Source organism: Paraburkholderia sp. J8-2 (assembly GCF_905220195.1).
Taxonomy (GTDB): domain Bacteria; phylum Pseudomonadota; class Gammaproteobacteria; order Burkholderiales; family Burkholderiaceae; genus Paraburkholderia.
This window is the reverse complement of sequence record NZ_CAJMZA010000023.1, coordinates 1-57671: the sequence shown is the minus strand read 5'-3', so window position 1 is coordinate 57671 and position 57671 is coordinate 1. Positions and strand designations below refer to the sequence as shown.

44 protein-coding genes (1 of these 44 running past the window's edge) are annotated in these 57671 nt (G+C 62.9%); 26 read left to right on the top strand and 18 right to left on the bottom strand.

Features of this window, described 5'->3' with window-relative positions; translation table 11 throughout:
- From U5A52_RS32200 to U5A52_RS32160, 9 genes are all read left to right on the top strand, one after another.
- On the top strand, positions 1-867 hold the 3' portion of the coding sequence (locus tag U5A52_RS32200; RefSeq protein ID WP_321913496.1) for a glycine betaine/L-proline ABC transporter ATP-binding protein. Its footprint begins 423 nt before the window's first position; the window shows 867 of its 1290 coding nt (coding positions 424-1290); the start codon falls outside the window, past its left edge; the stop codon is at positions 865-867.
- A complete protein-coding gene (locus U5A52_RS32195; RefSeq protein WP_321937923.1) occupies positions 864-1745 on the top strand; it encodes a proline/glycine betaine ABC transporter permease in 882 nt (293 codons plus the stop codon). Before U5A52_RS32200 ends, U5A52_RS32195 begins: the two co-directional genes overlap by 4 nt.
- Positions 1746-1822: 77 nt before the next feature.
- Positions 1823-2704: a glycine betaine ABC transporter substrate-binding protein gene (locus tag U5A52_RS32190; protein ID WP_321913494.1), complete on the top strand. Its 882-nt coding sequence runs from the start codon at positions 1823-1825 to the stop codon at positions 2702-2704.
- A gap of 100 nt (positions 2705-2804) precedes the next feature.
- The gene (gene glyA / locus U5A52_RS32185) at positions 2805-4100 is read left to right on the top strand and encodes a serine hydroxymethyltransferase (protein WP_321913493.1); all 1296 of its coding nucleotides are present in this window, start codon (positions 2805-2807) and stop codon (positions 4098-4100) included.
- Between the two features lie 74 nt (positions 4101-4174).
- Positions 4175-5062 carry a dihydrodipicolinate synthase family protein gene (locus tag U5A52_RS32180; protein WP_321913492.1) on the top strand — a complete coding sequence of 296 codons (888 nt, stop codon included), beginning with the start codon at positions 4175-4177 and terminating at the stop codon, positions 5060-5062.
- Between the two features lie 9 nt (positions 5063-5071).
- On the top strand, positions 5072-6403 hold the full coding sequence (locus U5A52_RS32175) for an FAD-binding oxidoreductase (RefSeq protein ID WP_321937920.1): 1332 nt from the start codon (positions 5072-5074) through the stop codon (positions 6401-6403).
- A gap of 17 nt (positions 6404-6420) precedes the next feature.
- The gene (locus U5A52_RS32170) at positions 6421-7914 is read left to right on the top strand and encodes an aldehyde dehydrogenase (RefSeq protein WP_321937918.1); all 1494 of its coding nucleotides are present in this window, start codon (positions 6421-6423) and stop codon (positions 7912-7914) included.
- A 211-nt stretch (positions 7915-8125) separates the two neighbouring features.
- Complete coding sequence (locus U5A52_RS32165) at positions 8126-9127, top strand: LysR substrate-binding domain-containing protein (protein ID WP_321913489.1); 1002 nt, start codon at positions 8126-8128, stop codon at positions 9125-9127.
- 64 nt (positions 9128-9191) lie between these two features.
- Positions 9192-10292: a GlxA family transcriptional regulator gene (locus tag U5A52_RS32160; protein ID WP_321937916.1), complete on the top strand. Its 1101-nt coding sequence runs from the start codon at positions 9192-9194 to the stop codon at positions 10290-10292.
- Between the two features lie 48 nt (positions 10293-10340).
- Here U5A52_RS32160 and fghA read toward each other — a convergent pair whose 3' ends face one another.
- Genes fghA through frmR form a run of 4 tightly spaced genes read right to left on the bottom strand, consistent with a single transcriptional unit; the run spans position 10341 to position 13227 of the window.
- Positions 10341-11183 (bottom strand): S-formylglutathione hydrolase, encoded by an 843-nt coding sequence (gene fghA / locus U5A52_RS32155; protein WP_321937914.1) that lies wholly within the window; start codon positions 11181-11183, stop codon positions 10341-10343.
- A gap of 7 nt (positions 11184-11190) precedes the next feature.
- Complete coding sequence (gene gfa / locus U5A52_RS32150; RefSeq protein ID WP_321913486.1) at positions 11191-11766, bottom strand: S-(hydroxymethyl)glutathione synthase; 576 nt, start codon at positions 11764-11766, stop codon at positions 11191-11193.
- A gap of 22 nt (positions 11767-11788) precedes the next feature.
- Entirely contained in the window at positions 11789-12898 is a 1110-nt protein-coding gene (locus U5A52_RS32145; protein WP_233888494.1) for an S-(hydroxymethyl)glutathione dehydrogenase/class III alcohol dehydrogenase, read from the bottom strand.
- A 56-nt stretch (positions 12899-12954) separates the two neighbouring features.
- Positions 12955-13227 (bottom strand): formaldehyde-responsive transcriptional repressor FrmR, encoded by a 273-nt coding sequence (frmR, locus tag U5A52_RS32140; RefSeq protein WP_028221606.1) that lies wholly within the window; start codon positions 13225-13227, stop codon positions 12955-12957.
- Positions 13228-13391: 164 nt separating this feature from the next.
- On the opposite strand from frmR, the gene U5A52_RS32135 reads away from it, so the two are divergent.
- The 3 genes from U5A52_RS32135 (at position 13392) to U5A52_RS32125 (ending at position 15575) form a co-directional block, all read left to right on the top strand.
- Entirely contained in the window at positions 13392-14453 is a 1062-nt protein-coding gene (locus U5A52_RS32135) for a patatin-like phospholipase family protein (protein ID WP_321913485.1), read from the top strand.
- Between the two features lie 28 nt (positions 14454-14481).
- Positions 14482-15105 carry a hypothetical protein gene (locus U5A52_RS32130; RefSeq protein WP_321913484.1) on the top strand — a complete coding sequence of 208 codons (624 nt, stop codon included), beginning with the start codon at positions 14482-14484 and terminating at the stop codon, positions 15103-15105.
- 173 nt (positions 15106-15278) lie between these two features.
- Positions 15279-15575 (top strand): hypothetical protein, encoded by a 297-nt coding sequence (locus tag U5A52_RS32125; RefSeq protein ID WP_321937912.1) that lies wholly within the window; start codon positions 15279-15281, stop codon positions 15573-15575.
- Here U5A52_RS32125 and U5A52_RS32120 read toward each other — a convergent pair whose 3' ends face one another.
- Both U5A52_RS32120 and U5A52_RS32115 read right to left on the bottom strand, forming a co-directional pair.
- Positions 15576-17459 (bottom strand): PAS domain S-box protein, encoded by a 1884-nt coding sequence (locus tag U5A52_RS32120; protein WP_321937909.1) that lies wholly within the window; start codon positions 17457-17459, stop codon positions 15576-15578.
- Positions 17459-18580, bottom strand: a complete 1122-nt coding sequence (locus U5A52_RS32115; RefSeq protein ID WP_321937907.1) for an ABC transporter substrate-binding protein — start codon at positions 18578-18580, stop codon at positions 17459-17461. Before U5A52_RS32115 ends, U5A52_RS32120 begins: the two co-directional genes overlap by 1 nt.
- A 287-nt stretch (positions 18581-18867) precedes the next feature.
- On the opposite strand from U5A52_RS32115, the gene U5A52_RS32110 reads away from it, so the two are divergent.
- From U5A52_RS32110 to U5A52_RS32095, 4 genes are all read left to right on the top strand, one after another.
- Complete coding sequence (locus tag U5A52_RS32110; protein ID WP_321913480.1) at positions 18868-19176, top strand: hypothetical protein; 309 nt, start codon at positions 18868-18870, stop codon at positions 19174-19176.
- Positions 19177-19300: 124 nt separating this feature from the next.
- Positions 19301-20815, top strand: a complete 1515-nt coding sequence (locus U5A52_RS32105) for a histidine kinase (RefSeq protein ID WP_321937906.1) — start codon at positions 19301-19303, stop codon at positions 20813-20815.
- Entirely contained in the window at positions 20790-21422 is a 633-nt protein-coding gene (locus U5A52_RS32100; RefSeq protein ID WP_321913478.1) for a response regulator transcription factor, read from the top strand. The genes U5A52_RS32105 and U5A52_RS32100 overlap by 26 nt, the downstream gene beginning before the upstream one ends.
- Positions 21423-21834: 412 nt before the next feature.
- Positions 21835-22047: a hypothetical protein gene (locus tag U5A52_RS32095; protein ID WP_321913476.1), complete on the top strand. Its 213-nt coding sequence runs from the start codon at positions 21835-21837 to the stop codon at positions 22045-22047.
- A 24-nt stretch (positions 22048-22071) separates the two neighbouring features.
- Here U5A52_RS32095 and U5A52_RS32090 read toward each other — a convergent pair whose 3' ends face one another.
- The 3 genes from U5A52_RS32090 to U5A52_RS32080 all read right to left on the bottom strand — a co-directional run bounded on the left by U5A52_RS32090 (position 22072) and on the right by U5A52_RS32080 (position 26220).
- Entirely contained in the window at positions 22072-22455 is a 384-nt protein-coding gene (locus U5A52_RS32090; protein WP_321937904.1) for a hypothetical protein, read from the bottom strand.
- Between the two features lie 262 nt (positions 22456-22717).
- Positions 22718-25036, bottom strand: a complete 2319-nt coding sequence (locus tag U5A52_RS32085; RefSeq protein WP_321937902.1) for a sigma-54 dependent transcriptional regulator — start codon at positions 25034-25036, stop codon at positions 22718-22720.
- 152 nt (positions 25037-25188) lie between these two features.
- On the bottom strand, positions 25189-26220 hold the full coding sequence (locus U5A52_RS32080; RefSeq protein WP_321937900.1) for an AraC family transcriptional regulator: 1032 nt from the start codon (positions 26218-26220) through the stop codon (positions 25189-25191).
- Positions 26221-26804: 584 nt separating this feature from the next.
- Here U5A52_RS32080 and U5A52_RS32075 point away from each other — a divergent pair.
- Entirely contained in the window at positions 26805-28943 is a 2139-nt protein-coding gene (locus tag U5A52_RS32075; RefSeq protein WP_321913657.1) for a beta-glucosidase family protein, read from the top strand.
- A 47-nt stretch (positions 28944-28990) separates the two neighbouring features.
- Here the strand turns inward: U5A52_RS32075 and U5A52_RS32070 are convergent, their stop codons facing one another.
- Positions 28991-29761, bottom strand: a complete 771-nt coding sequence (locus U5A52_RS32070) for a hypothetical protein (protein WP_321913471.1) — start codon at positions 29759-29761, stop codon at positions 28991-28993.
- 389 nt (positions 29762-30150) lie between these two features.
- Between U5A52_RS32070 and U5A52_RS32065 the strand changes: the two genes are divergently transcribed.
- A complete protein-coding gene (locus tag U5A52_RS32065) occupies positions 30151-39720 on the top strand; it encodes a YDG domain-containing protein (RefSeq protein ID WP_321937898.1) in 9570 nt (3189 codons plus the stop codon).
- Positions 39721-39782: 62 nt separating this feature from the next.
- A complete protein-coding gene (locus tag U5A52_RS32060; protein WP_321937896.1) occupies positions 39783-41483 on the top strand; it encodes a ShlB/FhaC/HecB family hemolysin secretion/activation protein in 1701 nt (566 codons plus the stop codon).
- Between the two features lie 31 nt (positions 41484-41514).
- Here U5A52_RS32060 and U5A52_RS32055 read toward each other — a convergent pair whose 3' ends face one another.
- From U5A52_RS32055 to U5A52_RS32045, 3 genes are all read right to left on the bottom strand, one after another.
- Complete coding sequence (locus tag U5A52_RS32055; RefSeq protein ID WP_321913468.1) at positions 41515-42033, bottom strand: hypothetical protein; 519 nt, start codon at positions 42031-42033, stop codon at positions 41515-41517.
- A gap of 116 nt (positions 42034-42149) precedes the next feature.
- A complete protein-coding gene (locus U5A52_RS32050) occupies positions 42150-42680 on the bottom strand; it encodes a hypothetical protein (protein ID WP_321937894.1) in 531 nt (176 codons plus the stop codon).
- A 4-nt stretch (positions 42681-42684) separates the two neighbouring features.
- A complete protein-coding gene (locus tag U5A52_RS32045) occupies positions 42685-43458 on the bottom strand; it encodes a DUF2092 domain-containing protein (protein ID WP_321937892.1) in 774 nt (257 codons plus the stop codon).
- Positions 43459-43892: 434 nt separating this feature from the next.
- Between U5A52_RS32045 and U5A52_RS32040 the strand changes: the two genes are divergently transcribed.
- Together U5A52_RS32040 and U5A52_RS32035 are read left to right on the top strand one after the other, a co-directional pair.
- Positions 43893-44243, top strand: coding sequence for a response regulator (locus U5A52_RS32040; RefSeq protein ID WP_321937890.1), 351 nt, complete (start codon positions 43893-43895; stop codon positions 44241-44243).
- A gap of 516 nt (positions 44244-44759) precedes the next feature.
- A complete protein-coding gene (locus U5A52_RS32035) occupies positions 44760-45365 on the top strand; it encodes a response regulator transcription factor (RefSeq protein ID WP_321913464.1) in 606 nt (201 codons plus the stop codon).
- 278 nt (positions 45366-45643) lie between these two features.
- Here the strand turns inward: U5A52_RS32035 and U5A52_RS32030 are convergent, their stop codons facing one another.
- The gene (locus tag U5A52_RS32030) at positions 45644-46054 is read right to left on the bottom strand and encodes a hypothetical protein (RefSeq protein ID WP_321913463.1); all 411 of its coding nucleotides are present in this window, start codon (positions 46052-46054) and stop codon (positions 45644-45646) included.
- A 32-nt stretch (positions 46055-46086) separates the two neighbouring features.
- Entirely contained in the window at positions 46087-47544 is a 1458-nt protein-coding gene (locus U5A52_RS32025) for a DUF1254 domain-containing protein (protein WP_321937888.1), read from the bottom strand.
- A 351-nt stretch (positions 47545-47895) separates the two neighbouring features.
- Here U5A52_RS32025 and U5A52_RS32020 point away from each other — a divergent pair, with 351 nt between their 5' ends.
- Together U5A52_RS32020 and U5A52_RS32015 are read left to right on the top strand one after the other, a co-directional pair.
- Positions 47896-48939, top strand: coding sequence for a hypothetical protein (locus U5A52_RS32020; RefSeq protein WP_415766111.1), 1044 nt, complete (start codon positions 47896-47898; stop codon positions 48937-48939).
- Positions 48940-49045: 106 nt separating this feature from the next.
- Complete coding sequence (locus U5A52_RS32015; protein ID WP_321937884.1) at positions 49046-50179, top strand: transporter substrate-binding domain-containing protein; 1134 nt, start codon at positions 49046-49048, stop codon at positions 50177-50179.
- Between the two features lie 92 nt (positions 50180-50271).
- Here U5A52_RS32015 and U5A52_RS32010 read toward each other — a convergent pair whose 3' ends face one another.
- Positions 50272-50796: a hypothetical protein gene (locus U5A52_RS32010; protein ID WP_321913459.1), complete on the bottom strand. Its 525-nt coding sequence runs from the start codon at positions 50794-50796 to the stop codon at positions 50272-50274.
- A 9-nt stretch (positions 50797-50805) separates the two neighbouring features.
- Positions 50806-52860, bottom strand: a complete 2055-nt coding sequence (locus tag U5A52_RS32005) for an alkyl/aryl-sulfatase (RefSeq protein WP_321937882.1) — start codon at positions 52858-52860, stop codon at positions 50806-50808.
- Positions 52861-53185: 325 nt separating this feature from the next.
- Here U5A52_RS32005 and U5A52_RS32000 point away from each other — a divergent pair, with 325 nt between their 5' ends.
- From U5A52_RS32000 to U5A52_RS31990, 3 genes are all read left to right on the top strand, one after another.
- Positions 53186-54598 carry a DUF2252 domain-containing protein gene (locus U5A52_RS32000; RefSeq protein WP_321913457.1) on the top strand — a complete coding sequence of 471 codons (1413 nt, stop codon included), beginning with the start codon at positions 53186-53188 and terminating at the stop codon, positions 54596-54598.
- A 379-nt stretch (positions 54599-54977) separates the two neighbouring features.
- Positions 54978-55670: a DUF1223 domain-containing protein gene (locus U5A52_RS31995; RefSeq protein ID WP_321937880.1), complete on the top strand. Its 693-nt coding sequence runs from the start codon at positions 54978-54980 to the stop codon at positions 55668-55670.
- Positions 55671-55689: 19 nt separating this feature from the next.
- A complete protein-coding gene (locus tag U5A52_RS31990) occupies positions 55690-56934 on the top strand; it encodes a lactonase family protein (protein ID WP_321937878.1) in 1245 nt (414 codons plus the stop codon).
- Positions 56935-57004: 70 nt separating this feature from the next.
- On the opposite strand, the gene U5A52_RS31985 is transcribed toward U5A52_RS31990, so the two are convergent.
- Positions 57005-57671: FAD-binding oxidoreductase (locus U5A52_RS31985; protein WP_321937875.1), on the bottom strand; the 667-nt coding region annotated here is incomplete at its 5' end.

The following is a 57671-nucleotide window of genomic DNA, read 5'->3' as shown; positions in this document are numbered from 1 at the left end:
GCGATGGTGTTCCAGTCGTTTGCGCTGCTGCCGAACCGCACGGTGCTCGACAACATTGCGTATGGCCTCGAAGTCGCGGGCATGAAAAAGTCCGAGCGCTATGCAATCGCTCGCGCCGCGCTCACGCGCGTGGGTCTTGGCTCGTACGAAAAGCTTTTGCCCGGCGAACTCTCGGGCGGTATGCAGCAACGGGTCGGTCTTGCGCGCGCCCTCGCGGTCAATCCTGCCGTGCTGCTGATGGACGAAGCTTTCTCGGCACTCGATCCGCTCATCCGCTTCGAAATGCAAAGCGAATTGCTGCGGCTTCAGAAGGAAGAGCAGCGAACCATCGTCTTCATTTCGCACGATATCGAAGAGGCCATCAAGATCGGCGGCCGTATCGGCATCATGAAAGACGGCTGCCTGATCCAGGTCGGCACGCCGGCTGAACTCATCCAGTCGCCGGCAGACGACTACGTGCGGGACTTTTTCCGTCACGTCGACGTTTCGCGCTTCCTCAAGGCCGACCGCCTGATGACCCGCGTCGAGCGTGGACTCATTGCCGGCGACGTCGGTGCGCCGGCCGAGCGTTACCTCAATCAACTGATCGACAGCGGCGCCGAGTGTGGCTATGTGTGCGATCAAGCCGGCCGCTACCAGGGCTGCGTCACGCCCGCTTCGCTGCACAAGGCGGGCGCCCAACCGCTGCGCGAAGCGCTGCTCAAGGACCTGAGCACGGTCTCGCTGGACACCGACCTGCACGAACTCAGCGCGATCGCATTGAGCCAGCAACACGACGTGCCGGTCACGGACGCGGCGGGCAAGCTCGCGGGCGTCGTGTCGTGCCGAACGATACTCAAACAGGTTATGGAGCGGAGGGCAGCATGAATTCGTCAGGCATCGGCAAGTTCGCAGAGAACGCCGTCAATTTTCTCTTCAATCACTTCCAGGGCGGGTTCAACGCGTTTTCCGCGGCGCTCGGCGCTGTCGTCAAACTGCTCGAGGACGGTCTGGGCGCCATCCCATTCCTCGCGATGCTGGTGTTTCTTGTGGCGTTTGCGTTGTGGCGCCGCGGCATCGCATTCGCGGTGTTCGTCGGCATCGCGCTGATGCTCATTCACTACATGGGGCTGTGGCCGCAAACCGTTGCGACGCTCGCGCTCGTCGTGGCCGCGACGGTGTTCAGTCTGATTGTCGGCGTGCCGCTCGGCATCTGGGGCGCGCGAAACAAGCGCGTGGAAATGATCCTGCGCTCACTGCTCGATTTCATGCAGACCATGCCGGCGTTCGTTTATCTGATCCCTGCCGTGATCCTGTTCGGGCTGGGCCGCGTGCCTGCCGTGATCGCAACGGTCGTGTTCGCCATGCCGCCTGTCGTGCGACTCACGACGCTCGGCATTCGCCAGGTGCGCGAGGAACTGCTGGAAGCGGGCCGCTCGTTCGGCAGCACGGACGCGCAACTGCTCTGGAAAATCCAGCTGCCGAATGCATTGCCGTCCATCATGGCCGGTGTGAACCAGACCATCATGATGTCGCTTTCGATGGTCGTGATCGCCTCGATGATCGGCGCGGGCGGCCTGGGTGAGTATGTGTTGAGCGGCATTCAGCGCCTCGACATCGGCATCGGCTTCGAAGGCGGGCTCGGTGTCGTGCTGCTCGCCATCGTGCTGGACCGCCTGACGGAGACGTTTGGCGCGAAGGCGAAGAAGAGGAGATCTGTCGCGAAAGTGAGCAAGGGCAGCACCACCGAAGCCGCGCATAGCTGACCAGCCGGTTACCTGCAAGTCACAGGCAGGTAACCGTGAAGGAACGGGTAGTTTCCACATCAATACGGAGTACTAACATGATTAGCGATGTTTTCAAATCACTCGTGACGAAGGTTGCGCTATCGACGGTTCTCGCCATGAGTGTCGGCGTCGGGTCTGCCGTGGCCGCGGAGCCGATCAAGATGGCGGTCACGGACTGGGCGGATGTACTCGCCACGGCCAATGTCGCCAAATACGTGCTCGAGACCAAACTGAACCAGCCGGTCAAGTTCGTCAATGCCGATATCGGCATTCAGTTTCAGGGCGTGGCGCGCGGCGACCTCGACATCATGGTGGGCGGCTGGCTGCCGGTGACGCACGCCGTGTACTACGCGAAGTACAAGAACGATCTGGACGATGTCGGCGTGATCTACACGGGCGGCAGAAACGGCTGGGCCGTGCCTGCATACGTGCCGGAGTCCCAGGTTTCGTCGATTTCCGATCTGAACAAGCCGGAAGTCAAGAGCAAGCTCGACGGCACGATTCAGGGCATTGGTCCGGGTGCGGGCCTGATGCAAGCCTCGCAGAAGTCGGTTGAGGCATACAACCTGAACGGCTACAACCTCCAGTCATCGAGCGAAGCCGGCATGCTCGCCGCCGTGTCGCGTGCGTATCAAACGAAGCAATGGGTCGTGGCCACGGTCTGGAGCCCGCACTGGCTTTGGCAGAAATGGCAGATGCGCTATTTGAAGGACCCTAAGGGCACGCTGGGCGGCGAAGAGCAGATTCACGCGTTCGCGTCCAAACAGTTCGCCACGAAGTTTCCCCGCGCCGATGTGTTCTTCAAGCATTTCAAGCTGACGCTGGCGGATGTCGAAGCGATCGAGCTCGAAGGCAACAGCACGAACGACTACGCGAGCGCTGCGAAGAAGTTCGTCGACGCCCACCCGGACAAGCTGAAAGCCTGGCTGCAGCAGTAAGCCGGCGATCCGTATTCAAGGGGCAGGAAGGGCCCGCTGCCCCAGCGATTTTCAAGTTCCAGCAGGGCCTGCAAGACACGATTACTTCCTGGAGTGACCCGTGAGCGAAAACTCGTGCTTCTTTTCTGAAACGCTCCAAAGCCGTGACCCGGTCATCGCATCCGAGATCGCGCTCGAATTGCGCCGCCAGCAAACGCAGATCGAATTGATCGCTTCCGAGAACATTGTTTCGGCGGCGGTGATGGAAGCGCAAGGGACGGTGCTGACCAACAAGTATGCCGAGGGCTACCCGTCGAAGCGCTATTACGGCGGCTGCGAACACGTGGACCGCGTCGAGGCGCTCGCCATCGACCGCGTGAAGGCGCTGTTCGACGCCGAGTACGCCAATGTGCAGCCGCATTCCGGCGCGCAGGCAAACGGTGCGGTCATGCTCGCCCTCGTGAAGCCCGGCGACACGGTGATGGGCATGTCGCTCGACGCGGGCGGCCACCTCACTCACGGCGCGCGACCGGCGCTTTCCGGCAAGTGGTTCAACGCGGTGCAGTATGGCGTGAGCCCGCAGACGTACCGTATCGACTACGACGCGGTGCGCAGACAGGCGCAGGAGCACCGCCCGAAACTCATGATCGCGGGCTATTCCGCGTATCCGCGCGCGCTCGACTTTGCGGCTTTCCGTGAAATCGCCGATAGCGTCGGTGCGCTGCTCATGGTCGACATGGCGCATATCGCGGGCATTGTCGCGGCCGGACGGCACGACAACCCGATCAAGTACGCGGACGTGGTGACGTCGACCACGCACAAGACGCTTCGTGGTCCGCGCGGTGGCTTCATCCTCACCAACAACCCCGACATCGCGAAGAAGATCAACTCCGCCGTGTTCCCCGGCCTGCAGGGTGGTCCGCTCATGCACGTCATTGCGGGCAAGGCGGTGGCGTTCGGCGAAGCGCTGCGTCCGGAGTTCGCGAGCTACATCGACCGCGTGCTGCGCAACGCCGCGGCGCTGGGCAACGTGCTGCAATCGGGCGGGCTTTCGCTCGTCACGGGCGGCACCGACAACCATTTGCTGCTCGTCGATCTTCGTTCCAAACGCATCACGGGCACGCAGGCCGAAAAAGCGCTCGAGCGCGCGGGCATCACCTGCAACAAGAACGGCATTCCGTTCGACACGGAGAACCCGACCGTGACCTCAGGCATCCGGCTTGGCACGCCTGCCGGCACGACGCGCGGATTCGGCACGGCCCAGTTCGAGCAGATTGGCGAAATGATTCTTGAAGTGTTGGCGGGACTCGAGCGCGAGCCCGGCGGCGACGAGCAGGTCGAGCGCGCCGTGCGCAGCCGCGTGAGAGACCTGTGCCACCAGTTCCCGATTTATTCGCACGCCGACGCCCTGGCGTAAGCCAGGCGCTCAGGGCCGCGAATGCAGTGAATATCCGATTATCTGTTTGAAGATTATTGAAGAGAGGAATCAAAATGAGCTTCGAGGGCGTACATACTCCGCTGGTCACGCCGTTTAAAGAGGACGGTGAAATCGACCACGCTTTGCTCGGCAAGCATGCAGCGAATCTCGCAGGCCGCGTAGCGGGCCTTGGAATCGGCGGCACCACGGGCGAATACTATGCGTTGAGCTTCGAGGAACGCGTCAAGACGTTCAACACCGTTGCGGAGGCGGCGGGCGGCAAAACGTATCTGACCGCGGGCATCAACGCGACCACGACGAAGGAGGTGATTCGCCTGGGCCTGGAGGCGAAGCGCGCCGGTTTGTCGTCGCTGCTGGTTGCCGCGCCTTACTACGCGCAGCCGACGCAGGAGGAACTGCTCAGCCACATGCTGAAGGTGGACGACGCGCTCGACATGCCGATCATGCTGTACAACTTTCCGGCCCGCACGGGAACGGAGATCAGCGACGGCGTGCTGGCAACGCTGCTGGAGCGTCCGAACTTTATCGCCATGAAGGAAAGCACCGGCGATATTTCACATCTGCATCATCTCGTCACGCACTTCAAGGACCGCTTGGTGCTCAGTTGCGGCATGGACGACCAGGCGCTCGAATTCTTTGCGTGGGGCGCGAAGAGTTGGGTTGGCGGCGCATCGAACTTCCTGCCGGAAGCGCACACGGCGCTTTTCGACGCGTGCGTCAAACACAACGACTTCGTGCTGGGCCGCCAACTGATGTCGCAATTGCTGCCGGTGCTCGAACTGCTCGAGCGCAGCGGAAAATTCATCCAGTACGTGCGCTATGGTTGCGAACTGGTGGGGCTGCCGGTTGGCGTGGCGCGTGCACCGCTCGGTTCGCTCACGCAAGAGGAACGCAGCGCATTTGCGCAGCTTGTGAAACCGCTCATTCGCAACGCCCAGTAACAACAGAAAATGGTCTCGAACCTGGAATTCGCGCGCTTTCCTGCGCCAGACGGCGTCAACGGGTGGTGGGAAAGTCTCCCGCCAGCGCGGCCTGCCAAAACGGTGTCGGCTGAGCTTCGATACGACTGGGTCGTTGTGGGCGGTGGGATCACCGGGCTTTGTGCCGCGCGGCGGCTTGCCGAGTTGTCGCCCGATGCGTCGATCGCGCTGGTCGAGGCCGATCGCATTGGGCGCACGACGGCCGGACGCAATTCCGGATTCTTCGTCGATTTGCCGCACGACATCAGCAGTGAAAGCTATTCGCGCAGCGTCGCGGAGGACAAGGCCGACGTGCGTTTCCAGCGGCACGGCATCGACTACGTGCGCTCGATCGTACGCGTGCACAACATCGACTGCGATTGGCGCGACGACGGTAAATTCCACGCCAGCGTCAACAAGAAAGGGCTCGACGCGCTAAAGCATTTTGCGCAGGGGCTGACGCGCATCGACGAAGCATTCGAATGGCTCGATCAACCCGCCATTCGTGCGGTGACCGGCACGGACTTTTACCAGGGCGCGCTATTCACGCCGGGATGCAGCACGGTGCAGCCGGCGGCGCTCATGCGAGGACTGGCGGCTACGCAACCGGAAAACGTCACGGTGTTCGAAATGAGCGCGGTGACGCAGGTCGAGCAGCGCGGCAACGAGAAAGTCCTGCATTTCGCCCGGGGAAAGATCGTCGCCAAACAGGTGATTCTCTGTACGAACGCGTACGCGGCGACGTTCGGTATTCACCCCAATGGCTTGCTGCCCGTGTACACGTTTGCGTCGATGACTCGTGTCATGAATGCCGCCGAGGTTGAAAAGCTGGGCGGCACGCGATCGTGGTCGCTGATTCCGGCGGACCCCATGGGCACGACGGTGCGCCGTCTGGCCACGGACCGTATTTGCGTGCGCAACCATTTCGCGTTCAGGCCCGGGTTGCAGGTCTCGGAATCCGATCTCGCGAAGGCGAAAGCGCTGCATCAACGCTCGTTCGACCGCCGGTTCCCCATGCTCAAGGGTGTCGAACTCGAGTACACGTGGGGCGGTCCGTTGTGTCTTTCGGCGAACAACGGCGCGCTATTCGGTCGCCGCGACGACGGCATCCTGGAAGCGGTGGGATGCAATGGCCTCGGGCTGAGCAGAGGGTCTTCGTCGGGCAAGCTGATCGCCGAATATGCGCTAGGCCAGACCAACGATCTGATCCAGCAGCTTCTGAAGCAGCCGCACCCGCGTTCGCTGCCGGTTCGGCCGATCGTCGACATGGCGGTGTCGGCGACGATCTGGGCGAAGGAAATGTCGGCGGGAGCCGAGCTTTAATTAACCAAGGACACGAGATGACGACGCATCAAGAGTGGAAGCAGAAAGCAGCGGCACTATCGCTCGACGGACGGGCATTCATTGCCGGAGAGCGGTGTGGATCGGCATCGAGCGAAACGTTCGCCACCCTCAATCCCGCATCGGGCCAGGTGCTCGCGGAAGTGGCGAAATGCGGCGAAAAGGATGTGGACCACGCAGTTGCGGCCGCGCGCAATGCATTCGAATCCGGCGTGTGGTCGAAGGCTGCGCCGGCGCATCGCAAGGCGGTGCTGCTTCGCCTCGCGCAACTGATCGAATCGCATACGGACGAACTGGCGCTGCTCGAAGCGCTGGAAGCGGGCAAGCCGATCAGCGAATGTCTCGCGCTTGATATTCCCGAGTCGGCAGCTTGTATTCGTTGGCATGCCGAAGTGACGGACAAGCGTTACGACGCGCTGTCGCCTTCCGGCGCGGATGTCGTCAGCATGATTACGCGCGAGCCGATAGGCGTAGTGGGCGCGGTGCTGCCGTGGAATTTCCCCGCGCTGATGCTGGCCTGGAAAATCGGGCCGGCTTTGTCGGTCGGCAATAGCGTGATCGTGAAGCCGGCGGAGCAAACGTCACTCTCTACGCTGCGCATTGCCGATCTCGCTCTCGAAGCGGGCGTGCCCGCGGGCGTATTCAGCGTCGTCACGGGCTTTGGGGAAAGCGCGGGACAGGCGCTGGGCCGCCATCCCGATGTTGACCTCGTTGCGTTCACCGGGTCGACGGCGACCGGCAAGCGCTTTCTGCATTATTCCGCGGATACCAATCTGAAGCGGGTGCTGCTCGAATGCGGCGGGAAGAACCCCCAGGTGATTCTGCCCGATGTCGCGAATCTCGATGCGGTCGCCGAACAGGCTGTTGCCGCGGCATTCTGGAACATGGGGGAAAACTGCAGCGCCGGCTCGCGCATTCTCGTGCCTTCGAGCAAGCGGGCGGAACTGGTGGAGAAAGTCCAGGCCGTACTGGCGGGCTGGAGGACCGGCGATCCGCTCGACCCCGACGTCAAGCTTGGCGCGCTCATCGAGCAGAAGCACTACGAGAAAGTGCTCGCGCACATCGAGAAAGCGAAGGAGCAGGGCGCGCGCGCGGTGTGCGGCGGGCGTGCCGCGCTAACCGAAACGGGCGGATGGTTCGTCGAGCCCACGATCTTCGATCAGGTCACGCCGGACATGGCCATCGCGCGGGAAGAAGTGTTCGGGCCTGTCGTGTGCTTTATCGAATACGACGATGTGGAAGACGCCATTCGCATCGCGAACGACACGTGCTACGGTCTGGCCGCTTCGTTGTGGACGGATAACGTGAACAGTGCGCATAAGGTCGCTTCGCGTATCCGCGCAGGCACGGTCACGGTAAACTGTTTCGGCGAAGGTGACCTTTCGACGCCATTCGGCGGATTCAAGCAATCGGGCTTTGGTGGGCGCGACAAGTCTGTCTATGCACACGACCAGTATTGCGAGCTAAAGACCACCTGGCTGAAGCTGGCGTGAATGGGTAGCGATAAAGCGGGAGAGCGGGCCGTCAGGCCCGTGCACACACGATGAAGGGGGAGCGGGTTGTTGGCGGAACGTAAGCCACGGTATGAACCACATCACTTGCCACCGGGAATACGGACTCGCACACTATTCTCATCCGAATCCCTTTATGGTTCGTGGCGCGCTTGAACGCGCCATGCGGGCACCCGTTTAAAGAGCGCAAGCCATGTTAAAGAAGCAGCTATTCGCAGACAGACTCCTCGCCCAGATGCCGTCGCTGCGGGCGCTCCGGTGCTTCGTGACCGCGGCGCGCTACGAAAGCTTCACCCAGGCGGCGGAGGTGCTTTGCGTCACGCAGGCCGCAATCAGCAGACAAATCAAGGAGCTGGAAGATTCGCTCGATGTCGCGCTGTTCGAGCGCACCGGCCGGCATATCGCGCTGACCGATGCGGGACGCATCCTGTACAACGCGTCGTACCTCTCCATCATGAATATCGCCGAGGCGGCGGAGGCAGTGCGCCGCACGGACCGGCACGCGTTGACGATTTGCGTCTCCCATACGTTCTCGGCCCTGTGGCTGTCGCAGCGCCTGCCGGCGTTTCGCGAGCGCTTTCCAGAGATCCAGCTGAATGTGATGGTCACCGAGCACTTCATGGAGTTGGACGAACTCATGGAGCCCGACATCATCATCACGAAGAATCCACCGCGTGAGCCGGAATACGAGGTGGAGCCGTTATTTCATGATGTCGTCTACCCGGTTTGCAGCCCGACGTTTTACGACCGGCATTTTCGCGGCAAGAAACTCAAGCCGCTCGATCTGCTTTCGCAACCCACGTTGAATCTTTCGTTGCTCGGGCGCGCCCAGGTTTGTGAACACGTGGACTGGCGCGTGTGGCGCAACTGGTTTCAGCAGGGCGACGGCACGGACATGCTGACTGAAAACAGACATCTGGAGAGCAACGACTATCGGCTTCTGGTCGCGCAGGCGGAAGCCGGCGAAGGCACGCTGCTGGGCTGGCACCACTTACTCCACCACCAGGTCGAGCAAGGCCGCCTGATACGGCCAGTGCCCGATGCGCTCGTCTTTAGAGACCGCTACCACTATTTGATTACGCACCGGAACGCGCGGCCACGCACCGAGTATCTGCAGTTTCGAAACTGGCTGACCGAAGAAGCCGGCACAATGATGCGCGACTGGCTCGACGCCGGCGTTGCGGTCACAGGCTAACGGGTAGCGGATAACAGCCTTCGACCGTATCGATTGTTTGATATGTATTTGCACAGGCGGCCCCATGGTTCACCCCACGATTGACAGCGAAGCGACAGCCGCAAGGCGGCTGCGTTTCGGGATCGTGCTATTGCCCAACTTCACGTTGACCGCCTTTTCCGGCTTCGTCGACCTGCTCAGGCTCGCAAGCGACGAAGGCGACATGAGCCGGCCGGTGCGGTGCTCATGGACCATCGTCGGCGAAAATCTCGTCCCCGTTCGCGCGAGCTGCGGCATCCAGATCACACCGTGGACGACCTTCGAGGAGGCCGAGGCGTTCGACTATGTCGTGATCGTAGGCGGACTGCTGCATTCGGGGCCGCCTGCCAGCGACGCGACACTCGCCTTCATTCGCGCCATGGCCGAGACGCCGGCCACGCTCGTCGGACTCTGCACCGGGGCATTCGCGCTCGCGAGAGCCGGCGTGATGAACGGATATCGCATATGCGTGAGCTGGTTCCACTACTGGGATTTCGTGGAGCGTTTCCCGCAAGTCGATGAGCGTGACCTCGTTGCCGACCGGCTCTTTGTGATCGACAGAAGGCGCATTACGTGTTCGGGCGGCCGTGCGTCGATCGACGTTGCCGCGGCTATTCTGCTGCGCCATGTCGAGGCCACCATCGTGCGCAAGGCGCTGCGTATTCTGCTCGTGGACGATGCGCAAAAAGGCAATGCGCCGCAACCGCATCCTCCGGGTCTCGAGCCCGCTACGCATCCGAAGGTCAGGCGCGCGATTCTGCTGATGGAGCAGCACGTGGGCCAGCCGCTGAGTCTGCCGGATCTGGCCCATCGGCTCGATGTTTCGGTGCGCCAGCTCGAACGCCTTTTCACGACGGAGACCGGCAAATCTCCGGGCGCATACGCGCGGCAGATTCGCCTGCGCATGGCGTCGTGGCTGTTGACGAGTTCGGACCGCACCGTTGCGGATATTGCGTCGTCATGCGGTTTTTCCGACGCTTCGCACCTCGGCCGCGAGTTCCGCAAGGAGTTTGGCGCGTCGCCCAACGAATATCGCACGACGCGGCTGCCGAGTTCGCATGAGGCGCTACTGGGCACGCCGGAGCCGGATACGCCGTTGCCTGCTGACTATGTCGAGGCACCCGCTCAGCAACTGGGCGCGCCGTAACAAGCGCGACGTGCGGCGCTGAATGCCGCACGTCGGGCCGGGCCCGCGTCAAGCCAACGCTTTGGCGTGATACGCCATATGCTCGCCGATAAAGCTGGCGATGAAGTAGTAGCTGTGGTCGTAGCCTTCGCGAACGTTGAGATGCAGCGGATGTCCCGCTTTCTCGCAGGCCGCCTGCAGCAGTTCCGGCCGCAACTGCGTGCTCAGGAAATCGTCGCCGCCGCCTTGCTCCACGAGCAGCGGCAGCTTTTCGCTCGCGCTTTTGCCCCCGTTAGCGACCAGATCCACGGCGTCATACTGCTGCCACGTTGCGCGGTCGTCGCCAAGATAGGCGGCAAGCGCCTTTTGTCCCCACGGCACCCGGCTTGGCGCGACGATTGGCGAGAACGCGGAGACGCTGCGATAACGGCCCGGATTGCGCAGCGCAACGACCATTGCGCCGTGCCCGCCCATCGAGTGCCCGCTGATCGAGCGTGCGTCGCTTGCCGCAAACCCGGCCTCGACAACGGCCGGCAATTCGGTGACCACGTAGTCGTACATGCGGAAGTGCTTCGCCCACGGTTCGCGCGTGGCGTTCACGTAGAAGCCTGCACCCTGGCCGAGATCGTAGTCGGGTGAATCGGCCACGTCGCTGCCGCGCGGACTCGTATCTGGCGCGACGACGATGATCCCGTGTTGCGCCGCGTAACGTTGCACGCCGGCCTTGGTGATGAAGTTTTGTTCGGTGCAGGTGAGGCCCGAAAGCCAGTACAGCACGGGGCATTTCTGCCCGCGCAACGCGGCCTCGGGCAGATAGATACCAAACTTCATTTCGCCGCCGACGGTGGAAGAGGCGTGCTTCCACACCTCCTGGCTGCCGCCGTGGCTGACGTGTTTTTCAATGCGCTCCATAAGCGTTTCAGGCCTCCCGGTAAGTGCCTTTGGCCTTCGCGGCCTGGGTGGAGAGAAGATCCATGAGCGTGGGGCTCAGGCAGTCGTACGGCTCGAGGCCCTTGTCGCGCAGCGTTTGGCGCACGTCGGCCATGGCCGAAGGCGGCGTGCCGCTCTCGATGATCGAGGAGACGAAGGCCGCAAAGCCGGGGCCGTCCCAGCCCGCTTCCTTCGACAGCTCGGTGTGAATGAAGTCGAGCCCGTAGAACGCGTGATCCTTGTTCTCGATGCGGCCATACAGATGCGTGCCGCAGCCGGTACAGGCATGGCGCCGGATCGTGGCCTTCTCGTCCACGACCTTCAGCTTTTCCCCGTGCGCCGTGACCGTCAACTTGTCGCGCGGCACGACGCCGACGACGGAAAACAGCGCGCCTGCGGGCTTCCAGCACTGGGTGCAGCCGCAGGCATGGTTGAACAGGACCTGCGAGTCGATGCGGACTTCGACCGGGTCTTGTGCGCACTGGCAGCGCAGCGTGCCGCCTGCGAAATTCTCGGCGCCTTTCTGAATGCCGCGATCAACCGTTGGGTGAATAGCTGAGGCCATGGTCTCTCTCCTTCCTTGCGTGTCAGTAATGAACGACGGTCCGGATCGATTTGCCCTCGTGCATCAAGTCGAACGCTTCGTTGATGCCCGAAAGCGGCTTTGTGTGCGTGACGAACGGCGCGAGCTGGATCTTGCCTGCCATCGCGTCTTCGACCATGCCCGGCAACTGCGAGCGGCCTTTCACGCCGCCAAAGGCCGTGCCCAGCCAGCGGCGGCCGGTCACGAGCTGGAACGGGCGCGTGGAGATCTCCTGACCCGCGCCCGCCACGCCGATCACGACCGACTGGCCCCAGCCGCGGTGCGCGCATTCGAGCGCCGCGCGCATGACGTTGACGTTGCCGATACATTCGAAGCTGTGATCCACGCCCCAGCCCGTCATGTCGACGATCACCTGCTGAATGGGCTTTTCGTGATCCTTGGGGTTCACGCAGTCGGTGGCGCCAAAGGCGCGCGCCAGATCGAATTTGCCCGGATTGGTGTCGACGGCGATGATGCGGCCGGCCTTGGCGAGCTTCGCGCCCTGGATCACCGCCAGTCCGATGCCGCCCAGACCGAATACGGCGACGGTATCGCCTTCCTGCACCTTGGCGGTGTTCTTCACCGCGCCCAAACCCGTGGTCACGCCGCAGCCGAGCAGGCACACTTGCTCGGGATTGGCTTGCGGGTTGATCTTGGCGAGTGACACTTCGGCCACCACGGTGTACTCGCTGAACGTGGAGCAGCCCATGTAGTGGTAGAGGGGCTGGCCGTTGTAGCTGAACCGGCTCGTGCCGTCGGGCATCACGCCCTTGCCCTGGGTCGCGCGCACGGACACGCACAGATTGGTCTTGCCGCTCTTGCAGAAGAGGCACTCGCCGCATTCGGCGGTGTAGAGCGGGATCACGTGGTCGCCGGGCTTCACGCTGGTCACGCCTTCGCCCACTTCCACGACGATCCCGGCGCCTTCGTGGCCGAGCACGACGGGGAAGAGGCCTTCGGGGTCGTCGCCCGAGAGCGTGAAGGCGTCGGTGTGACAAACGCCGGTATGCGTGATCTTCACCAGCACCTCGCCCTTGCGGGGCGGTTCGACGTCGATCTCGACGATCTCGAGGGGCTTGCCCGGCGCAAACGCTACTGCAGCACGCGATTTCATAGTAGTCCTGTAAAAAAAGGGTTCAGCCAAATCGGGGCGGGAAAACCCGCGGTGAGTTAGCGTAAGTAGGTTCGAACGAGGGTCACGACGTCGTCGATCGATCCCGGAGATTCCGCTGATCCTGCAAGGTGGGTGAACTCTTCGCGCAGGTGGCTTTCGAGCACACCGGCCATCACGCCATTGATCGCGCCGCGAATCGCCGCCAGTTGCTGGAGCACGGGCGCGCAGTCGGCGCCTTCCTCCAGCGCGCGCTCGAGCGCGTCCAGCTGGCCGCGAACCCGGCGCACGCGCGTGAGCACGCGCTTCTTTTCTTCGGGGGAATGAGGCATGACCGCATCGATAATGGGGATACTGTGGGGCAGTATAGGGCAATACTGCTGGGGAGTATACGTTTGCATCGATTTTGCTGCTGGAATGCCAGTTGAATAGCGGGGCTGTTCCCGCAGGGCATGCGGCGCATAATGGACGCGCGTACCGCCCGAGGAGGCGACTCATGGCGACGAAGCGAACAAGAAGCCAGAAAAGAGAGCACGACCCCGCGGCGCCCAGGCAGATCGCGCTGGCGTTGCAGGGCGGCGGGATGCACGGCGCGTTCACATGGGGTGTGCTCGACCGCCTGCTCGAAGACGAACGGCTCGCGATCGAAGGCGTGAGCGCGACCAGCGCCGGCGCCATGAACGGCGCGGTGCTTGCGTATGGGCTCATGAAGGGCGGTGTGGGCGGCGCGCGCGAGGCGCTCGATCGCTTCTGGCATGCGGTTGCCGAGTCGGCCGAACGCTACAACCCGCTGCGCTGGGTGCCGTGGCTCAAGGGCTCGCACAGCTTTGGGCTCGATCATTCGCCGCTCTATGCGGTTGCCGACATGATGCTGCGCGTGTTTTCGCCTTATCAGTTCAATCCGGGCAACCTGAACCCGTTGCGCGAGGTGCTGGAAAGCCAGGTCGACTTTGCCGCGCTGCGCAAGGCCTGCCCCATTTTGCTGTACCTGTGCGCGACCAACGTGGAGACGGGCAAGATACGCCTCTTCACGGGTGAGGATATCTGCGCGGACGCCGTGCTCGCCTCAGCATGCGTGCCAACGCTGTTCCATGCCGTCACGGTCGCGGGTGAGCACTACTGGGACGGCGGCTATATGGGCAACCCGGCCATTTATCCGCTGATCTATCACTGCAAGACGCGCGACGTGGTGATCGTCCACATCAACCCGCTCGTGCGGCCAGGTGTGCCGGTCACGGCGGCGGACATTCTGAACCGCATCAGCGAAATCAGTTTCAACTCGTCGCTCATGCGCGAAATGCGTGCCATTGCCTTCGTGACGGAGTTGATCCAGCAACACAAACTCGCTCAGGACGAAATGAAGGAAATGCTGATCCATTCGATCCGCTCCGACGCCGCCATGTGTGCGCTCAGCGTGTCGAGCAAATACAACGCGGATTGGGATTTTCTGTGCGAGCTGCGCGACAACGGCCGCAAGGAAGCCGACGCGTGGCTCACGCAGCATTATGCGGATATCGGTCAGCGCTCGAGCATCGACATTCGCAAGGAATTTCTCTGAAAATCGCGCAGTGCGCAAAGGAGCAGCGGTGAACAGCACGCAGGAACGCTTCGTCGCGTTATGGTCGCGCAGTGGGGGCGCGAACGCGGAGAGCGTCTGCGCCGATCTCGTGCGCCGCTATGGGGAACCGGGGCGCCACTATCACACGTTGCAGCACGTGCGCCGTTGCCTGCGCGATTTCGATCTGGCGCGCGAGGTCATTGCGCATGGCGATCTCGTGGAACTCGCGTTGTGGTGCCACGATGTGATCTATGTTCCGGGCGCGAGAGATAACGAACAGCGCAGTGCGGACTGGCTTCGGCGCTGCGCCGCCAATCGCATTGCGGCATGCGAGCGCATTTGCGAGGCGATTCTCGCGACCTGCCATCACCGCGTTCCCGATGATCTCGATGCGTGCTTCGTCTGCGACATCGATCTCGCGTCACTCGGCGCGCCGCGCCGCCAGTTTTGCGACAACGGTGTGCGCTTGAGAGCCGAGCGCCCGGACCTCGACGAGCACGCGTACGCCATGCAGGAGCGAAAGTTGTTGCAAGGCCTGCTTGCGCGGCCGCGCATTTACCTGACCGATTACTTTCATTCACAGTGCGAGGCGGCGGCACGCGAGAATCTCACGTGGCGCCTCGCGCAGCCTCTGCCGGGCGCTGCGTTATGAAGTCAGGTACGCAATTCAGGATTTCCTGACCCAAAATTCAGCAAACCCCCGCGCCAATTTACGGCTTAATCGCATTTAGCCGTGTCGCACCCATGCCGTTATGTCAGTCATGATGCAAACGAGCGAGAGCACCGTATGCGTATCCATCCTGCGAACCTGGAACACGTGTGATCATGACCGGTAGCAAAGACATGCTGAGCGTGCTCAGGTCGCAAGTGGCGGAAACGACCATCAAGATCTCGCAGCTCGCGGCCAGGTCGCTGGTCATGCAAAAATTCATCGAGCTGGCGTTGCCGAAACTGACACCGGCGCAATGCGGCGAGATCCAGGGGGCGCTCAGGCAAGTGCTCGAAGACGTCATGTCGGTGATGGACGATGTCGCGCTTCCCGGCGCCTATCACGCCGCGTTTCTCGACAAGACCAACGAGATGCTGCGTGCGCTCGAAAAGCACCAGGCAGATGAGTCATAGCTACCTGAGTTCGTTGTCCGCGGGCAGGTCGCGGCTAACGACATCTTGCGTTTCGCTGAATACGATACGAACCCTCGAACCCGTTCCGTCCCGGCTTTCGATATGAAACTGCGCGCCGATCATTCGCGCGCGCTCCTGCATGCCCTGCAGCCCATACGAATTGCCGCGGATCGCGTTCGCCACATCGAACCCGTTTCCGTCGTCGTGAACCTCGAGTTCGAAATGATGGTGGGTGCAACGCAGGACGACTTCGGCACGCGAGGCCTGCGCGTGCCGGCTGACGTTGGTGAGCGCCTCCTGCACGATGCGGAAAACAGCGGTGGCGCGGTCGTCGCTCACGGAAGGTTCACGGCCTTCGAGCCGGAACGTGCAAACCGTTGCATTGTGGCGGGTGAAGTCCTGAACGAGCCATTCGAGCGCGGAAAGGAGTCCGAAGTTCAGTGCGGCCGGCCGCAGGTGACTCGCGACGTTGCGCACGATGTCGATGGTCCGCTCGGCCAGGCTTCCGATATCGCCGACCTTTTGTTTCCACTCGGCGCCCTGACTCAGCGCGAGCTTGAGCAAAGCAACGTTGATCTTGATGGCGGTGAGCAATTGCCCCAGTTCGTCGTGGATGGTCATGGCGATCTGCCGCCGCTCTTCTTCGCGGATCGATTCCTGATGGGACGAGAGCTGCCGCAGCTGTTCGCGCGAATGCCGCAGCAACTGCTCGGTTCGCGTGCGTTCGCGAACTTCCTCCTCGAGTTGATCGCGATGGCGCGTGAGTATCTCCATTGCGTGCTTGCGCCCGGAGATATCGGTCAGCTGCCCTTCGAGGCATTGTGGTCCCGCTCCGTCGTAGCGTATGCCGCGGGCGTTGAGCTGGCACCACACCGTGGTGCCGTCGGCGCGAGTCAGTTCGATTTCCATCCCCGCGATCTTGCCGGCGATCTGCAGCATGGCGAACAGTTGCGTCGTGTTTTCGCCGGAGAATGACGACGGGGCATGCACCGCGCACGCGTTATCGCCAAGCGCTGCCTTCATGCCCTGTACGTCGCGATAGCCGAGCAGTTGAGCCATCGCGGGATTGGCGTCGCGCAGCTTGCCATGGCGATCGAGTACGAAGAAGCCTTCGAGTGAGTGCTCAATGATGCTGCGGTATTTGCGCTCGCTCTCTCTGAGCGATGCGGTCGAATCGCTCAGGCGTTCGGCCATCACGTTCACGCGCGCCGCCAGCCGGCCAAGTTCGGCACTCGATTCGATTGCGCACCGGCTGTCCAGATCGCCGCTTGCGATGCGGTCGACCATGTCCTCCAGGCGCCGGATGGGTTCGCGCACCAGGTGCTTGATCAGCAGAAAGGTCGTGGCGTACACCACGGCGAGCACGAGCGCGAGGGTGCCCAGCACCGCCGCGCGTGCGGTCGCGAATCCCCGGTCGGCAGCGGCTCTCGTCAATACCACGCGCACTTCGCCGATCTTTTCGGGCGGCGCGTTGCCGGGCGGCGTGAATTCGATCGGCCGCACGCGAACCACGCGCGCCCGCGGGTCGGGCATCGGCGCGTTGCTCGCGTCGGCGAGCACGCCATAATTGATCGCGGTAACGGTGAAGCTCACCACCTCGGGATTCGGTTTCAGCACGTTCAGTTGCCGCGCAATCGCCTCGCGATCGACATTCCATAGCGGCTGCGCAAGCGATTGACTCAGCAGATCGGCAATGCGGTTCGCGCGATCGTCGAGTTCCGCAATCCGGCGTTCGCGCGCATGCTCGAGCAGGAAGAAAGCCGACGTGCCCGCCACCAGCGTACAGAGCACCAGCAGCGAGAGCACGAGTTGCGCGTGCAGGCTGCGTGGAAAGCGTAATCGGGAAAGGGCCTGCAAAGGGGCTTGAAGCGGGGTTTGCAACATCAGGCGGCCTTTGAAGCGGAATTGAGCAGGGCGTCGAGATCGAACGTGTAGGCGCCTGTGCGCCGACTTTGAAGGCGTGAAAAGCCGCTGAAATCGAGGGCCGTGCGGCCTTGAAATGCAATCTCGGCATAACGCTGCGCGTCGCTGCCGTCTAGCACTTTCAGATAGTCGAGCCGCTGACGCGGTCCGCCGACTTGCGCAAAGTCCGCGCCGTAGTGGTAGTCGTGAAGGAGGACCATCGCGCAGGCGCCGATGAACTGGTCCCCCGCCACGATCGCCGCCAGCTCGCCGCGCACGACCGACGCCACAGCTTCGGGCAGTGCGCCCAGGCCACCAACGATGGTCGAAAGATGCCGTTCCTGCACCGCGCTCAATGCGCCAAGCGTCATCGAATCGTTGGCAGCCCAGAGGATGTTGGCGTCCGGATAGCGCGAGAGCAGCACACGTGCCTTGTCGCGCCCGTCGGAAAAACTCCAGTCGCCATAGACAAGCTGGTCGATACGGTCCTGCGGCCGGCGCGCCAGCGCGGCTTGCACGCCCGCGGCGCGCTGCGCCGAAACAGGCGTGGCGGGGTCGCCCGTAATGCCGATCACGCGTGCTGGCGCGCTGCCGTTCAAACGGCTCAGGTAGTCCATGAGCCGAAAGCTTCCGCGCTCGGCATCGGCGGTGACGGTGCCGATCCAGTTCGCGATCCGGCCGCGCTCGTTGCCCGTTTGCGCGCGCTGGGCCTCGGTCAGATCGTTGTGGATCAGCAGCACCCTGGCTCGCGAGCGCGCCAGCGTTTGCAGCATCTGGGGCGCGGCCATCTTCTCGTTGACGATCACCACATAGTCGGGGGCGGCCGAACGCGCGGCCACCGCTTCGGCCTGGCGCAGCATCAGCAGATGATCGCGCTGGGCGTAAAGCACTTCCAGCTGCATGCCGAAACGTCTTGCCGTCGTGGCCATGAAGCGCGACACGAGTTGCCAGTGCTGGCCTGTATCGTGTTCCACGCTTTCGCCCGGATTCAGAAATACGACGCTTGCCGGCGGGCGGTTGACTGGCAACGCCATGGTCGAGCGCATCGTCATGAGGCTCGCGCCTATGCCGACGCATTGCGCGATCATCTGTCTTCTGTTCATACGAAATCAGCGTATGCCATGCGCGGCATTGTGTGGAACGGAAGGGGCGGTCGCGCGCAGCATAGCGCGACGTAATCTCGCCGACAATCCGCTTTACTTCGGGCGAGCGTCATAATCGAACGCGGAGATTCAAGGGCGCGATTGGCGATCGCAGCCTGATGTTCAGGATTTCCTGACACGAAATTCAGCATTCCCCTTGGCCGTTTGCAGTCGTGGACGACAGCACGCGATCATTGGCGGGCTCATCATGACGTCAGCACATTTCGAAGCGGCAGAGGCGACGCGCGATGATTTCCGAGTGGGGCGACGGTCTGGCGCGCGTTCAGGACGTGAACACGATCTGCACGCGGCTGTTCGATACGTGGTGCGAATCGCGCAATCTCACACCGTTGGCTTATCTGATGCACTGCTGGCCGCTGCTGGACAGCCGGGCCGGCACGCTACGTCGTTTGCAGGAAAGCATGAAAGACTTGCGCCGCAATCATGCGGACAAACTCGATCTGTATGCGTTGTCCGCGCTTGGCGAACTCGCTCGCAGTCTCGATGAACTGATCGACCGTGCGGAAACCTCCATGCGTCAGTCGTTCGCCACGTAGCGCACGCAGGGTTAGCGGGGGCGGGGCGACGTATTACCTGCATACGTGAGAAAGGGTTGCCGAAGGGCCATGGCTTCGGCAGCGAGGACAATACAAAGGAACCAGGGCCGGAGCGACCGTGGGCATGATGACTGATTCGCAGGCCACGACAGCGAGCCTCTGCACGATTCTGGTTGCAGGCGCTACGCCGAACGAGACCCGTTTGATCGCCGATCATCTCGTATGGGAAGGCTTTCAGGTGCTCGCGGCGAACAACGGCCTCGAAGTGCTGGAGCGCTCGTGCATGTCCCAGCCTCAACTGATTTTGCTCGATGCAGAGGCCGCCTGCGTGAGCGCCCTGGCCACCTGCCGCAGCCTGAAGTCGGACGAGCGCACGCGCGATATTCCGGTGCTGCTCATGATGCCGGCAGGCAATCGTCGAGACCTGGCCGATGGGTTCCGGGCCGGCGCAGCCGACCATGTACGCAAGCCCGTGCACGTCGAAGCACTGATGGCCAGCGTGCGCACGCATATCGCGTTGCGCTCGGCCCACCAGCGGATCGCAATACAGCAGCGCCGCCTGCAGGCGTGCGAAACGCGCTTTCGCGCCATCGTCGAATCGGGCCCGGTGGCGATGGGCATCACCTCGATGCCCGACGGCCATCTGCTCTATTCGAACGCGCGGTTTCGCGAGTTGTTTCGCGTGGATGAAGCGGCGTGCGCGACCGTCAATATTGTCGACTTCTACGTCGATCCGAAGGATCGCGACCGGCTGGTGCGCTGTCTCGCCGCGCAAGGCAGCTTCGGCGACGCGGAGGTGAGACTGCGCCGTCCAGACGGGACGCAGTTCTGGGCCATGGCCACAGCGCGGTTGTCCAACTACGACGGCGCGCCCGCCATTTACGTGGGCCTGCATGACATTTCCGGCCGCAAGCGCGTGGAGGACGAACTCGTGCGCGCGCGCGAGCAGCAGCGCGCACTGTCGGCCTATCTGGAAGGGATGCGCGAAGACGAACGCAAGCGCAGCGCGCGGGAGATCCAGGACGAACTGGGCCAGTTGCTCACCGCGCTGAAAATGGATGTCTCGCTGTTGAGGATGCGGCTCACCGACGATCCCGAGGCGATCGGCCGGGCTGACGACATGCGCGAACTGGTCGAAGGCACGATCTGGATGGTCCGCAACGTGGCCAGCCACCTGCGGCCCGCCGCGCTCAATTTCGGCCTTGTTTCGGCGCTCGAATGGCTGACCGGTCAATGGAGCCGGCACAACGCCATTCCTTGCGAACTGCACATTTCGAGTGGCGAGCCCGCGTTGCCGGACACTCAGGCCACGGCGCTCTTTCGCATCGTGGAGGCCGCATTGACGAACGTCGCGCGCCACGCGGCGGCGCAGCGCGTCGAGGTCACGCTCATCGCAGGGCCCGGTTCGCTCGACTTGCGTGTTCGCGACGATGGCCGTGGATTCGACGTAGCGGCCGCGTATGCGAAGTATGCTTACGGTCTGCTTGGCATGACCGAGCGTGCGAGGCTGATTGGTGGTACGTTGAGAATCGACAGTCAGCCTTGCAAAGATCCCACCATTGGCATTGCGTCCGGCACCACGATTTCGATTCATGTTCCGCTCGAAAACAACCATGATCAGGATACTTATCGCCGATGACCATGCCATCGTGCGTGGCGGACTCAAGCAGATCCTCGCGACGACTGCCGACATGGTCGTGACGGCGGAGGCCGGGCAGGGTTCGGAGGTGATCGAAAAGCTGCGGACCTGTGAGATCGACCTGTTGCTGCTGGACATGACGATGCCGGGCATCAGCGGCGTCGATCTCATCCGCCGCGTGCGCGCCGAGGAACCCGCGTTGCCGGTGCTCGTGCTCAGCATCCATAACGAAGCGCAGGTCGCGTCGCGCGCGCTGCGGGCGGGCGCCACGGGCTATGTGACAAAAGACAGCGATCCCGACGTGCTGCTGGCCGCGATTCGCAAGCTCGCGGACGGCGGGCGCTTTATCGACCCGAAGCTCGTCGACGCCATGGTGTTCGAGAAGCACTCGGGCGACGTGCCTCCACACGAGGTGCTCTCCGACCGCGAATTCCAGGTGCTGCAAATGCTCGCGTCGGGCAAGAGCATCAACGACATTGCCGACGCGTGCGCACTCAGCGCCAAGACGATTAGCACGCACAAGATGCGGCTCATGCAAAAGCTCGGCCTGGGCAATAACGCCGAGGTGATCCGCTATGCAATCCGGCACGGTCTGGTTGGCGAGTAGACGGCGGCCATGCGCGGCGAGAAGGAAATCCTGACAAACGAACCAGCCATTCCCGAGGGAACTATCTACCCGTCCCGATGGCGCAGGTTTAGCGGCTGCCTACGATGATTTCACGTGAAGCGTGGGGGGAAAGCGATGGCGGTGCGGCAGTCGTTAGGGGCAGCGGTCGTGAAGTGGCTGAACCCCACCAGCAGACAGTGCGGGTCGTGACGGTGCATCGCGCGCCGTCCGGGCGGATTGCGAGCGTGTTCATCGAGGCGCAGACAACGGACGGGCCACGCGCGCTGTTTTTCTTCCGCCATCCCGACCGTGGGTGGCAAGTGTTTCCCCCGGACGCGCTGCGTCCTTCGATGGGGTGGCGCGCGGAGTGACAGGAAATTAGCGGCAGTTGAGCCGCGAGCGGAGATTGCGCATGGAAGAGATCGCGCCGGACGAATTGCCGTCCCAATACGAAACGAAACTCCGCGACTGGATGAGCAAGTGGTACGACCACGCTGTAGCGCAAGGGCTCGTGCGTCCGCCGTTCCTGCTCGACGACGCCAAGGCCGAGCGCCTCGAAGGCTATTTCGTTGCCGGGCTGACACCCTCGGAGGGTGCGCAGGCCTTCTTTGGTCCTGCGCACTGACGCCTTTGTGATGTGGCGTTGCGCTCAAGCGCCTGCGTGCAGACGCTCGTCGTTGAGCCGGTCCAGCAAGTGCCGAAGGCGGCAGGCCTGGGCGGGCATGATCTCCGGCGTGGACGCGATTCGCTGGACGCGCGCGAGCCAATAGCGGCGGCCGAACACGGCGATGTTGTCATCGACGGTGATGGCGGTTTCCAGGTGCGTGATGGCCGCATCGAGGTTTTTCGCCGTATAGGCACTTTGTCCCCGAGCCCCGCTTTTAGCGTCCTCGCGTGTCGTCACGCCTGTCACATCTGGATTGACGGACTGTGGTCGCTGGAATGTTTCTGGTTCAATTGCAATTATCATTATTTTGCCTTGCCGTCGAATATCTCTGCCGTGCGCGCGCGAATTACGTTTTGCGATTTGCATCGCGACCCCGTCGTGATTTCGATGCGCGCGTGTTGCCGTTCATTCCGGTCCCGAATACCGGAACTAAGCAACGATCGCGCCAACGCTGCGCAGCCCCATGGCGAAGGGCTCCGGCAGCGAGTGAGAGGGTGGCGCAGGACGATTTCGTCCGCAGAGATGGCCGGGAGTGGACGATTTCGTCCAGGTCCCGGCGTGACTGTGCAGCGTGTTTTATCGGGGGGACTTAACTGGGTGACTTATCTGCGTGACTTATCGGGGTGACTTAGCCGCCCGCGGCAGTTCCCTGGTCGCTCGCTTCGCGAGACGCCTCGTGGCGCAGTTCGGCCAGCAACGCCATGGCGAGCGCAATACGGCTGGTGGAATCCGCCGTCTGGTCCCGCAGCCCGCGAGCGAGCGTGTCGACTGCTTCGGCGCGGCGGCCGGTGGCGCGCAAGAGGTCGGCCAGATAGTGCGCGGCCTCCACACGCGCGGGCACCGACCCGAACGCGAGCGCCGTAGAAAGGGCGGTGCGCAATCCCTGCTCGGCGGACGTGAGATCGCCTAGCGCCCACTGCGCCCGCGCGCGCGTGACCAGCAGCTCGCCAAGATGGGCGCGCTCCTGGCGCGCGAGGGTTTCGTCGACTGCGGCGGCCAGCATCGTTTCGCATTGCTGAGCACGGCCGGAACGCAGCAGCAGTTCGCCGTGCCGCCACATCTTGAAGGAATAGAACAGCGCGCCGCCGTTGCAGACCATGTGGTTGTCGTAGCCGTCGAGCATGACGGCTTCGGCTTCCGTGTTCATGCCCAGCTCGCTGAGATGGCAGCCACGGAGTATCTGCCCCATGCCGCGATAGAACGTGAAGCCGTTGGCGATCGACACCGACTCGAGTTCGCTTGCGAGCGGCCCGCGCCGCGCCTGATCGTCGAAAAGGCACGCGAGCCACGCGGCGCCCTGCAGATTGACGGCATGCGCCAAGGCGTGCGTACCCGGCTCGCTTGCGCGCAGGATCAGCATTTCCATCGCGCGCCGCGCTTGCGCGAACTCGCCGATCTGGTAGGCGGCCAGCCCCTCGAAGGTCAGCGCGAGGCTTGCCAGATCGATGCCCTGCGAGCCCGTGCGCACATCGTCTCGCGTTACGCCGAGCAGATGGCCTCGTGCGAGGCAGGCCAGTGCTTCTTCGCTGTCGCCGAGCCAGTATAGGGTGTTGGCCATCGCAACGTGTGCTTCGTCGAGCGACACGCGCTCCCCGCTGTTCTGGGCGCGCTGCAGCATCTCCTGTGCACTCGCGCGCGCCTGCTTGAGTTGAAGCGTGGTCAACTGGGTGGTCCACACGCCGAACTGGATGGCGGCGATTTCGCCAGGTTCGCAGATCCCTTCGCCGATCTCGAGCGCCGCGGCGTAGCACGCCGTTGCTTCCGCGTACAGCCAGCCGTGCACGCTGCGCAGGCTCATGCCGAGCAGCCGGTAGGCGTCGAACTGGGCGCGCCGCGTGGCGGCTTCGTCGCGGCTTGTCTGCAGCACATCGAGGCAACGCCGCAAATGCGCAATGGCTTCGGAAAAGCGCGATGCTTCGATCAGCGCGCGTGCATGTTCGAGACTCTTGTGTGCTTCGCGATGGTCTTCCTCGCGCGACTTGAGGCGCCGCTCGATCGTCTTGCGCCCGACACCGAGCAAGCTGGCGGCGGCGCTCTTGTTCCCCGCGGTTCGCTCCAGCGCGCGGTCGATGAGGAGGTCTTCGGCGGCGGCGAGCTTGTCGCGTCCCTCGAGTTGCAGCAGCATGTCGGCGAGCGCCGCGCGCGAAACCGCTCCGGCCGTCTCGCTGAGAAGAAACGGCTCCAGCGTGTCTTCATCGATCAGTGGCTTTTCGGCGAGCACGCTTAGCTGACTGATCAAATTACGCAATTGCCGGATATGGCCCGGCCACGCATGCCGGCCGAGCCGCCTGAGGGCGGCCGGCGAAAACTCGATGCGGCGCGCTTGTTGCGCGGCGAAATGGGCGACGAGCGCAGGAATGTCCTCGACGCGCTGGTCGAGCCCGGGCACGGCCAGCACGAACACCGCGAGCCGGTAAAACAGATCCTCGCGAAACAGCCCCTGGTGCGCGAGTTCGCGCAGATCCCGGTGAGTCGAGGCGACTACTCGGCCCTCGAAACGCAGGCTCGACGAGCCGCCGACCGGGCGGAACGTCCGCGTTTCGAGTGCGCGCAGCAGCTTGGGCTGCAGCGCGAGCGGCAACTCGCCGATCTCGTCGAGCAGCAGCGTGCCTTTGCCGACCTGCTGCAAGAGCCCCGGGCGCGTCTCGCCGGCGCCGGTAAACGCGCCTTTGACATGCCCGAACAGTTCCGCTTCGACGAGATGCTCGGGAATCGCACCGCAGTTGATGTCGACGAACGGTTGATCGTGGCGCGCGCTGCGCGTGTGCACGCGGCGCGCGACCCCTTCCTTGCCCGACCCGGTGGGCCCGATGATGAGCAAGGCGTGATCGGTGGGCGCGACGCGGTCGATCATCCTGACCAGCTGACGAAACGCCGGCGCCTCGCCAATGAACGCATCGTCGCTGGCCTTTTCTCCGGAAAGCGGAACGAAGGGGAAGGTACTCATTGCCTCGTGGGCTCCCGATAAACGCGTGGCATTTTTGTGTTTGTCCCGGAGATAACGATCGGTGACGGCGCATCGATCCCGCGCGCGCACCCGCCCTCCGGCTATCGATTCGAACGCGGACAGCGCAATCACAGTGTGTCTGAAAAAGCCAACTAGAACCGGCAGTTTTCGAATTTGTAGCGCGAAGGAGACTTGCCGCTGTTCTCGAGAAAGAAACGCGAGAACGCGGAAGGAGAGGAAAAGCCGAGAAGATCGCTCACTGCCGCAACCGAATAATCGGCCAGCGGCAGCAGGCGCCTCGCTTCCTCGAGCCGCGCATGGGAGAGGATCGCCTGGAAGTTCGTTCCTTCACCCTGCAAGCGCCGGTGCAGGGTTGAGCGTGAAATGCCAAGCCGGCCGCAGACTTCCTCCATCGGGTTCGAAAATGGCAGGCCGGCATGCGCCTCGCGAATCATCTTCGTCACGAAATCTTCGATCCGCGAAGAAAAGGAATGGCCGATAAGAAAGCGTCGGATATCGGCATCGGCCTGAGCGCAGAGAATATTTTCCGTGATCTCGTTGTACTTTCGATACGGCATGTCCGCCGCCCCGGTTTTCATCAGCATGCGGTTGCGGCTTTGCCTGAATTTCACCGTCGCGCCGCTCAGGTGCGATAGCTGGGAAACCGGCGCAAATGCGTCGCCAGTCAGCTCGATCTGGGTGGGGTACGGTTCGTCGTCGTTGTACTGTTCGGCCAGGCGGGTGAGCAGCAGAAAATTGTAGAAGGCGCTCGACGAACTCTTGCGCGCGCCGTCCTGCACGTATTCGAATTCGAAAGTCAGGCCAGCACGCTCGACTTTCACGGTATCGACATTTCCGATCAGGACCCGGTAACGCAGGAACTGCTCAAAGGCCTTTGTGAGTGTCGGGCTATTCGTGACGATGGCCAATAACGTGCTAATGGGCGCGCGAAAGGAGTAACTGGAAAAAATTTCGAGCCGCTCCGAAGCCTGGTAGCCAGGCTCAAGCAGATTGAGCATCGCAATGTGCTTGTGCGCCGGTATGCGTCCGTCGGGATGCGCGAGTTCGGCCTCCGTGATGCCAGTTAGGCGCGTGAAATCGTGCGGCGACATGCCGTGTTCAACTGCGGATTTGAGTGAAAGTTGGGCAAGGACGTTTGAAACGGTCTTTTGATCGGTCGTCATGGGAGACACCATGGAACGGGGAAACGTCGCCTCGGCTAACCGCTGGTAGCTGCTGACTTTAGCATCCTTGTTTCAAACCTCAAATGGCCTCATGCGCCCGCGTTTTGAGCGGGCATGATTCGATTCGCATGGGCCCTGAGCTCGCGCGACAAAACCGTAATCTGTCTGCAAGGTAGCGGCGAATTGGCCGATGGCGCAGGGTTAAGGCAAACCCTGATCTCGCGACGCAAGGTTAAGTTCCGCGACGGCACGATAAGCGCAAACGTTTCTCCGGGTGATATCGTCATCACGCTACGTAGGGTAATTCAACACAAAACAAGAAGAAAAATGTAGTCCGATTACGGCCCCGCAATCCTGCGGGTCATCGCTCATACAATCGGCAAATCTGGAGAAACACTGTGAGGAATGCGAAGCAAATAGCGATTGCGGTCGCCGGCACATTGTGCGCCGGCTCCGTGGCATACGCGGATCAAGCCGCCACCGGCAACACCTGGGGCGCCAACCCATTTTCGATTGTGTCGCAGTTCTTTTCCCAGGCTTCAGGTGCGGCACAGCCGGCCGCCGAATGGAAAGAAAAGGGCGATATTGCCGACCGGCGCGCGGCAGTGCTGGTCTCCCAACTGACGCTCGACGAGAAAATCCAGTTGGTGCACGGAACGGGTATTCCCACCGTCGGTCTCGGTGGCCCGTTTCCTTCGTGGGTGCAGGGCGCCGGTTACATTCCCGGCGTGAGCCGTCTGGGCATTCCTGCGTTGGCTACCGCCGATTCGGCTGGCGGCGTGAACGTGCAGAACGCGCATACCACGGCCTTTCCTGCGCCGATCGGGCTTGCCTCGAGCTGGGACGTGGCGCTCGCGGGAGCCTACGGTGCGCGTATTGCGCGCGAGCTGCGCGTGCTCGGCTATGCGGAGGGATTAGGGGGCGGCGTCAATCTCGCACGCGAGCCGCGTGACGGCCGCACGTTCGAGTACATGGGCGAAGATCCGGTCCTGAGCGGCACGATGAGCGCCGCCCGCACCATGGGGACGCAGTCGCAGAACGTGATCGCGACGGTGAAGCACTACGCGATGAACGACCAGGAAACGAACCGGATGACGAGTAACTCCGTGGTCGATGAACGGACGATGCGGGAAACGGAGCTGCTGGCATTCGAAATTGCCGTGCGCGAGGGGCATCCCGGCAACGTGATGTGCTCGTACAACCTGATCAACGGCGTGTATGCGTGCCAGAACCCGGAACTCCTCACGACCATCCTGAAGACCGAGTGGGGATTCAAGGGCAAGGTTCAATCGGACTGGACGGCCAACCATACTACCGTCGCGTCCGCGCTGGCGGGTCTCGATGAAGAACAGCCCGGCGACCTTGGCGCGGCAGGGGCGGGCTTTGGCATTCAGTCCTATTTCAGCAGCGCACTCAAGGCCGCGGTCCAGGCCGGTAGCGTTCCGGTTTCCCGCCTGAACGACATGGTCTTTCGCAAGCTTCGCACCATGATCGCCCTTGGCGTCATGGACAATCCGCCGACCCCCGGCGGCTCGGTCGACCAGACGGCAGGCAACCGTGACGCTTTGGCCGTGGCGCACGAGTCAATCGTTCTACTGAAGAATGGCGCGGCAGCGGGCAGCAATCAGCCGGTCCTTCCGCTCGCCGCTGGCGGCCTGCACTCGATCGTCGTCATTGGCGGGCATGCCGACGTTGGCGTGCTGTCCGGTGGCGGGTCGGGCGGCGTGCCCGCGGCAGACGGCAATGCGGTAGCGGGGTGTCAGTCCGGCAATCCGCTGCTATCGAGTTGTGCGACCTGGTATAAGTCCTCGCCGTACAACGCGATCAAGGCCAAGGCGCCGCAGGCTACTGTCACGTTCTTCGACGGCACGAATGCTGCGGCAGCGGCGAGCGCAGCGGCCAGCGCCGACGTGGCGATCGTGTTCGCCACGCAGTGGGAGAGCGAGGGCACGGACCTGGCCAGCTTGTCCTTGCCGGACAACAAGGTGGACCCGAGCAATCAGCTTTACGACCAGAACGCGCTGATCAACGCAGTGGCCGCGAAGGCCAAGCGGATCATCGTCGTGCTGGAGAACGGGAGTCCGGTCACGATGCCATGGCTCGCCAGCGTTCACGGCGTAGTGGAATCGTGGTATCCGGGCGTGCAAGGCGGTCAGGCGATTGCGGACATCCTGTTCGGTGACGTGAATCCGTCCGCCAAGCTTCCGGTCACGTTCCCGCGGCAGGAAGCCGATCTGCCGCAGCCGACGATCGACCCCAACAATCTCAACGTCGTTTATAGCGAAGGACTGCTGATGGGATACCGCTGGTACGATGCGAAAAACATCGACCCCTTGTTCCCATTCGGCTACGGCCTCTCCTATACGACATATTCGTACTCTGGGCTCAGAACGCGTACCGATCATGGCGGCAACGTGATCGCCACGTTCACCGTTGCCAACACGGGCTCGCGTGCCGGGGCGGAAGTGGCCCAGGTGTATGCAACGCTGCCGCCGGGGTTGGGCGAGCCGCCACAGCGCCTCGTGGGCTGGGCGAAGGTCGCTTTGCGGCCTGGGCAGTCGCAACAGGTGAGTGTGGTCATTCCGGCGCGGCGCCTTGCGACATGGAATGCCACGACGCACGCGTGGCAGGTGCATGGCGGAAGCTATGAGATCCGGGCCGCGTCGTCGTCGCGTGACACGAATGCGCTGTCCGATCGCGTGAGCGTTGGAGACATGCACTAAGGTGGGGGCGGCCTGGGCAGCGCAAGCGCCCAGGCCTGCTGCACGCGTTATGGCGTCGAGCCAAATGACTGTTGCAGCGAAATCAGATTGACGGGCACGACACGAATCAGTCCACCGCGCGGACTATCGATATCGGCAATCAGCGACAACGAAAGCGCGACGGTAATAGGCAGTGCGAACAACAAGACACGCCGCCCCGTGCTGCCACGCGAGCCATATCCCTGCATGAGATTGCTGAAGAAAGCGATCGCCATCATCAATCCCCAGGCAGAAAGCGGAATGCGGTTTAGCCACGCCGCCTGCGTATAGCCCTGAGAATTCAGCACGTCGTTCATGCCGGACACCACGAGCGCCGAGATCGGCGTGGGCCGCGCGATAGCCGGGTCACGCACACTTGCCCACAACTGCCCCTGAAGGCTGGACGTTGCGTTGTTGAGCGTTTCGAGTTCGTTTGTGTCGCGCGTCTTGTAGTAGGCAATGCGCAGCGCGACATATTTCGCGAGCAGTGCTCTGACCTTCGGCGCATCGGCTTCGCCGAGCAGGTCTGCGCGCAGATATTGCGTGCCGATCGCGTTGGCTTCCTCTTCCTCGTAGTTCTTGCGCTGGTCGTACCGGCTCACGGCCATGGACAGCGTAAAACCAATCAATAGCGCGAGCAGCGTGAGGGTGGCGCCCTGTATGACGTTGTAGTTGTCCCGTGAGTCGTCCGCGAGCGGAAAGACACGTTGCAAGACAAGCGCGCCGAGCGCGGCAGCGACGCAGAGCAGCACGATCAGCAGGACAAACAAATAGACGGGGTGGTGGACCAGCTGTGCCATCTCAACTCCTCAAACGTTGTTGTGTAGTCAGGGGTCGGACCGCATTGATTCTAAGGCACGTGGCAAGCATTGGCACTCCGGATGACAGAAAGGAAAAAACTACGGAGTCCATGGTTTGACTCGACAACGTTCCGGAATCCGCGCCGCATCATCCCGCCTTGTCGCCAGCGATTTCCCCATCGGGCAACGGATTTGCCCTTAATCCCTATGGCAGCGTTGCGTCGAATTACCAAAACTTACACAACGCGCTACTGGGATCGATGATTCGAACCCGGCAACCGGATGCGGACTGCCACGGCGAGCGGGTTGGCGTGCGGCTCGTCATGGGTCTCGCCTGCATCCGCTGCTGCGTTGTCTGGTCCGGTACCACGCTGAGGATGGGCGATGCCATGAATCACATCTACCAGTTGTGCTGGAACCGGTCGCTCAGGCAATGGGTCGTCGTTTCGGAACTCGCGTGCCGGCGTGCGGGCAGCGGCGCTTGTCGAACCCGCAACGGTGTCCGCCGCCTTGTCGCGATCGTTCTCGCGGGCGCGCCGCTTCTGTGGGTGGGCGCGGCGTACGCAGCAGGCGGACCGAGCGGCGGCCAGATCGTTTCGGGCGCCGGTTCGATCCAGCAGTCGGGCTCGACGACCACGATCCAGCAAACCAGCCAGACGCTGCAGCTGAACTGGCGCAGCTTCAATGTGGGTGCGGGCCAGACGGTCGACTTCGTTCAGCCTGGCAGCAGTTCGCTCGCGGTCAACCGTATCCTCGGCAGCACGCCGAGCGCCGTTCTCGGCAATCTCAACGCGAACGGCCAGGTCTGGCTCATTAATCCCAACGGCGTGCTGTTCGGGCCGTCTGCGCGCGTGAACGTCGGCGGCATCGTGGCCTCCGCGCTCGACGTCGACCCCGCCAGCCTCGGCAGCAACAACCGCCGCTTCAGCGGCAGCGGGCAGGGCAGCGTCGTCAATCAGGGCACGATTACGGCAGCCGACGGGGGATATGTCGCACTCCTTGGCAACCGCGTATCGAACCAGGGCGTCATCAGCGCGCGGCTCGGCACGGTCGCCCTCGCGGGGGGAAGCGCGGCAACCCTCACGTTCGACGGTTCACGCCTCGTCCACATTCAGGTCGATGCGAGCACACTCGACAACCTCGCCGAGAACCGGCAACTGATCGTGGCCGACGGCGGGCAGGTCATCATGACGGCTGGCGCGAAAGACGCGCTTCTCGCCAGTGCAGTCAACAACACCGGCAAGATTCGCGCCCAGACGGTGGCCGATCAAGAGGGCAAGATCGTCCTGCTGGGCGGCATGACAGCCGGGCAGGTCAACGTTGGCGGCACGCTGGATGCGAGCGCACCGAACGGCGGCGATGGGGGCTCGATCGAAACATCGGCGGCGCATTTCAACATTGCGCCCGACGCGCACATCACGGCGGCGGCGCCGTTCGGGCGGGCCGGCACCTGGCTCGTCGACCCGACGGACCTGACCATCGACGCCAATGCGGCCAGCCAGATTTCGAGCACGCTGAACGGCGGCACGAACGTCGTGGAGCAGACAACGGCAACGGGCACCTCGGGCGCCGGCGTGCAATCGCCCGGCGCGGGCGACATCAACGTCAACGCGGCCATCAGCTGGACCAACGCAGCCGCGAGCCTGACGCTCGAGGCGCTCAACGCGATCTTCGTGAACGCGCCCGTGACCGGCGCGGGCGCCGTCAACATGCAGGCGGGCACGGGCAACCTGACGATCGCCGCGGGCGGCGCGGTGACGGGCGGCGCTGGCGTCGTGCTGGCGACGAAAGCGAATTTCGTGAACAACGCGGGCAGCGCGGCCGTGAGCACGGGCACCTCGGCGCCCTGGCTGATCTACTCGAGCGACCCGCGGCTCGACACGACCGGCGGTCTCACGCCTTCGTACATCCAGTACAACGCGCCCTATGGCACGACGCCTGCGGCCTCCGGCAACGGCTTTCTCTACAGCCTTGCGCCGACGATCACGCTGACCGGCCTCACGGGCAGCGTGACCAAGGTCTACGACGGCACGGCCACGGCGAACCTGACCAACGCGAATTTGCAAACCACGGGGCTTGTGAACGGCGATGTCGTCGCGAGCGCCACGGGCACCTATGCGACCTCCAACGCGGGCACGAACATCACCGTGAACTCGCCGACGACGTTCGCGGGCGTCGTCATCAACACGTCGAGCGGCATTCCAGCTTACGGCTACCAGGCCAAAGGCACGGCCTCGGCCGATATCGGCACGATCACACCCGCGCCGCTCACGGTCAGTATCGTCAACAACCCGACCAAGGTGTACGACGGCACGGCCTCGGCGCCGCTCACGGCCGGCAACTACAGCTTCACGGGCTTCGTGGCCGGGCAGGGCGCGAGCGTGAACCAGGCCAGTTCCGTTTCGTACGCGGGCGTGGATGCCGGCACGGGCATTGCGGTTAACGCGAGCTTCACATCGACCAATTTCGCGGCGAACACCGGCACGAACCTTGCCAACTACACGCTGCCGACCTCGGCTACCGGCACGGGCACCATCACGCCCGCGCCGCTCAACGTGACCGGGCTCATCGCCAGCAACAAGGTGTACGACGGCACGCGAGCCGCCACGGTCGACGCGAGCGGCGCCGCGCTCTTCGGTCTCGTCAGTTCGGACAGCGGGCAGGTCTCGCTCGACGCGAGCAACGCGGCTGGCCTGTTCGCCACGCCCAATGTGGGCAATGCGATTTCCGTGGTCCCCACGGGTCTCACGCTGACCGGCGCCAAGGCCGGCGACTATACGATCTCGGTGCCGGCCTACCTCAACGCCAACATCACGCCGAAACTCCTGACCGTTACGGGCGTGAGCGCGAACGACAAGGTGTACGACGCCACGACCACTGCGACGCTGAACGTCGGCGGCGCCGCGGTCTCGGGGATCATTGCCTCCGACGCAGGCCACGTCACGCTTTCGTCGAGCACGTCCACGGGTACGTTCAGCCAGTCCAACGTGGGCAACAATCTCACTGTCTCGGTCGGCGGCCTGACGCTGTCCGGCACGGCGGCGGGCAACTATTCCATTGCGCCGATCACGGGCCTCACCGCGAACATCACCCCGGCGCCACTGACGATCACCTTCCTCGGCTCGCCGACCAAAGTTTACGACGGCACCACGGCGGTCCAGCTGAACCAGTCGAACTACACCATTTCGGGCTTCGTGGGCGGCCAGAGCGCGACCATCGGCCAGGTGTCGGGAGGGTATGCGACGCAGCATGCGGGCACCAACATCCCGATTGACGCGGCGCTCACCGCTTCCGATTTCGTGCCGGCGGCCGGCACGTCGATGTCGAACTACACGTTCCCGGCCACCGTGACCAGCACGAGCGGTGTCATCACGCCCGCACCGGTCGAAGTGAGCATCATCAACAACCCGACCAAGGTCTACGACGGCACCGCTACCGCCTCGCTCAGCAGCAACAACTACCAGGTGAGCGGCGCCATTCCCGGCGAGTTCATCACCCTGAATCCCTACCCGCCGACGGGCACCTACGCGACGCCCAACGTCGGTTACCAGGGCGTAAGCGCGACCATACCGGGCAGCGCCTACCAGGCCGGGCCGAACACGCTCCTCTCCGACTATGCGTTGCCGACCACCGCGACGGGCATGGGCACGATCGTGAAGCGGCCGATCAGCGGCGAGGTGACGGCGCAGATCACGGACAACCCGTCGAAGACCTATGACGGCAACACGATCGCCACGATTCCGGCGAGCGATTTCACGTTCACCGGGTTCGTTGGGACCGACAGCGCGACGGTCAATCAAACCATTACCGGGAACTATGCAACGAAGAACGCAGGGTCCCAGGCGGTTACGGCAAGCCTTACGCAGTCCGAACTGACACCCGGCGCCGGCACCAACCTCAACAACTATTCGTTCCCGATCTCTGCCTACGGCACGGGCACGATTCTGCCCGCCCCGCTCACGGTCGCGATCATCGGCTTGCCCAGGAAGGTCTATAACGGGACGACGCTCGCGCCGGTGGGCAGCAGCAACCTGCAGATCATCGGTATGGTGAGCGGCGAGGGCGCCACGATTACACCGACCACGCAGTTCAATTACGCGAGCGCGAACGCGGGCAACTGGATCGTCAGCGGATCGCTCGTGCCGGGCAACTACACCGCCAACAGCGGCACGCTGCTCAGCAATTACCTGTTGCCCACCACGGCCTCGGGCCCGGGGATCATCACGCCGGCGCCGCTGTACGTCATCAACGCGCACGCGACCAACAAGGTCTACGACACGACGACCGCCGACACGCTCGACGTGAGCAGCGCGGCGCTCTCGGGTCTGGTGCCCTCCGACGCCGGCAACGTCACGCTCACCACGTCCACCTCGGGCACCTTCGCCCAGTCCAACGTCGGCAACGGCATTGCCGTGACGGCAAACGGTTTCAGCATTTCCGGCAGCGCGGCCAGCAATTACACGTTGCAGACCATCACCGGGCTGAGCGCGAATATCACGCCCGCGCCGCTCACCATCAACGGTGCGGTGGCGAACAACAAGGTGTACGACAGCACGACGGCCGCTACGATCAACACCGGCAACGTCACGCTCGCGGGCGTGCTCGGCACCGACCAGGTCACGCTCTCGTCGGGCAGCGCAACGGGGCAGTTCAGTACGCCGAACGTGGGCACCAACCTCGCGGTGAGCGCGAGCGGTTTCACCCTGAGCGGCGCGCAGGCGGGCAACTACAGCGTGTCGCAGCCGTCGAACCTGTTCGCGAACATCACGCCGGCGCCGCTCACTGTGAGCATCACCGGCAACCCCATCAAGCAGTACGACGGTACGACGTCGGTCACGCTCGGCGCGTCGGACTTCACCATTACGGGCTTCGTGGGCAACCAGAGCGCGACGATTACGCAGACTGCGGCGAGCGGCTACTTCTCGCCAAATGTGGGTACGCATGTGGGCGTGAGCGCCACGCTCGAGCCATCGGACTATACGTCGCCGGTCGGCACGAACCTCTCGAACTACAGCTTGCCGACCCAGGCCACCGGCACGCTTGGCGAGATCACGGCGAAGATCATCAACCTCACCGGCACGCGCGTGTACGACGCCACGACGGGCGCCAACGCGAATCTGTTCTCGAGCGCGGGCGTGATCGACGGCGTCAATGGCGAGACACTCACGCTCACGGGCACCGGTACGTTGACCAGCAAGAACGTGGGCACCCAGGTGCCGTTTTCGAATCTCGGCACGCTGGCGCTTGCCAACGGCACGGGCCTTGCGAGCAACTACACGCTCGCAGGCGGCACCGACTGGGTGACCATCACGCCCGCCATGCTCACGGTGCTCAATACGACCGCGCTCGACAAGGTCTACGACGGCACGCGAACGGCGACCTTGCAGAACGCCCTGCTGAGCGGGGTGATCGGCAGCGACACCGTCGTGCTCGGCAACGACGCGACGGGGCTGTTCAATACCAAGGACGTCGGTACCAACAAGCCGGTTTCCACCCAGATGACGATTTCGGGCACGGACGCCGGCAACTACACGCTGATCCAGCCGACCGGCATTTTCGCGAGCATCACGCCATTGGGCGTGACGATCACGGCCACCGGCATCAACAAGCAGTACGACGGCACGACCACGGCGCAGGTCAATCTGTCCAGCGCCGCCGTGGTGGCGGGCGACCAGGTGACGTTCAGCGACCAGGCGGCCAACTTTTCCCAGTCTGACGTGGGCAACAACCTCGCGGTGCACGTGACCGGCATTTCGGCGAGCGGCGCCGACGCGGCCAACTACACGTTCGCCAACACTACCGCGGACACCACGGCCAACATCACGCCACGCGTATTGAACTTGCAGGGCACGCGGGTGTACGACACCACGGCCACTGCCGCTGCGACCCTGTTCGGCACCAACGGCGTGCTGCAAGGGCAGAATGGCGAGACGCTCACACTCACCGGCACCGGCCAGCTGGTGGACAAGAACGTGGGCAACCAGAAGCCATTCGCGACGAACGGCCTGAGCGGCTACACGTTGACCGCCGACGGCGCGGCGAAGACGAGCAACTACACGCTCGTCGGCGGCACCGACTGGGTCACCGTCACGCCCGCCACGCTGAACGTGCTCAACACGGTCGCCCAGAACAAGGTCTACGACGGCAATGCCATTGCGCAATTGCTCGGCGCCACGCTCAGCGGGGTGCTTGGTTCGGACACCGTAGCGCTGGGCAACGACTCCCAGGGTCTGTTCAACGACAAGAACGTAGGCAGCGCAAAGCCGGTGACCACGAGCATGACGATCTCGGGCACCGACGCGGGCAACTACGTGCTGGTGCAGCCCAGCGGCCTCACGGCCAACATCACGCCGCTTGGCGTCACGGTGCAGGCCACGGCCAGCAACAAGGTCTACGACGGCACGACCACGGCCACCGTGCAGCTGGGCAGCCCCGGCATCGTGCAGGGCGACCAGGTGAGCTTCAGCGATCAGTCCGCCGATTTCGATACGAAGAACGTGGGTACGGGCAAGACGGTGACGGTTCTGGGCATCAACGAATCGGGCGCCGACGCAGGCAATTACACGTTCACGAATACGACCGCCACGACCACGGCCAACATTACGCCCTATGTGCTGAACCTCACCGGCACGCGCGTGTACGACTCCACGACCAGCGCCGCCGCGAGCCTGTTCGGCAACAATGGCACGTTGACGGGCGTGGCCGGCGAAACGCTCACGCTCTCAGGCACCGGTACGCTCGCGAGCAAGAACGTGAACACTCAGCAGGCGTTCGCCGCGAACGGCCTTGCGGGCTTCACACTCACAGGCAACGGCAGCGCGCTGGCCAGCAACTACACGTTCGCGGGCGGCGCGGACTGGGTCAACATTACGCCGGCGACGCTCACCGTCAACGGCACCTCGGTGAACACGAAGGTCTATGACGCCACGACGAACGCCACGCTGAGCGGCGCGACGCTCGCCGGTGTGTTCGCGGGCGACAGCGTGACGCTCGGCAACGACACCACGGGCACGTTCTCCGACAAGAACGTGGGCACCGGCAAGTCCGTCACGGCGGCGACGATGACCATCAGCGGGACCGACGCCGGCAACTACGTGCTCACGCAACCCACCGGCTTGACAGGCGATATCACGGCGCGGCCCATCGTCGTGAGCGCGACCGCGCAGAACAAGACCTACGACGGCACGACGGCCGCCACGGCGACGATCGGCAGCAACGGCGTGCTCACGGGCGACACCGTGAATTTCGGCTTCGGCAGTGCGAATTTCGCCACGCCGAACGCAGGCAACGGCATTACCGTCACGGTGAACGGCATCACGGCGAGCGGCGCGGACGCGGCCAACTACACGTACAACGCCGTTGCGCTGGCGACGGCGAACATCCTGCCCGTCGTGCTGAACCTCACCGGCTCGCGCACCTACGACGGCACCGCGGGCGCCGCTGCGAGCCTGTTCGGCAGCAACGGCGTGCTCGCGGGCGTGAACGGCGAAACGCTCACGCTCTCGGGCACCGGCACGCTCTCAACGAAGAACGCGGGCTCGCAGGTGCCATTCGCGGCCAATGGCCTTGCTGGCTTCACGCTCACGGGCAACGGCGCCGCTCTGGCCAGCAACTACACGTTCGCAGGCGGCACCGACTGGGTGACCATCAATCCCCTTGCGATCACGGTCAGCGCGACGGCGCAAAGCCGCTACTACAACGGCACGACCGCGGCCACGGCGACGATCGCGCCCACTGGCGTGCTGGCGGGCGACACCGTGAATTTCGGCTTCAGTAGTGCGAACTTCTCCACGCCGAACGCGGGCACGGGTATTCCGGTCACGATAAGCGGCATCGCGGCGAGCGGCGCTGACGCAGGCAACTACACCTACAACGCCACCGCAACGGCCAGCGCGGACATCTTGCCGTACATCCTGATCCTGCAGGGCACGCGCGTGTACGACGGCACGACCGGCGCTGCCGCCAGTCTGTTCGGCAATAACGGCGTGCTCACCGGCGTGAACGGCGAAACGCTTACGCTCTCCGGCACTGGCACGCTTGCGAGCAAGAACGTGAACGTCCAGCAGCCATTTGCCGCGAACGGCCTCTCGGGCTATACGCTCAGCGGCAACAATGGCGCGCTATCCGGCAACTACTCGCTCGGCAGCGGCGTGGGCGACTGGGTCAACATCACGCCGAAGCCGGTGACGATCGCGGCCGTGGGCGAGAACAAGGTCTACGACGGCACGACCACCGCGCAGCTCAGCAGCTTCACCGTGACCGGCCTCGTGGCGGGCGACAACGCCTCGGTGGGCTACAACTCGGCGAACTTCCTCACGGCCAACGTCGGTACGGCCATTCCCATCACAGTCGGTCTGTACGGCAACGGCACGGACATCAGCAACTATACGTTCGGCAGCCGGGTCGTCACGACGAGCGCGGACATCACCCCGCGTGCGCTGACGATCACGGCCAGCGCGCAGAACAAGACCTACGACGCCACCACCACGGCGGTGCTCAACGGGTTGACCGTGAGCGGCCTCGTGGCGGGCGACGCGGCCAGCTTCACGGCGGGCAGCGCGAATTTCGCCACGCCGAACGCGGGCAACGGCATTGCGGTCAACGTGGCGGGCATCACGGGCACGGGCAGCGATCTCTCGAACTACACGTTCAACACGTCGACAGTCACGACGGCCAACATTCTGCCGTTCGTCCTGAACCTGACCGGCACCCGGGTCTACGACGGCACGAACCAGGCCGACGCGAACCTGTTCGGCAACGGCGGGCAACTCACGGGCGTAGATGGTCAAACGCTCACGCTCACAGGCTTCGGCAATCTTCTGAATCGCGACGCCGGGCAGAGCAAACCGTTCGCGCTGGGTGCGCTCAATGGCTTCAAGCTCACTGGCAACGGCTCGACGCTCGCCAGCAACTACACGCTCATTGGCGGCGTAGACTGGCTGACCATCACGCCGCTTGCGATTACCGTGACCGCAACGGGCACGAGCAAGAGTTACGACGGCACGCGCACTGCCTCGGTCGGCCTCGCGAGCAGCGGAATTCTGAGCGGCGACAGCGTGAGTTTCAGCGCGCAATCGTCGAACTTCGTCACGCCGAATGCCGGCAACGGCATTCCCATTCTCGTGACGGGCATTGCGGGCAGCGGCGCCGACGCCGGCAACTACACATTCAACACGGCGGCGACCACGTCGGCCAACATCACGCCTGCCGTGCTCGATCTCACGGGCAGCCGCGTGTATGACGCAACCACGGGCGCGGCGCCGAGCCTCTTTGGCGCGAACGGCGTGCTCCAGGGCGTGAACGGCGAGACGCTCACGCTTTCCGGCAGCGGCACGCTTTCCACGAAGAACGTCGGCACTCAGATCGCATTCGCACCCGGCGGGACCGGCGGCTACACGCTGACCGGCAACGGCGCGGCGCTCGCCAGCAACTACACGCTGGCGGGCGGCGTGGACTGGGTGACGGTCACGCCCGCGCCGCTCGTCGTGGTGGACACGCGCACGACCAACCGGACTTATGACGGCACCGTGCTCGACGCGCTTTCGGGCTCGACGCTTTCCGGCGTGCTCGGCCACGACAGCGTGACGCTCGGCAACAGCGCCGTAGGCTACTTCTACGATCCGGCTATCGGCTTCAACAAGCCGGTCAGCACGGCGATGACCGCCAGCGGCGCCGACTCGGGCAATTACGTGCTTGTGCAGCCCACCGGACTGACCGCCGACATCATCACACCGGTCGCGCCGGTGCCTGCGGGCACGCTCGTGAGCGTCCAGGCGCCGCTCGCACCGAACGACGTGGCAACGCCGTATGGCACCGCTTCCGACACCGCACAGGGCGGTTACGCGGGCAACCAGAAGCAGGAAGACCATCCCAACGAGCGCAATCTGGCGCGCGCGGACTTCCATCCCGGACTCGCGCTCACAGTGCTCAACGGCGGGGTACGGCTGCCGACGAATTGACGCCTCCGGGTGGAGGAGAAGAACAACGCACGCGCGCAAGCGCCCCACGACCTCTTCATGCCATGATCGAGATTCGCTCGAAGCGCCTGTGCAGAACACGAATCAGTCTTGCCGTCGCGCTCGCGGCGACGGCCTTTGCCGCCCACGGACAAGTGCGGGTGCCGACGCCGCCGAATAGCGGCCAGTTGCTTCAGCAGGCGCCACAGCCGCAGTTGCAGCCGCCGCCCTCGAATCTCGACCTCACGATCCAGCCGCCGAAGAACGCGCCGGCCGACAACACGAAGACGTTTCCGGTGCGCCAGATCGAGATCACGGGCAACACGCAATTGCCCGCCGACATGCTGCACGCCATCGTCGCGCCGAGCGAGGGGAAGAACCTCACGTTGAGCGACCTGAACGCGCTCGCCGACCAGATCAGCGAGGTGTACCACCAGCACGGCTTCCCGCTCGCGACGGCCTATGTGCCCGCGCAGACGATCGAGAACGGCGTCGTGCGCATCGACGTGGCGGAGGCGCGCTACGGCGCCGTCTTGCTGAACAACCAGAGCCGCGTATCGGACCGTGTGCTGAACAATACGCTGGCGGCATTGCAGTCGGGGCAGCCGGTGAGCGAGTTCGAGCTGGAGCGCACGCTGCTGCTTTTGCAGGACATTCCGGGCGCGCTGGTCAGTTCGACGATGCGGCCCGGGCAACAGGTGGGCACGTCCGATCTGCTCGTCGACGTCACGCCCCAGCAGCGCGTGACCGGCGACGCCGGGGTGGACAACTTCGGCGACCCCTATAGCGGTCGCGTGCGCGGCAGCGGCAACCTGAACATCAACGGCCTGTTCGACCAGGGCGACCTGTTCGACTTCAGCGCGCTGACGACGGGCCCCGGCATGACCTACGGACGCATGGATTATCGTTACCTGCTCAACGGGCAGGGTACGACGCTCGGGGCCACGGTGTCGGGCCTGAACTACCATCTGCGCAACGATCTCTCCGATCTCGACGCGCACGGGTCGGCCTTCGTTGGCGGCGTGGTGCTCGCGCAGCCGCTGATCCGCAATACGCGGGGCAATCTCTACGGGCAGATCGAATATGACTTTCGCCGGCTGAACGACAACATCGATATCATCGGACTCCAGAACGATCGCCACACGAACAGCGTGACCACCACGCTCGCGGGCGACCAGCTCGATTCGATGGGCGTGAGCAATGCGCGCGTTGCGCTGACCTACGGCGTACTCGCGGCGAACAACCTGCAAACCGATATCATCGACCAGCTCGGCGCGGATACCGCGGGCCACTACGTCAAGCTCGCGCTGTCGCTGTCGCGTCTGCAACAGTTCACGCACAGCGATGCGCTGTACTTCGGCTTCTCGGGGCAGACGTCGAGCAAGAACCTCGACACCTCCGAGCAGTTCTACCTGGGCGGCCCCGATAGCGTGCGCGGCTACGACGTTGGCGTGCTGTCCGGCTCGCGGGGCTATCTGGCGACGGTCGAATACCGGCACGACGCCGCGTTCCAGAACATTCCGGGCATCTGGCAGTTTTCCGTCTTCGTCGATACGGGGTGGGTGCAGCAGTACAAGAACCCGTTCGTTCCCGGACCCAACACAGGCCAGTTGAGCAGCGCCGGCTTTGGCGTGCAATGGAACGGACCCTACAAGCTTCTGCTGAGCGCGAGTGTGGCCTTCCCGTTTGGACGCACGCCGGAAATACTCAGCGCGAACGCCAACACGTCCGTCCACTGCTGGGTGCAGTTGCGCAAGGCTTTCTAGGGGGCAGGCGCGGGAACGCGCCGCGTCGTTGCTATGAACGGCCCGGCGATACGGGCAGCGGGCCGAAGAACATCCTCTTGAGCCGACTCTTGCCGAGCGCGCGTCCCAGCTCCGCGATCACGCAGTAGTTGAAGACCAGCGTCACCAGCAGGATCTGGATGGCCCAGAAGCGCGGCCAGCTGATCTGCAGGAACATCTCGTGGTTTGCGCCAGCGAAACTGCCGGCTTCTTTCCAGAAGTCGTAGAGGCGCTCCAGATAATGAATGACGAGCGCGACGATCGTGTACATCAGCGTTTTCCAGGCGACGTTCCAGACGAGCGGTTTGTCGGGAAAGCGGTTGATGAAGGGCAGCATGTCGGCGAGCAGCACGGACTTGCCGAGGATGAGCGAGGCGATCAGCACGGACCCCGAGGCGGGCAACGTGATGCCGGTTTCCTTGACCATCAGCGTACGAACCAGCGCGATGATGTGGAGAATGACGAAGAAAAAGATCGTCGGCGGCAAGACCTTCTTGAACTCTTCCTTTAGCTTTTCCATCAGCGAGTGCATGGCGGACTCCAGTCATCGGCGATGTTCGCGAAGGCACCGCCCCGCGGGCGTATGCCCCCGGGGCGGTGCGAACATCCTAACTGTACGCGTTACGCTGATGGAAGCGGCATGGCAGGTCAATACGGCGCGTTGACCACGACGTACTGTGCGCCTTGCGGCTGGTACCAGGTACCGCCGCATTGCTGGTACACCATGCCGCCATAGTTCACCGGCACACAGTTGGACGGCACCGAGCGGACGATGGAGCCGACCACCGCGGACGTCACGCCCACGGCGGCCGTGACGGCGGCCGCCGTGGCGACTGGGTGGTAGTCGTCGTCCCAGCCGCCGTGGTGGTCGTTCTGGACGTTCACATTGACGTTGCGATTCACGTTGACATTGCGATTCGCGTTGACGTTGTTCACGCTCGTGTTGCGCACGTTGCGCGTGCGTGCGTCGGCATTCACGTTGTTCACGGGCGGGTGGTTGGCGCGTGCGCCGCCACCGCCGCCTGCGTGCATACCACCGCCCCCGCCTGGGTGCACGCCGCCACCGCCACCGCCGCCGCCTCTAAAGGCGCTCGCGGAAGGCGGCACCGTGAAGGCAACGCAGGCAGCGACCACGACAGGAAGGAGCCGGACGGGATTTCGCATGAGTGTGGTCTTCATGGGCCTACCCCTTGTTCTTGACCGGAACGATTTCGATCTTCTTCGCGCCAGCGGGCGGATGGAACGAGAACGTGGCGTCGTTGAAGGTGGCGTGCGTCGTCCAGTCAATGACTGAACTGGACTGCGGGCGTGCGTCGTCGTCGCGGCGCGTGATCACGATCTTGCGCGGCAATGGACTTTCCCCGACCTTGATCCAGATTTGCCAGTCAAGATCCTTCTGGCGGAATGCGTAGTGATTGCACAGGTCTGAACCGATATAGTCCTGGCCCGCGAACATGGCGGACTCGAACTGCTCAGCGGGCGCGTTCGGCGTTCCCCAGATGAACAGATCGGCGAGCGGGAACTCCACACCATAGTTCACGTTGAGCTTGTCGATCAAACCCGCGATCGTGCCGTCGAACGCGACGCTCGAGTAGTACTTCTGGGCCGGAGAAAAAAGCGTAACCGTTTTGCCGTCGAAGATGATCTCGCGCTCGCTTCGTGCACTCGACATGAGTGCGCGTATGCGGTGCGGCCGATCGACGTCTACGTCCGCCGTTGCCGTGTGCTGGAGCTTCTGGCCGTCTTCCAGCACGCGCTCGCCGGTGAGTTCGGTCGAAACGCTGAAGCGTTTGAGTGACTGAAGGTAGGCCCCCATCTTCTTGAGCGCTTCGACTGCCGCTGGGTCGACTGGATTGGCAACGCTGCTTGCCGCGACCGGCGCGGAAGCCTGTGCGAAAGCCTGTGGCGCAACGAGTGTCGCGGCCAGTACGGCCACGCATGTAACCCTTCTCTTCATCGTGTTCTCCCGGCATATGAGCGAGAAGCCGCAGAAACGTGAAAGCATCGTTTTAGCAGGCGCTTTCGCAGCGTCGCGCTGCGCGCTTGCAGTGCCTAATGTAATGGCCGGAATCGCGAAAGGGAAGGCTTCTGCCCAATATTGCCCAAAGGGGAAATGGGATTGCCCCAAGTCCCGATGTTGCAACTCGCGTAACCGCGCAATGCTTTACCGAAGGTCCATGTCGTACACATGCTCGATAGATGGGTTGGCGATGCATCTGCTTCATCTGTCTCTTTCGTGGATCGTGCATCGAGGTAATGAATTGCATAGGATTGCAATGTAATCGAACGACTCCAGCGGAGCAGGCCCCGACCCCGTACGGCGTTGTGCGCGCGTCTGTACAAGACTCGATGTACCGGTGAGGTGGGTGTCGTATGAACGTGATGCGGCAGATGATCGTGATCGTGGAGGACGACGCCGGCTTGCGGCGCGCCCTCGAGCGGCTGCTGCGGTATTCGGGCTTTCGCACGCGGTCGTTTCGCAGCGCCGAGGACGCCAATCTATTCGAACTCGCCTCCACAGCGCGCTGCCTCGTCATCGACGTTCAACTGCCGGGCTTATCGGGGCCAGCTTTCTACGATACGTTGCATGCGCCGCGGCCGCCCGCGGTGTTCATGACGGCTTATGACGGCGCACGCATGCGTGGCGCCGTCGAAAGCACCGGCGCGCATGCGCTGCTGACCAAGCCGTTCCCCGGCGAGGTGCTGGTCGAGGCGATTGCCAAAGCGACCGCAACGGCCTGACGCGAACCGACTGCGGTGCAGCCGTGTCGATGATTGCCGTGGACCTTGACGTTCCCACGTCGCGTCGCCGTTTCTGCCGTATTGGGGCCTCAGCGTGAATGGCCCGCCGCCACCCTGCACAGTCACAACCACGATCGAATGCCTGGTTCCCTGCCTGATTGTTTTCGCAATGCCACGGGGTGGCCATTGAGATTTCGGCAAACGATTTTGCCGTTTTGGGCAATCCCAATCCCTATTCACACCTTCATACGGAAGCCAACGCATTGCCAGTTATTTTTAACGGCAGCGCAGGAAAATAATACCGTTCATAAATGACAATAATCGAGAATTAGTCAAATTTTCCGCATGAATCCTCAAAAAACGATAGTGACGCCAATCGCGCAGGGTTTCTGAAAAGTTGCTATAAACCGATATAAGTTAGACGCATTCAAGAAGTCAGTTGCGACGATTGCGCGCTGTGGCCATTGCACGAACCTGGAATATCGTCGCATCGCACGATGAACGGCGGAGAAAAGCGTGACGGATCTTGAACAGACGGTGATTCATATTATCGATGACGACGCGGCAATGCGGACTGCATTATCGCGGCTTGTGAGGAGCGCCGGCTTCGAGGCGCGTGTGTATGCCTCCGCGGGAGACTTCCTGGTGAGCGCCCTGGACAACCGTCCGGGATGCATTCTTTTGGACCTCGAACTGGGCGGCCCGAGCGGCCTGGAACTGCAGCAGGCGTTGCTGCGCGACGCGCGGGCATTGCCCATTGTGTTCATGAGTGCCTACAGCGACGTGCCGCGCACCGTGCAAGCGATGAAGGCAGGTGCTGTCGATTTCCTGCTCAAGCCGTTCGAGCGGCAAGCGTTGTTCGACGCGATCGGCACGGCGTTGCGTGCGAACGCGATGCAGGCGCCCGTGCGGCACCCAGCGGCGGTGCAGCTTGCGGACCGTGAGCAGGTTGTGTTGCGCGGCATCGCCGCCGGACTTCGAAACAAGCAGATCGCAGCGGAACTCGGGTTGTCCGAACGCACGATCAAGTCTTGTCGCGCCGACCTGATGCGCAAGGTAGGCGCGACCTCGCTCGCTGAGTTGCTGCGCCGCACACAAGCGATGGTCAGTTTGCCTGCTTAAAAGCGTGAAGGACGAACAGCGCCTGCGATGTTGTCGTGATCGCCGCCCGGACAGATTGGCGAGCTAACGCCGCTTTTGGCGCGAATGCCATTTCGGTTTAGTTGTTGCGGATATTGAGTGTGTTCGGTGCATCGTAGTTATCTGATAGGCATTTTAGGCATTTTTCATCGTCGATTTACTGCTTTGCTAGCAAACATATAAATTCAGAAGATTCCGGCGAACCAGTCAGGCTGCATTTGCATTGATCATGGCCGATGCATGCTCTGATGAGATCTTCTTCAGTTCTTTTTTTGCAGTTGCCATGGCCCGTTGCCCGTTCGGCAGTAGCGCGGATGCAGATTGAGGGTTTGCCCCTTCGCATTCAGGACCACATCGACGATGCGGCAAGTCCGGTCACCGGTCTTCGAGGTGTCGTGAGGTGTCAACGTGGCGTCGATCTTCACGCCGTTGCCCAAGCCTTCATTCGTCCACTGCGCCGATTCGCCGTCGCTTTTCGAGTTCAGTGCGGCGATGGCCGCCTGCTTGACCGAGTCGATGTCTTTCTGCTTCATGTAACTGAGCGGCGTGTCGTGCAGAAACTCAAGGTTCGCAGCAAAGGCGCTGTGCACGTAGAGGAGCAGGGCGCAGGCAGTTGTCGCCGCGTGCGCCAACGCGCGTACTGGTGAAGTCTTCCGGCTGTGCGAGATCATGGGTCCCTTCCTTGAGCATGGCCTGTTGACGCTTACCCCCGCTTGTGAATTTGCGGTGGCTTCCACGAACCGTCCAGAATGGGCTCCTTGCCCCAGTATGCCCGGATATAGAGCGAGAACGTGCCGTCCGGGGCAGGCAGCCAGTTCGACTCCCGGTCGGCGCCCGGCGACTTCGAGCCAGCATAGAGCGTGAGGGAGCCATCGGCGTTGCGGTTCAACGTCGTGTTCTTGGTGCCGAGCGAATAGCGCTTGAGGTCGTTGGCGTGAAAGAGATGCTTGTCGTTGTAAAGCGTGAGCGACCAGAAGCCGTTGACAGGGGGCTCTTCGCCTTTCGCAAAGACGATCTCGTAGGTGTTCGCACCGCTGAGTGGTGCGCCGGTCGCGTCCAGGTCCGTATAGAAGTACTGCGTTTCGCTGGGGCGATTGTCGAACATGTTCGACTTTGCCGTGCCGGTGCGGTCGAAATAATCGAAGCCCGTCTGCGCGTTATTGGCCGAGCGGTTCCAGCCGTTGCCGGCCGGCACGCCGTTGCGACGCCACTCGAAGAATGGAGCAATCACTTCCCGCTCCGTGTCGACGGCGCTGGAGACGAGCGCCTTTTTAATTTCGGGGTCGCGGTTCGCAACTTCCATGAGCGAGCGGAATTGCGCATGGAGCGCCTCCTCGCCGGGCAGCGGCGCTACGGTATCCAGCACCTCGCCGAATTGCTCGAAGAATTGTTCCGGGACGACCCACTTGGTTTCTCCGCCGTCGGCGCTGTCGTTTTGCGCCTGTGCAGGTGGCTTGATGATCGGCGCCTGATTCCAGACTATCGTCTTCATCTGGCCATCGAATTGCGTGAGCGGATAAAACACGATCTGATTGAGCACGGGCTGAATCGCCTGCTTGTCCTCAGGTGTGTCGTTCTGGAACACGCGCGGAATGGCGTTGGCGAGCGCCGTCGGGCAGCGAATGATTTCGGTGATACCCGAGGGCTTGCTCCCTTTCCAGTTTGGCCCGACGAGCAGGTAAAAGCCGTGGCGCGACTGGTACGCCTTGCCGAGATGGCCGAACTGGTTGGTGCGCGCGTCGTAGAGCGCGTAGACCCAGAAGCGCTCGCCGAAATCGGGCACCTGTGCGACAACGGGCTCGTCGTCGAGCGAGAAGAAGCCGAGGCCGTAGACGACGTCCTGGTTTGGACAGGTTACGAACGTCTGGGCCGGATCAATGTAATCATGAAGCATGCCAACCTGGCCGCGCGGCGCCGCCGGAAGCACGCCATTGAGCAGGCCAGGGTACGGCGCCCTGGTGATACGTGCGCTCCGGTTGAGCATGTTCACCATTGGCCAGCCCCACACATAGGCCATGCGCGCAATCACTTGCGCATATTCGGGGTGCATGTTGATCCCCGACGGTGGAGACGCCTGCGCGGACGCGCTGGGCGCGGCGGCTTGGGCATCTTTCGCCGCCGCTAGTTTGCGTGTCGGGTTCATTTCATCTTGATCGGGCATGTCACTCTCGCTTTGTCGATCATGGCGTCGATAACTGCGCTGGCAACTCGGCATACCGGTGGCAGATGCACTGCGCTTTGTGCGCCTTCCCCGTTCAGGACTTTCATTCGGCGAGGCGAGCCCATAGCGCTTCATCGTGCGGCTGCATGGCAGTCCGCAGGGCCAGTTTTGCTCAGGCACCGAACTGAGGCGATAGGGAGTTCGGGCAATTGGATTGCCCTTTGGTGCAATCTGGCGCTTAACCCTTTATTTTCGTTGGGGGCGCCGCTAAATTACGCGCTGAAGGACGAACGGAAGGACGAACTGAAGGACAAATCGAGCGTCTCGCGCGAAGATGGAGAGCCCGAAATGATGCCGGCCACCGACACCAGGAATCCGGGCAACACGTACCGTTCTGAAGCGCGCTCTTTCCGACGCGCGCGCCGCACACATGGGACGGCCGTGCATGCGGCCGCAGCCGTGCTTCTGGCGGCGAGCCAGTTGCTCATGCCCGCCGCGGCGACGGCGCAAACTTCGTCCCTCCCCGAATTTACCGGACCGAATGTACAAAAGCGCGCAAATGCCGTGCTTGCCTTGCTGTCCTTTACCGTCACGCCGGACCTTTCCGCGAGCACGCTCGGCATTCGCAACGGCTCCACGGGCGACCCCTCGCTGAGCATGACGCAGTTCGGCGGCGGCTTTACGCTGAGCCAGAGTTTTCCGCTCTATCTGGAGGGGGCGATCGGCGGGTCCCGCTACGATCCCACGTTCGTCGCCACGGACGGCCAGCAGGAGCGCGCGCTGCCCACCCGCTGGACCAACGTGGCGGCCACGGGCGGCATAGGCTGGGACTTTCCGCTCAACGAAAAGAAGGATCTCGTGATCCGGCCGATCTTCAACTTCTCGCTCGGCGAGGTGATCAGCGACGCGACCGCGGCGCAATTCCTCGTCAACCGGAAGACCGACAAGAACATCGACTTCATCCAGAACGGCAGGCTCAATGCGTATGGACTTGGCGGCTCACTGATGATTGGCTGGTATCCCCGCCAGGAGCCTTACGAGTTCGACCTCGAACTGCGCTACACCGACATCTATCTGCAGAGCTTTGGATCGTCCAGCGGCGTGCGCGGGACCGCGAATGCGCAGTCCACGAATCTCTACGCGCGCTGGCGCGCACCGACCGGGCTGCTCGCGTTCAACCGGCCGCTGCGCTATGTCCTCGAACTGTCGCACTCGGATTACCTCGGCAGTCAGGCCGACATCCTCGGCTTCAATCAGCTTACGTCGCTCGGCGCAGGTATCGAAATCGACACCGGCGCGGTCACCAAGCTCTTCTCGCGTTTGCGCATCGTGGCCCGCTACGCGTTCGGCAAGGATGTGACGGGCGCGTCGCTCGGTGTTGCGCTCAGTTTCTGAGTGGTACGGGTCATTGTCACGAAGGCGCCGCTACCCGCCAGGGGTGACGGTTCTTATACTGGATCTCATCGCCGCAACGCACGCAAGTCGCCTATGGAGGGACGCCATGACGAAGCCGGCCTGGTGGCTGTTCATGTTCTGCCTGGTCCTGTTTGCGCCGGCACCATCCGGCGCCGCCGCCGAAGCCGCACAGCCATCTCAGGCGGCCGCCGCCGCGCCTGCGAGCGCGAGCACTGCGCCAGGCGGCGCGCTGCGGGTGGCGATCGCCACGGTCGCCCCGTTCGTGTTGCCGGAGACGGCAACCCCGGTGGGCTTCAGCATCGACATATGGTATGAGATTGCGCGCCGCATGCATGTCGATTTCACATGGGATCGCGTCGCGAACCAGCCTGATCTGCTGAGCGTCGTACAGCGTGGTGATGCGGATGTCGCCATCGCGGCGATCACCCTGACGCCGGAACGCGAAAAGCGCGTCGACTTCTCGCTGCCGTATTTCGATTCCGGCTTGCAGATCATGGTGCGCGCGCAAAGCGACAGCTCGTTCGTCGCTTCGCTCCGTTCGGTTCCGTGGCTCGCCCTCGGGCAGTTCCTTGCCGTCTCCGTCGTGATCGTCTTCGTTCTCGCCAATCTCGTATGGTTGATCGAGCGCCGCAACGATCCCAACTTCCAGAAGCCCTGGCTGCGCGCAGTCGGCGAAGGGCTCTGGGTGACCATGCTGATCATCGCGACTGGCGAACATGGCGAGCGCGAGAGCGCCGGGCTCTGGAAAAGGATACTGGTGCCCGCAATGTGGCTGATCGGGGTGGTGCTGATCGCGCAGTTCACGGCGACCGTGACGTCATTGCAAACAGTGGCGCGGCTGCAGTCGAATATTCGCGGACCGGACGATCTTCCAGGCAAGACAATCGGCACAGTGCCCGGCACGGTTGCCGCACAGTACCTCACCGGGCGCGGCTTGCCGTTCGTGAGCGTCAACAGCGCCGCCGACGGTTTCCGCATGCTGATGCGCGGCGACGTGCAGGCCATTGTCTACGACGCGCCCACGCTGCAGTATTGGGCAGGCCGGCTCGGCAACGGGAAGCTGGCGGTAGTGGGCCCGATATTCCTGCCTGCAAAGTATGGGATCGCAGTTGCGAACGGCAGCCCGTTGCGCAAGACCATCAACGAGACCTTGCTCGGGATGTACGAGGACGGAAGCTATGAACAGATTTACCAGAAATGGTTTGCGGCGAGCAAATAATCGTCGCGGCCTGGCTGGCGAAAGTTGAACCGCGCAGCCGTATCGTTTTGCCTTGGCGCGGCCGTCATGCTGAAGCGGCCGCGCCGAAGGCGTCAGGGTGCGACGGTGGCAGGCTCCGTGGCGTAGAACATCCGGGTTAGCGAGTCGGCGTGAATCTGCGGACCGTCGATCACGAAAAGCGACTCGCGAAACGCGTGCTCAACGTCGAATCGACCGGCTAACCAGCCGCGCAATGCGGCTTCGGACATGATGACAATATTGCTGCGTTTCGCCTCTTCCGTTGTCGTCACGTCGGGGATCTCCGGAACGATGTCCGGATCGAAGCCTTCCGTGGTGGCGTGGAAAAAGCCCCACGTATCGTTTTCGATGAGCAGGACATAAAAGTCAGGCAAGTCGAGGAGACACGCCTCCGTGTGCGCGTCTTCAATGCGCGCTTGCAGCAGATTCAACGCCTCGACCGCGGCCATGCGCTTTCGCGCTGCGGCGAGCGCGCCCTCGTCGATGTCGATCGCTTCGATCAGATCCGCCTCGATCGCCTTTCGCGTTGCAACGGCCACGCTCAGCGCGAGCGGGTGGCTGATACCGAACTCGATCTTGAACTCACAGACTGCGCACATGGCGGAACCTCACGGCGTAACGATGTTGAACCAGAAGTCGAAGGTGTCGAGCCACGAAACGAACTCACCGAGTTTCTGGCTATTGCCGTCGACCTTCACGTCGCCAGCCATGACGAGCTTCTGCATGTTGGTTTTGCCCATCATGATGTCGTTGAGGTTGGCGCGTGTCATCGTGACTGTCGCGTCGGCCGCTTTCGAGTTCTTGTTCCTCGAATAGTGCAGCGCGCTGTTCTCGACGCCCAGCACGTAGTTCTCTTTCGTATCGGTCAGATTGAGGTTGAACTCGGCCGTCTTGCCGGCCGCACGGTCGCCGTTGAGCCGGATGCCGAGGTAATCGAGGAACATGTCGAGCGGCATGGCCTGGATGGTGTCCGGGCTTTGCGGCTGCGGGGCGGGCAGTTGCTGAATGCCTTTACGCAGCTCCATGGCGCCGGTCAGATAGAAGTTGCGCCATGACGCCGATTCGGACTGGTAGCCGAGTTGCTCGTAGGTGTCGGCGAGGAGTTGCTTCGCGGCCGTGTTTTGCGGCTCCGCGAACACCACGTGATTCACGACTTCCGCGACCCAACGGTACTCGCCCTTGCTGTAATACCCGTGCGCCTTGCTGAGGACGGCGGCCGAGCCGCCCATGAACTCCACGTACCGCTTGCCGGCGTCGGTCGGCGGCAGGCGGTGCAGATTGGCCGGTACGCCGTCGAAGAAGCCGAGCCGCAGGTTGTACTGCGCAACGGCGTCGTGATAGACCGTGCCGTAGTAGCCGCGGCAGAACCAGTGTTTCGCGAGGCTGTCGGGCAGCCGCATCGCTTCGCCGATCTCCAGCGGCGTCATGCCCTTGTTGGCCATGCGCAGCACCTGGTCGTGCATGTAGCGGTACATGTCGCGTTGCGCGCGCAGGAAGGCGACAACGCGATCGTTGCCCCACGTGGGCCAGTAGTGCGAGGCGAAAACCACCTGCATGTCGTCGCCGAACATGTCGAGCGACGACTGCAGGTACTTCGACCAGAGGAGGGCGTCGCGAACCTTCGCGCCTCGCAGCGTGTACAGATTATGCAGCGTATGGGTGGCGTCTTCCGCGGCGCAAAACGCCTTGTACTTCGGCAGATAGAACATGAACTCCGAAGGCGCCTCCGATTCGGGCGCCATCAGTACCACGAGTTCCACGCCATCCAGCGTCAATTTTTGCCCGGTCTTTTCGGCGAACATGGAGGGCACGGCCAACGTGATCGTGCCGACCGAAGTGGTCTTGCCGAGGCCGCCGTCGACAATGCCCGTGGGGCTGCGCGGCAGCAGCGAGCCGTACATGTAGCTCGCACGGCGCCCCATGGCGTTCCCGGCGATGATGTTCTCACCCACGGCCGCTTCGGTGAAGCCGGCGGGTGCCACGATCTGAACTTTGCCGGACTTCAGGTCGTCGTCGCTCACGAGCCCGCGTACGCCGCCGTAGTGATCTACGTGGCTGTGCGTATAGATGACGTGCGTGATGGGCTTGTCGCCAAGATGCGGAATGACGAGTTGCTTCCAGACTGCCGAGGCCACGTCGGTCGTGATGAACGGATCGACCACGATATAGCCGTGGTCGCCGCGAATGATGCTCATGACGGAGAGGTCGTAGCCGCGCACCTGCCAGACGCCGTCGACCACCGCGAAGAGACCGTGATTCATGTTCAGCTTGGCGTTGCGCCAGAGGCTCGGGTTCACGGTCGGTGGCGAGTTGTTTTCCGGGCCACCGCTCACGAACGCGAACTGCTGAAGGTCCCACGCCGGGGTGCCGTTTGCCTGCTTGATGATGACGGGTTCGGGGAGCGTTGCGATGAGCCCGCGTTTGGCGTCTTCGAAGTCCTGTGCGTCTTCGAAGGAAAGGAAGTCGGCATATTGCTTGTTCACCGCGATGGTCGCGGCCGAAGCTGGCTTCGACGCGCCGCCCGTCGGGGTTGCGCTCGAACCGGCTTGCGCCAGCGCCTCGCCTACCGCGCCGGGAAGCGTCGTGGCCACCCCGGCCACTGCCACGTTCTTCAGGAATGTTCTGCGTCCGCTCGCTTTTGCCGCGTCATCCGGTTCAGACATGATCACCTCCGGGTTAGGGGTGGAAATATCAGGCGCAGGCGGCCTGCGAGATCGATCAAGACCTCTGGTAACACTTTTCGCAGAGTCTCCCGATTGCGGCTATAGGTGCTTGGGGCAATATCATTGCCCGTTGGTGCAATACGATTCATACGGCAAATTCGACACCTGAGGGAAGGGATATTGCGCGACGTTTGCGAACGAAAACTCGCGAGTAGCAACGACTGCATGGCCATCAAATAGGGCAGTACAACGAACGACTCGATGCTAGACTGAATGGGGTCGGCTGAACGCGCATCAAAAAACTTACCCAGAACGAGGTGGGCAAATGGCGGGCACGCAAACATTGGCTGAAAGGCAGGCGGCGGGGCGTCAGGCGCGCGAACGTGCGAAGCGTTCCCGGCACGCGGAGATCGGCAACACCGAACGCGACCCCGTCGAACTGCTTCGGGCAAACAGCGCAGGACGGGTCGACGCGCTTGTGCCGTTGCGCTATGGACGCATGTCCCTCTCTCCATTCACGTTCTATCGTGGCAGCGCAATCATCCAGGCCCACGATCTCGCCGGAACGGTCAACTCCGGAATTGCCTTTCCCATATGCGGCGACGCACACCTCATGAACTTCGGCGGCTTCGCGACGCCGGAGCGGCAACTGGTGTTCGACCTGAACGACTTCGACGAGGTCGCAAACGGACCATGGGAATGGGACCTCAAGCGGCTCGTTGCGAGCTTCGCTATTGCCGGCGAGCACATGGGCATGGGGCGCGGTCCCATCGGCGAGTTCGTATCGGCCGCGGTTCACGAATACGCCGAGCGCATGCGCGAATACTCGGAATACAGCACCCTGGATTTGTGGCACGAGATCATCTCGTTCGAACGCATGATGGAGACCGCCGCGACCGAAGAAGGCCGGGCGCTCATCGCCAAGACGAGCAAAAAGGCGGCTTCGCGAACGCACGAAAGCGTGCTCGCCAAGATGGCGACGCTGCGCGACGGCCGCTGGACGATCCAGGACGCGCCGCCCGCGCTGTTCCATCCCACCGGGCCGAATTCGCTGCTCGGCAAGGATAGCAACTGGTCCAACGCCGAAGCGTGGCAAGGCAAACTCGCCAAGGCGTTCGACGAATACCTGAGCACGCTTTCGACCGAGCGCCGCATGATGATCGGTCAATACGAGCTTCACGATATCGCGTTCAAGGTGGTGGGCGTTGGGAGTGTCGGCACGTTCTGCCTTGTCATGCTGTTCGTGGACGGTCACGGGAAGCCGCTGTTCCTGCAGGTCAAGGAGGCGCGCGGGTCCGTGATCGCCAGATACTACGAGGCGCCCGGCCTCGAGCATCAGGGCCAGCGTGTGGTTGTCGGCCAGCGGCTGCTGCAGGCGGCCAGCGATTCGTTCCTCGGCTGGACTTCGGGGCCTGCCGGCAGGAACTTCTATTTCCGCCAATTGCGCGACATGAAGGTGTCGGCGGAAGTGGAGCGGATGAACAGCACCTTGATGCAAGGCTACGCGCGCCTGTGCGGTTGGGCGCTCGCTCGCGCGCATGCCAAGGCGAGCGGAAAGGCTGTCGAGATCGCGGCCTATCTCGGCAATGGCGACCGCCTCGCCGAAGCGCTAACCGAGTATTCGTTGGCGTACGCCGCGCAGAACGAGGCCGATTACAAGGCGTTCATGCAAGCCTGCCGCTCCGGAAAACTCGAGGCGCGCAGCGACGAAGACATGGCGGCGGATTTTCGCGTGTGACTTTCCGCGTTCGGCAGCGAGCTTTGGGGGAGCCGGCAGCAGGCCGGCTAGCCGCTTGATCGACGTGACATTCCCCACTCCGTGCGTGAGACTCGGTTGCGGCCGGCCGACCAACGGCGCGCTCCCGTCGCCCTGTAAGCATTGGGCGCCCCTCGATCCGAAATCACCTATCGCGCCTGGTCTCGCAAAAAAACTTCTCCAGCTGTAACCAGAAAGCGTTACCCAACGAACTAACGGTCTCGGGCAACGAATGTCCGTGGCTGAACGCGGCTTGTTGGTGCCCCTGAATGCAGTGGGTATGCGGGTCTGCCTGGAGCGGTGGACTCAGTGAGCGCGCGCGACGAATTCAACGGCAATCCCGTCGCCCTGGAGATCGATCATGCTTGTACGGCTCGTTGCTGTTGCGTCCTTCCTGCTTGTCGCCCCCATTGTGGCGTCATCCCGCCCAGTCGTTGTCGAGCTGTTTACTTCCGAAGGGTGCTCCTCTTGCCCTCCGGCCGATGCTTTTTTGTCGGAGCTCTCTCGTGATCGCCCTGAGTTGCTTCCACTCGCCTTTCATGTGACGTACTGGAACAGTCTGGGCTGGCAGGACCCTTACTCTTTGGAGGCGGCCACACAGCGCCAGGCCGAGTACAGCGCCCGCTTCGGCGACAGTCCCTATACGCCGGAAATGGTCATCGACGGTCAGAAGGGACTGGTTGGTTCGAACCGGCGTGCCGCCGAAGCGGCGATCGCGAAAGCCCAAAAAGCTGACGAGGCCGAGGTGGCGGTGAGTGCTGTGCGTCACGGCAGGACGATATCGGTCACGGTTGGGCGCGGCGCCGGCCATGCGCAAGTCGTGCTGGTTGGCTATGACGCCGGGCACGTGACGAACGTTGCGCGAGGCGAAAACACAGGTCGCACGCTCAGGGAATCGAATATCGTTCGCTCGATACAAACCGTCGGCGAATGGACGGGTGCGCCGCTGAAGCTTGAAAGCGCGACCCCTGCCGGTGAACAGGCGGCAATTCTGATTCAGTCAACGGACGGTGCGATTATCGGTGCGGCGCGAGTCGCCGGCATAGGGCTCTGAGCAGGTCGGGAAGATTGGAATGACGTGGAATCCTTTTCGAATGTTTGATAAGGATTCCAAATCACATATTGACGCGCCGGGAGAAGCACCGGCGCTCAGTGCAGTGGCGGTACCTTCAGTGAAATCGAGTCTACCGAATCAGGAGTTCGCCATGTCATATGTCACCCGCAGGTCATCGTTTCTCTATCGAACCATCGCGCTCACAGCGGCGTTGGGATTCGCTTCAATCAGTGTTGCGCGAGCGGATTCTGAGGCCGATGTGCGAGGGGCGGTCTACGTCCTGACAAATCAGCCGTCCGGAAACTCGGTCATGGTCTTTTCTCGCGCTGGAAACGGAACACTGACCTACGCGGCCAGTTACTCAACCGGCGGAAAAGGCGCTGGCACGGGAGCCGATCCGCTAGGCTCGCAAGGTTCGCTGACGCTGGACTCGGGTTTTCTGCTCGCCGTGAATGCCGGCAGCAACGATGTTTCGCTCTTTGCGGTCGACGGCGACAAGCTGACGCTGCTCGACAGGGCGCCATCGGGCGGTCAAATGCCTGTTAGCGTGACCATGAAGGGGCCCATAGCGTATGTGGTCAATGCCGGCGGCACACCGAACATCAGCGGTTACTTCGTCGACGCGTTCGGCAAGCACCTCGTTGCGCTACCCGGCTCGCAACGGCCGCTTGCTGGCGGAGCCAACGCCCAGCCTGCGCAGGTCAAGTTCGCACCGGAAGGCAACGAATTGCTGGTGACCGAAAAGGGTACGCAACTCATAGACACCTATGCCGTTGGTTTTACCGGTTACGCTTCGACTGCGACACCTCATGCTTCAAACGGCGTGACTCCGTTCGGCTTTTCGATCACGGCACGCGGTTATGCAGTCGTCTCCGAAGCCGGGTCCGGGTCGGTTTCCTCATATGACGTCGTGGACGGCAAGCATCTCGATTCGATCACCGCTTCGATCCATCTGGGACAGTCCGCGCCGTGCTGGCTCGTCACAACCGGCGACGGACGTTATGCCTATACCGCCAATGCGGGCAGCGGCACGATCAGCAGTCTGCAGATTGGCGCGGACGGCACGCTAAGCTTGCTCAATCCAGCAGCAGGGACGCTCAGCGCGCCACTCGACATGGCGCTCAGCAGCCGCAGCAAGTTCCTGTACGTGCGGGAGGGAAACGGCGCGGTAAGCGGCTTTCGCGTGAAGCCTGACGGCGCGCTCGAACCGATTGGATCAGTGACCGGCGTACCGCCCGGAGCCCAGGGGATCGCAGCGCGCTAGGCGCGTCTATCCGATGGCCGCTTCAGGGGGCTGGCGATTGATGAGCGGGGCCGCCGATCCTCCAGGCGGCTCAAGGAATGACCCGTCCGCTGTTAAGGATGTTCGACGGGTCTATCGCGGTCTTAAGCTTGCGCATCAGGTCAAGCTCTGCATCCGAGCGGGTCAGTCCGAGAAAGGCGCGCTTGACCACGCCGATGCCGTGCTCCGCCGAGATGCACCCGCCCGCGTCGCGCACGGTCTCGTAGACGAGCGCCTCGACATCGAGCAGCGCGGATTCGTCGGCGTATGGGCCGCTTAGTACGTGCAGATTGCCGTCGCCGAGATGGCCGAAGAACAGATGCTTCTGCTGTGCAAACTTCTCTTCGAGGCGCGCGCGCAGCGTCGCGACGCAACGTTCCATCTCTTCCATCGGCACACCCACGTCGAAGGCCGCGTGCGGGCGCGTGGCGGCCAGCAACTCGCCGACCGATTCGCGCGCGGCCCACAACTGCTTTGCCTGCTCCAGCGACTGCGCGACGATCACGTCGTCGATCGTGCCTGCTTCGAGTGCGTCGCCAAGCGCTTCTTCGAGCGCGCGCTGAGCGTCGTCGTTGGCTTCGCCCAGTGTTTCGACGAGGGCGTAGACCGGATAACGCGTCGAAAAGGCAGGCTTGAGCCTGGCCACGTCGCAGGCGGCCAGCATGAAGTCGTCCCACATCAGTTCGAACGACGAAAGGCCCGGCAAGCGCATGCGCAAT

What these genes read in the sequence shown, in the direction of transcription:
- fghA (WP_321937914.1), bottom strand. Translation starts at nt 11,183, where the DNA reads ATGGAGCGCATTGAAAAACACGTCAGCCACGGCGGCAGCCAGGAGGTG.
- U5A52_RS32190 (WP_321913494.1), top strand. Translation starts at nt 1,823, where the DNA reads ATGATTAGCGATGTTTTCAAATCACTCGTGACGAAGGTTGCGCTATCG.
- gfa (WP_321913486.1), bottom strand. Translation starts at nt 11,766, where the DNA reads ATGGCCTCAGCTATTCACCCAACGGTTGATCGCGGCATTCAGAAAGGC.
- U5A52_RS32175 (WP_321937920.1), top strand. Translation starts at nt 5,072, where the DNA reads ATGGTCTCGAACCTGGAATTCGCGCGCTTTCCTGCGCCAGACGGCGTC.
- U5A52_RS32180 (WP_321913492.1), top strand. Translation starts at nt 4,175, where the DNA reads ATGAGCTTCGAGGGCGTACATACTCCGCTGGTCACGCCGTTTAAAGAG.
- U5A52_RS32050 (WP_321937894.1), bottom strand. Translation starts at nt 42,680, where the DNA reads ATGAAGACCACACTCATGCGAAATCCCGTCCGGCTCCTTCCTGTCGTG.
- U5A52_RS32195 (WP_321937923.1), top strand. Translation starts at nt 864, where the DNA reads ATGAATTCGTCAGGCATCGGCAAGTTCGCAGAGAACGCCGTCAATTTT.
- U5A52_RS32070 (WP_321913471.1), bottom strand. Translation starts at nt 29,761, where the DNA reads ATGGCACAGCTGGTCCACCACCCCGTCTATTTGTTTGTCCTGCTGATC.
- U5A52_RS32145 (WP_233888494.1), bottom strand. Translation starts at nt 12,898, where the DNA reads ATGAAATCGCGTGCTGCAGTAGCGTTTGCGCCGGGCAAGCCCCTCGAG.
- U5A52_RS32020 (WP_415766111.1), top strand. Translation starts at nt 47,896, where the DNA reads ATGCCGGCCACCGACACCAGGAATCCGGGCAACACGTACCGTTCTGAA.
- U5A52_RS32095 (WP_321913476.1), top strand. Translation starts at nt 21,835, where the DNA reads ATGGAAGAGATCGCGCCGGACGAATTGCCGTCCCAATACGAAACGAAA.
- U5A52_RS32160 (WP_321937916.1), top strand. Translation starts at nt 9,192, where the DNA reads ATGGTTCACCCCACGATTGACAGCGAAGCGACAGCCGCAAGGCGGCTG.
- U5A52_RS32110 (WP_321913480.1), top strand. Translation starts at nt 18,868, where the DNA reads ATGATTTCCGAGTGGGGCGACGGTCTGGCGCGCGTTCAGGACGTGAAC.
- U5A52_RS32090 (WP_321937904.1), bottom strand. Translation starts at nt 22,455, where the DNA reads ATGCAAATCGCAAAACGTAATTCGCGCGCGCACGGCAGAGATATTCGA.
- U5A52_RS32010 (WP_321913459.1), bottom strand. Translation starts at nt 50,796, where the DNA reads ATGTGCGCAGTCTGTGAGTTCAAGATCGAGTTCGGTATCAGCCACCCG.
- U5A52_RS32040 (WP_321937890.1), top strand. Translation starts at nt 43,893, where the DNA reads ATGATCGTGATCGTGGAGGACGACGCCGGCTTGCGGCGCGCCCTCGAG.
- U5A52_RS32080 (WP_321937900.1), bottom strand. Translation starts at nt 26,220, where the DNA reads ATGACGACCGATCAAAAGACCGTTTCAAACGTCCTTGCCCAACTTTCA.
- U5A52_RS32135 (WP_321913485.1), top strand. Translation starts at nt 13,392, where the DNA reads ATGGCGACGAAGCGAACAAGAAGCCAGAAAAGAGAGCACGACCCCGCG.
- U5A52_RS32120 (WP_321937909.1), bottom strand. Translation starts at nt 17,459, where the DNA reads ATGTTGCAAACCCCGCTTCAAGCCCCTTTGCAGGCCCTTTCCCGATTA.
- U5A52_RS32025 (WP_321937888.1), bottom strand. Translation starts at nt 47,544, where the DNA reads ATGCCCGATCAAGATGAAATGAACCCGACACGCAAACTAGCGGCGGCG.
- U5A52_RS32015 (WP_321937884.1), top strand. Translation starts at nt 49,046, where the DNA reads ATGACGAAGCCGGCCTGGTGGCTGTTCATGTTCTGCCTGGTCCTGTTT.
- U5A52_RS32125 (WP_321937912.1), top strand. Translation starts at nt 15,279, where the DNA reads ATGACCGGTAGCAAAGACATGCTGAGCGTGCTCAGGTCGCAAGTGGCG.
- U5A52_RS31995 (WP_321937880.1), top strand. Translation starts at nt 54,978, where the DNA reads ATGCTTGTACGGCTCGTTGCTGTTGCGTCCTTCCTGCTTGTCGCCCCC.
- U5A52_RS32065 (WP_321937898.1), top strand. Translation starts at nt 30,151, where the DNA reads ATGAATCACATCTACCAGTTGTGCTGGAACCGGTCGCTCAGGCAATGG.
- U5A52_RS32100 (WP_321913478.1), top strand. Translation starts at nt 20,790, where the DNA reads ATGATCAGGATACTTATCGCCGATGACCATGCCATCGTGCGTGGCGGA.
- U5A52_RS32165 (WP_321913489.1), top strand. Translation starts at nt 8,126, where the DNA reads ATGTTAAAGAAGCAGCTATTCGCAGACAGACTCCTCGCCCAGATGCCG.
- U5A52_RS32085 (WP_321937902.1), bottom strand. Translation starts at nt 25,036, where the DNA reads ATGAGTACCTTCCCCTTCGTTCCGCTTTCCGGAGAAAAGGCCAGCGAC.
- U5A52_RS32060 (WP_321937896.1), top strand. Translation starts at nt 39,783, where the DNA reads ATGATCGAGATTCGCTCGAAGCGCCTGTGCAGAACACGAATCAGTCTT.
- U5A52_RS32055 (WP_321913468.1), bottom strand. Translation starts at nt 42,033, where the DNA reads ATGCACTCGCTGATGGAAAAGCTAAAGGAAGAGTTCAAGAAGGTCTTG.
- U5A52_RS32005 (WP_321937882.1), bottom strand. Translation starts at nt 52,860, where the DNA reads ATGTCTGAACCGGATGACGCGGCAAAAGCGAGCGGACGCAGAACATTC.
- U5A52_RS32045 (WP_321937892.1), bottom strand. Translation starts at nt 43,458, where the DNA reads ATGAAGAGAAGGGTTACATGCGTGGCCGTACTGGCCGCGACACTCGTT.
- U5A52_RS32000 (WP_321913457.1), top strand. Translation starts at nt 53,186, where the DNA reads ATGGCGGGCACGCAAACATTGGCTGAAAGGCAGGCGGCGGGGCGTCAG.
- U5A52_RS31990 (WP_321937878.1), top strand. Translation starts at nt 55,690, where the DNA reads ATGACGTGGAATCCTTTTCGAATGTTTGATAAGGATTCCAAATCACAT.
- U5A52_RS32105 (WP_321937906.1), top strand. Translation starts at nt 19,301, where the DNA reads ATGATGACTGATTCGCAGGCCACGACAGCGAGCCTCTGCACGATTCTG.
- U5A52_RS32030 (WP_321913463.1), bottom strand. Translation starts at nt 46,054, where the DNA reads ATGATCTCGCACAGCCGGAAGACTTCACCAGTACGCGCGTTGGCGCAC.
- U5A52_RS32115 (WP_321937907.1), bottom strand. Translation starts at nt 18,580, where the DNA reads ATGAACAGAAGACAGATGATCGCGCAATGCGTCGGCATAGGCGCGAGC.
- U5A52_RS32170 (WP_321937918.1), top strand. Translation starts at nt 6,421, where the DNA reads ATGACGACGCATCAAGAGTGGAAGCAGAAAGCAGCGGCACTATCGCTC.
- frmR (WP_028221606.1), bottom strand. Translation starts at nt 13,227, where the DNA reads ATGCCTCATTCCCCCGAAGAAAAGAAGCGCGTGCTCACGCGCGTGCGC.